Source organism: Mucilaginibacter sp. Mucisp86, from assembly GCF_047324315.1.
GTDB lineage: Bacteria > Bacteroidota > Bacteroidia > Sphingobacteriales > Sphingobacteriaceae > Mucilaginibacter.
Genome location: NZ_CP168503.1, coordinates 6,974,087 through 7,031,757 on the forward strand (window position 1 = coordinate 6,974,087; position 57,671 = coordinate 7,031,757).

Here is a 57,671-nt window from a genome sequence, read left to right on the forward strand (position 1 = left end):
CCATGAGAATATTTGAACTGTGTCTGAATATGCATTCGGTTAGTTTACAGCTAACCGATATAATCCCCTTCGTGTTAAAACAGGGAAGAGCTCCGCCGTATTTAAAATCAAAACTGATTGACCAAAAGAAGTAATTATTTAACACCTAATATAAACACATGAGAAAAAATTTAACTACCGGGGCACTGAGCTGCCTGTTAGCCCTGGCGATGGGCTGTTCTAAAAATTCTATTCAAAAAAGCGCCGACCTGTCGGGCCAAAAGTTTGGAAAACAATCATTTGCCCTTTCAACTACCAACACAAACGGTTTCAGGGGTATTAACTGGGCCGACCCCAATGGAAACGAGGGTGACGGAAGGGTTGTGCTGCCCAGCGGTATGACGACATCGCTTACTGCAACACAAGCCGCTACTTTGGCAACCAATATATCCAGTGCTGTTAAAACAAGTGGTGGTACCACTATCAGGATGCCAATAAACCCCTGGACCGCCTCAAACTCAACTTATTGGCCGGTTTACCAGGCTGCAATTAACGCAGTTGTGGCCAATGGCTGCAAAGTAATACTTTGTTACTGGCCGGTTGGTGTTCACCACGTGCCTGATACTGCACAATGGCATACCATGTGGACAACGGTAAACAATGTATATAAAAACAACACATCCGTGTTATATGAACCTATCAACGAGCCTGTTGATTATTCAAGTACCGATTTGAATAACCTATATGCAGGCTTTTTAACCACTTACAGCCCGGCCGATGGGAAATGTATTTTTGATGGTACCGGTTATGCCGCCGACGTAACTGCTGTTGGTGCCGATTCAAGGTTAGCCAACCAATATCTTGGTTTACACTGCTACTGGTGGTTCTGGGGTTCATACAACGTTTGGTCGAGCTATTACAATATCATGTCGGCCCGTACAGGCTCATACGCCTCACGTACCATAGTTACCGAGGTTGGTATCGAAACATTCAGGAACATGAGTTTCTGGTGGCAATGGGATACCGGTGTATATGTTGACCAGGCTTTCCTGACCGGATCACTGGCTTATGCCAAAGACAACTCGATGGGAACAATAGCCTGGTCGGGTGTTAATGATATTGATACCTATCGCTGGTATACAGCAAACAATAACCTTACCGAGGTTAGCCCTGGTACGGCAAATATGTTCAGGTGGTCATGGCAACTTTCTGCTTCGCCGGTTTGGATAGGCCCTATTGCCGACGGCCGGTATAAGCTTCAAAACCGCGCATCGGGCCTCATGCTTGACAACCTGGGTAGCACAACCGATGGCGCAGCTGTAGCTCAATGGGCATCAGGAACAAGCAACAACCAAAAATGGAATATAAGCTATACTGCCGGTTACTACACCTTAAGCTGCGTAACTGGTAAAGAATGTCTTGACGTGGGCACCAATACCACCGACGGATCAAATGTTTTGCAATATGTAGTAGGCACAAGTACAAACCAACGCTGGTCGCTCGTTTCAACCGGAGATGGTTATTACAGGGTAATTAACCTTACCACAGGTAAATGCCTTGATACCGGAGGTTTAACTGCCAATGGATCAGCTGTACAGCAATGGTACCAGGGTTCAAGTTACAATCAGCAATGGAAGCTTATTGCTCAATAAAAACACTACGTTAATTGCCGTAAATAAGCAGTTAACTTTAGTTTGCCCCTTAAAAACAACAAAAAATGCTGTCTCAAAATGACAGCATTTTTTGTTGTTTTATAACGTGTGGACATCTCTTTAATGATTTTATTATTAATAGCAATGCGACGTCATTTCGAACGAACCAGCCGAGGTTGCGTTGAGGGGTGAGGGGAAATCTTCTACGCCTTGTTATTAACCGCAATGATCTGCACACTGTATAAGATTTCACATCATTCCTTTCCATTCCCGCCCCTCAAAGGTTCGAAATGACATTTTCTTTTAGTTGAAAAAGGTTTGTAAACACGATAGCGGGGATACAATATCATCGGAGTACATATTTTATAGAAAAAACACATTCTCTAATATTTCGCGAATAGTAACGAGCCTCTCGATTGTAAACAAAAGAGATACAGAATTAAAACAAAGCCCCCGATAGACAAACGCTACCGAGGGCTTTATTGTTAAAACAAATAGGCAGTTACATCAATTAACTATGTAACGCCAGGCATCTTAATATCCAGGATTGTTAGGCAACAATTTATTATTAATATCGATATCAGCCTGAGGTACCGGCCATAACCATCCTTTACCTGCGTCGAATGTTCTGGTATCTAACTTAACCTGGCTAAATTTCCAGGTAGAAGAGCTTGCCGGGTTGCTCAACAATGATTTGTCGTAACCATATACGTCATGAACCAGCGACTGATCCTTCCAGCGTAACATATCGGCGTATCTGGTACCTTCCATAAAAAACTCCACCCTGCGCTCGTGGCGTAAAACGGCACGTAATTGCGTCTGGCTTAAGCCGGAACCTTCTACCGCTTCAACCGTTGGCATACCTACCCTCCCGCGTACCTGGTCAATAAGCGTATAGATCTCTGCCGCAGTGCTACCGGATTCAATTAATGCCTCGGCACGCATCAGCAATACATCGGCATAACGCATTAAAATGGTATTGAGCGAGCAATTATTAGGGTCGGCAATGCCAATTGCTGCATATTTGCGGGGCCGTGCGCCCGACGGCACCACATCATTAGCAGGGATATAAGTGGTTGAACCCCACTGAGAGCCCGGTAACACAACTGAAGCAGCCAACCTTGGATCGCGATTAACATAAGGGGTTTGCGCATTGTATCCTGAAGCCGAATTAGTGATCGGCAAGCCGTTGGTCATGTAGTATGAATTGATCAGATCGGCAGTAACATTTGGTGTTGGCCAAACGCTTAAAGATAGCGCAGATGACGGCCAGGGTTGCGGCTGCGTGGTTGGTATATATTGGATATCAAAAATCACCTCGCTATTGTCTTCATTCGCTTCGTCAAACAACAAACCATAATTAGAATATAAACTGTAAGCTTTAAGATTGATCACATCCTGCGCTGCCTGTGCCGCATCGGCCCACTTTTCATTATACAAAAGCACTTTTGCTTTATAGGCCAGGGCCGCCCCTTTGGTTGCACGGCCAACATCAGAACCAGAATAAGAAGTTGGCAGTGCAGCAGCAGCATCTGTTAGGTCAGTTACGATCTGCGTCAGCACGGTAGCTTTGGCCGTTCTGGAAACATAGGCTTCCGAAAGCGATTGAACTTTGGTAATTAAAGGCACATCTCCAAAATAGGAGATTAGATCGGCATAGGCATAACCACGTAAAAACTTCGCTTCTGCCGCCATCTGGCTTTTTACAGTAGCATCGATATCTGCTGCGGCAACATCCTGCAAAAACTCGTTGGCTCTTGAAATGATGGTATAATCCTGTGTCCATTTGGCATAAGGGGCCCAACTGTTGGTTGTTGTTTGCCAGGCTCCAACTTCTTTTGAGCCCTGCCATGCATCCTGGCAATAAGCATTGTCCGACTCAAATTCAAACTGAAAAAAATGAGCAGGTGTTGCATTGGGCTGTATCGCATTGTAAATGCCAACCAGTGCCATTTTTACCTGGGTTTCGTTTTGGTAGAACGTTGATGGAGACAGACGGTCTTTAGGCGTCTTGTCCAAAAGGTCTTTTTTGCAGCCTGCAAGATTAATAACAGCTAATACGATTAAGACTTTATATATAGTTTTCATGATTTTATCATTTAGAAATTAACATTTACGCCTGCGGTCATCACACGAACCTGCGGATATGCTTCGGCCCTTGTTTGATCTGTGGTTTGTTCCGGGTCGAATCCTTTGAATTTGGTAAACGTGAAAGCGTTTTGCACGTTCGCATAGATCCTGAGCGAGCTTAAGCCAATTTTCTTAATAGCAGCAGGGCTTAAAGTGTATCCCAGTTCAATATTTTTAATCCTCAGATAGGATGCATTTTCCACATAGAAGGAAGAGTGAATATTGTTTCTTACACCATCCAATGTAAGGCGCGGATAAGTATTAGATGGATTTTGCGGCGTCCACCTGTTTAACCACCATGTACCAAGGTTGGCAAAGCCGCTAAAAGGCGAAGCTATTTCATAATAGGTATAACCCTGCATGCCTTGTACGCCCTGCAAAAATGCGCCCAGGTCAAAACCTTTCCAGGCCACATTAAAGTTGAAAGCATAAGTCACGCTTGGAAACTGCTTTCCGATGATTTTGCGGTCATGAGTTTGGTCAACTATGCCATCGCCATTAAGGTCGGCATATTTGATATCTCCGGGTTGCGCGTTGTAATCGCTTACTTTAACTACACCAGGTTTAAGGGTATAAGTACGGTTGGCATAAGGGATGGATGCATCACTGTTGTTTTGCCATGTAAAATCAGAAATCTGATAAATACCTGTCATTTGATAACCGTAGAATGAATTTATAGCAGAACCAACAACAATAGCTTTTGGAGAAGTAAACTGCGGAGGCACATTCATAGCAAGGATCTTGTTGACAATGTGCGATACATTCAACGAAGTCCTTAGCTTAATACCATTATCAAACGCCTTTCTATACGAGATTCCGAGTTCAAAACCCTTGTTTTGCACCTCACCTGCATTTGCCGTTGGCGCCGATTGGGCTATTGTTAACGGAATCGGCTGCGTTAACAGCAGGTTCTTAGTCCTTTTATCAAAATAATCGGCAGTAATTTCAATGTTATTATGCAAAGAGATGTCGAGACCCAAATCAAGCTGTTGAGCTGTTTCCCATGTCAAATCTTTGTTAGTCATTGCTGTAATGGCAACACCAGAGTAAAGGGTTCCGCCGAACGAATAGTTCTGACCCGAGCTCAATATATCACTGCCATTATAGTAATTACTGATATTTTGATTACCCAAACGCCCCCATGAAGCACGAACCTTTGCAAAGTCAAGCCAAGTCAGGCCTTTCATGAAATTTTCCTTCGACAATACCCAGGCTGCTGAGAATGATGGAAATGTACCCCATTGCCTCCCTTGTGCAAACCTGGAAGAACCATCTCTCCTGATATTGGCCTCAAATAAATATTTATCGTCAAAAGCATAACTGAAACGACCAAAAAGCGAGCGGAGGCCAAGATCATAGCTACCTGCATTATTAGTTTGTGTAGCTGCGTCGCCAAGGTTCAATACGCGTTGTGAATTGTTTACAAAATTTGCACGATAGCCGCTTTGCCAGTCATAGGTAAACTCCTCTTCGCTATAACCACCTAATAAATTGAATGAATGATGATTGATCGTCTTATTGTATTTCAACAAACCGGTAAGCAAAGAGTGACCATCAATTTCGCTTGTGGTGGTTAAATTGGAAGCTAATTGCGTAGACGTTCCGTTTTGGTTTTGCAAAGTTACGTTAGCATGAAAAGCATTGCCATTGGTAGAGGTAACATTGTAACCGTAAGTAAGCTGCGCACTTAAGCCGGGTAAAATTTTATATTCCGCTTCGGCCTGGCCACTAAAATTATAGCGTTTTGTAAGGTTAGTGCTGCCTTCTTTAATTTCCCCGTAATAGTTGCGTTCGCCATTAACAGAAACCCAGTTACCGTTGGCATCTTTAAGTGGATGTATTGGTGCAAGTGTTGCGTACCATTCGGCATTCCAAAGATCGGTCGGTTCATTTTTTATCCCTACGTTGCCGGATATATTGCCGGAAACACGAAGTTTTTTATCTTTCAGGTGATAGCTGTCAAGATTAAGACGGAAGTCTGTTTTCTTATAGTTAGTCGCAACCAAAATACCGTCCTGGTCCAAATGGCCCAGCATAAAGGAATAGTTTACGTTGTCGCTTCCCCCGGTTGCGCTTACACGGTGATTTTGCATGTAAGCATTACCATAGTATACATCAAAATAATTGATATCCGGGTACATGGGGTTGTTGTGGGCAGCGTACTTTTGAATGGTTGAATCGGCATATAACGGAGCCGAACCTGTATTTACAGCCGCTTCATTGTAAAGCGTTGTATATTGAACAGAATTTAACACCTTGGGCAACCTTGTAGGGCTCTGGATACCAGCATATCCGCTATAGTTAACCTTAACTTTGCCTGCTGATCCACGTTTGGTGGTAATTAATATAACACCATTTGCAGCGCGGCTACCATAGATGGCAGATGATGCAGCATCCTTCAGTACTGAAATTGACTGAACATCATTGGGATTTACGTCTCCAATGGTTCCAGGAAAACCGTCAACCAAAACTAAAGGGGAATTATCTCCAAATGTTCCTACGCCGCGGATGTCTATTACAGTATTGTCATCTCCTGGCTTACCCGAGCTTTGCAGCGCAAACACGCCAGAAACAGTACCCTGTAATGCCTGACTGGTATTGGTTAAAGGCCTGCTTTCCAGGTCCTGCGTGTTTACGATACCTACAGATCCTGTCAGGTTTTCTTTCTTCTGCGTTCCGTAACCTACCACCACCACATCGTTCAGGGTTTTCATTGATGGTTTAAGTTTTATTGCAATATCAGTTTTCCCGTTAACTGCAATTTCAACTTTCTCATAGGAGATATAAGTTACAACGAGCACAGCATTTTCGGGCACATTGCTAAGTTGAAAGTTGCCTTTTACGTCGGTTAGGGCACCTTTATTGGTTCCCTTTACACTGATAGACACCCCTACCAGCGGCAGATCATTAGTGGCATCTACAACAGAACCTTTTACAGTAATTGCAGCCTTATCTGCAGCAGTATGAGCAATTATCGGCTTGTTGTGGTGAGTTACCAAATTCGGGGCTGATGCGTTAGCACCTATTGGCAGTATCAATAGTGCCAAAGCATTAAATGTGGTGCGGAAACCCCTGGAATACAAATAATTTGAAATAAGTAATTTTCGTTTCATAATTGGGTTATAAATAATTTAAATTGTTGGGTTGGATTGGCGGGGCAATAAGTATGTCAACGCAACCAGCAATAGGCCGCCAACAACCGAAAAGCATAACTTTCACAGTTGCCAAAATCAACCATAACATACAATTGCCCGGAGCCAGGCATATGACCTGGCATTTTGTGGAGTGTTTTTGATTAAGATGCCCGCGGTTTCCCTTTCTCTGGAGCATACGCTACTTTCAGAATTTGTCTCATGTTGGTTTTATTAAAAGAATAATTGGTTAACACGATGATCATTTCGACGCGACCAATCGTGAAGGCAAAGTCTTTTAAAAACACAGAAAACAAAAGGGGCTAAACAGCAAAAAAGGGGGGACAAAGAGGCAATATCAGGTCACGAAACCAATATCGATGATCTCTGATTAAAAGAACATGCAAAAAAGTAACGTATTTCTAAATCAAGGACGTGGTAATAGGCACAGTTGGCACCGTACCTCAGTGCAGGATTTCCAGATAATATAGGAAGATAAAACATTTTCAAGCCGATATCCTGCAGAGAAAAATCGGCCAAAGCTATTTACTGCTTAACCATTTTATAGTGTTTAATCCCGGCTTCTTCAAACTCAGGCCCGGATGCTTCAAAACCTAGTTTTGAATAAAACGGCACCGCGTGTGTTTGTGAGTTGAGATAAACGTAATTGGCGTCAGCGGGTAAATCGGCCAATACAGCTTTTACCAGTTCGGCTCCGATACCAAATCCCCTGAAAGCTTTTAACACGGCAAAACGCTCAAGTTTGTATCCGTTATCTGTTTTACGCCAGCGGCATGCACCGGCTGGTTCGCCATCAACAGTAGCCAAAAAATGATGAGATACATCTTCATGTTCATACTCCAGCTCTGGCGGGCAGTTTTGTTCAATAACAAATACTTCGTGCCTTATAGCGTGCACCTTATCAAGATCAGTTTGTTCCGTTGCTTTTTTTACTGTGATTTTTGCGGGCATTGATGTAATGCGGTTTTGTTTTGAAATTATTAAGCTTGGTAGTATGGTTTTCCCTTGCAGCATCTATGGAGTGCGTGCAAGTAATATCGTCTTCCTCTTCGGCAAGCCCGGCCAGTTCTACATAAAACTTATGCAGTTGATCGAGTTCCTTTTCAGTGATATCTTCAATATCAACCATGCGGTTACTTGCTCCCTGGTGTGATGCAAGGAGCTCGTTCAGTTTCAAATGTATCGCTTTTGAATCTTTGTTTTGCGATTTCTGGATCAAAAAAACCATCAGGAAGGTAACTACCGTAGTACCCGTATTGATAACCAGCTGCCAGGTATCCGAATAGTGAAACAAGGGCCCTGTTATCCCCCAAACAATGATAACGCCGAACGCCGTAATAAATGCGCCGGAACTTCCGGTAGCTATAGTTGCCCAATTGGCAAAACGTTCAAATAAATTCTTTTTCTTGTTATTAATTTTAACCATTTGCAGCAGATTTTATTTTTTTGATTGGGGACGCTTGCTGCCTGTAAACAACAAAGCGCCTGTACAACAAATGTACAGGCGCTTTTGTTAGTTTTTGATGAATATTATAATTTGCTGTATACGTCGATACAGTTAAGGTCTTCGAAAGCTACAGAAAGCCTTTTTACAAAGTTTTCTTCGCCTTTACGTAACCAAACGCGCGGATCGTAGTATTTTTTGTTTGGAGAATCCTCACCATCCGGGCTGCCGATCTGGCTTTGCAGGTATCCTTCTTTTGATTTGTAGTAATCTTTAATACCTTCCCAGTATGCCCATTGCATATCGGTATCAATATTCATTTTGATAGCACCGTATGAAATAGCCTCGCGGATTTCTTCCTGGCTTGAACCAGAACCACCGTGGAATACAAAGTTGATAGGTTTTTCGGCAGTTAAACCAAATTTTTGTTTAACATACTCTTGTGAGTTATGCAAAATAACCGGCTGTAACTTAACGTTACCTGGTTTGTAAACACCATGTACGTTACCAAAAGCAGCAGCTACGGTAAAACGAGGGCTTACTTTTGAAAGGTGCTCGTATGAGTAAGAAACCTCTTCTGGTTGAGTATACAAACGAGAGCTGTCAACGTCAGAGTTGTCAACACCATCTTCCTCGCCACCGGTAACACCTAATTCAATTTCAAGAGTCATACCCATTTTAGCCATACGCTCAAGGTATTTAGCCGAAATTTCGATATTCTCTTCAATAGGCTCTTCCGAAAGGTCAAGCATGTGTGATGAGAACAAAGGTTTGCCTGTTTCAGCAAAAAATTTCTCGCCATGATCTAACAAGCCATCAATCCAGGGTAATAATTTCTTAGCGGCATGGTCTGTATGCAAAATAACTGCTACGCCATAATGCTCTGCCAAAAGGTGAACGTGCTTTGCAGCAGATACACCACCTAAAATACAAGCCTGAAGTTTTGAATTATCCAATGATTTGCCGGCGTAAAACTGTGCACCGCCATTTGACAGCTGAATAATAACCGGAGAGTTAACAGCTTTAGCTGTTTCCATAACAGCATTGATAGTGTTAGTACCAATAACGTTTACTGCCGGTAAAGCAAACTGATGCTTTTTTGCTGCTTCAAATAGTTCCTGCACCTGATCGCCGTGCAGAACACCTCTATAATTTTTTAAATCCATTAGCGTTTATTTGGGGCTCGAAGTTATAAAATTTATTGAAATCGGTTAAGTAATCTTAAAAGTATATTAAAACGGTAGTAAAAATAGGCTTAATTTGAAAATATGATATAATTCATTAATAATCCAATCCTTTTATTACGAAAATAGCATTTAAAAAGTATTTTAAATTTCGGCAAACAATTTACCCTACCATAACTTTTTATATCCGGCACTACATGTTTAATATTTTTTGTTTCTTTGTACCCAATTGAAAGAGTTAGACACAGATATGGCATGGTTTAAACGAGAGTTGAAAGGGATAATTACGACTACTGAGGAAAAGAAGGAAGCCCCCGATGGCATCTGGAATAAATGCCCTAATTGTAAGAAACCTTTACACTATTCAGAACAGGTAGAAAATCAATATGTGTGCCATTACTGTGGCTTCCACCTGCGCATAGGTTCAAAAGAATATTTTTCGGTACTATTTGATAATAACGAGTTTACAGAACTTTTCCCGGAGCTTACTTCTGGCGATCCGCTACATTTTGAGGACACCAAAAAGTACACCGACAGGCTTAAAGAAACTCAAAAGAAAACTGGTTTAAATGATGCGATCAGAGCCGGCGTAGGTAAAATTGACGGTCAGGACCTGGTAATTGCCTGTATGGATTTTAACTTCATTGGCGGCTCAATGGGATCGGTTGTTGGTGAAAAGATAGCACGTTCTATTGATTACAGTATCGAGCATAAGGTTCCATTTCTGATGATCTCAAAATCGGGTGGTGCACGTATGATGGAAGCCGCGTTTTCATTAATGCAAATGGCTAAAACATCGGCTAAACTGGCTTTACTGGCCCAGGCAAAAGTTCCGTATATTTCTTTACTTACCGACCCAACTACAGGTGGCGTAACTGCGTCATATGCTATGTTAGGCGATATCAATATTGCCGAACCAGGTGCGCTGATAGGCTTTGCAGGCCCGAGGGTAATTAAAGAAACCATCAAAAAAGACCTCCCTAAAGGTTTCCAAACCGCCGAATTTGTGCAGGAACACGGTTTCCTTGACTTTATCGTTGACAGAAGAGAAATGAAAGAGAAATTAGCGTCATTTATTAAGATGATGGCTAATTAACGATATAATCAATCTTATATGGCAAGGGATAAACTTAAATGTTTATCCCTTATTTTTTGTATCAGTTTTTTTTAAAATTGATGTCATTTCGATTGAGCGTGGAATGGCCAGGGCGGGGTGCCAAAGAGAAATCTTATACGCTATGTAAATCCGCTTTGCATGGCGTAGAAGATTTCTCCTCACCCCGGCACACAATCCCTTGGCCGGTTCGTTGGGAATGACATTTTTCTTTGCTCGCAATAGATTAAATAAGCGCCTCTTTCAATCCTCCTGCCATTTTGACAATACATCAACAATTGGAACATACATTGATGATGCAATTCCGACAAACATTAAATCAATCCTATTAAAATATAGTTATGCAAGAAAAAGGCAGCATTTCGATCCACACCGAGAACATTTTCCCGATCATTAAGAAGTTCTTATACTCTGATAATGAGATATTTTTGCGCGAGCTGGTATCAAACGCGGTAGACGCTACCCAAAAAATCAAACGTTTGGCTTCATTAGGCCAATACACCGGCGAACTTGGCGACCTGCGCGTTGAGGTTGCTTTTGATGCCGACAAAAAGACAATCACCATTAGCGATAATGGTATCGGTATGACCGCCGAGGAGATCAAAAAATATATCAACCAGATTGCATTCTCAGGCGCTACCGAATTCATGGAGAAATTCAAGGAAGCCAAGGATGCCAACGAGATCATCGGTCGCTTTGGTTTAGGTTTTTATTCGGCTTTCATGGTAGCAGATAAGGTAGAGATCCAAACCCTGTCATACCAGGAAGGTGCAGAACCTGCGTTCTGGGTATGCGACGGCAGCACGGAATTTGAAATTGGCGACGGTATTTTAGAAGAACGCGGTACTGAGATCACCCTGTATATTAATGATGAATCGGCCGAGTTTTTAAGCCAGTACAAACTACAGGAGATCCTTGATAAATACTGTAAGTTTTTACCTGTGCCTATTAAATTCGGCACCAAAACCGAATCTGTTGAAGATGGTGTTGATGAGGAAGGCAAACCCAAATATACTTCAGTTGAGGTTGATAATATCATCAACACCACCAACCCTATCTGGACAAAAGCACCATCTGAATTAAAAGACGAGGATTATCTCGACTTTTACAAACAGCTTTATCCATTCAGCGAAGATCCATTATTCTGGATCCACCTTAATGTTGATTATCCTTTCAACCTTACCGGTGTGCTGTACTTCCCTAAGCTGAAGAATGATTTTGAATTCCAGAAAAACAAGATCAAATTATTCAGCCGCCAGGTATTTATTACCGATGAGGTAAAAGACATTGTTCCTGAATTTTTAATGCTGTTACATGGCGTTATCGATTCACCGGATATCCCGCTTAACGTATCACGCAGCTTTTTACAGGCTGATAGCAACGTTAAAAAGATCAACAGCTATATCACTAAAAAAGTAGCTGATAAATTGTCAGACCTCTTCAAAGCCGACCGTAAAGCATACGAAGAAAAATGGACAGACATTGGCCTGTTTGTTAAATACGGTATGGTGAGCGAAGACAAGTTTTATGACAAAGCCAAAGACTTTGTTTTGGTTAGCAATACCGAAAAACAAAACTTTACGCTTGCTGAATACAAAGACAAAGTTGAAGCCAATCAAACAGATAAGGACGGTCAGCTGGTTTATATCTATACTAATGATCCGGCAAAACAGGATTCGTTTATCCAGTCGGCAAATAAAAAAGGTTATGATGTATTGGTGATGAACTCTCCTATTGATAATCACTTCATCAGCCAGTTGGAGCAGAAATTAGAGAAAACATCCTTAAAACGCGTTGACGCTGATGTAGCCGATAAGCTGATCAAAAAAGACGACGCCCCTGAAACTGTATTGACCGAAGAACAAACAACCAAGGTAAAAGGCATTTTTGATAAAGCCATCAACAAACCCGCATACAGCGTTCAAATTGAAAGCCTAAACCCCGATGAGTTACCGGTTACCGTAACTATGGACGAGTTTATGCGCCGTATGAAAGATATGGCTGCTATGGGCGGTGGTATGAGTTTCTACGGCAACATGCCTGATAACTACAAAGTAATTGTGAATGGCAACCACAAACTGGTAAGCCGCATTTTACAGGAAGAAGATGAAAGTGTACAAGCCCAGCTTTCAAAGCAGGCTTTTGATCTGGCCCTGTTATCGCAAGGTTTATTGACTGGTGCTGATTTAACTGAATTTGTTAAACGCAGCGTGAGTTTGATATAATACTTTGTTTTATAAATAGCAATTCCATTATTGTTGAGGCCATCTGTTTTTCAGATGGCCTTTCTTTTATCTTGAAAGTATTTCCGCCAAACTTTCTTTGAGCGGAATAATTTCAAAAGGGTCATGTGTTATTTTACAGATCAGACCATTGCTTTCAATTCCGATAAAATCGCCATCTTCCAGGTCACGAACATGATAAAAAATCCTTTCCTTTAGATTAACCTCGTAAATATCATCCGGGTTTATTAGCTTAATTTCGTCCTCATCTAATATTTCCTTAAGATTTTGATAATCTCTTCGATAATCATCAGAATCATATCGCCTGACGTAAGAAGCTACATCGGCACTGGTTACATCAATCATATTGCCAGCCAATCCTTTTATACTATAACCTGTAATAACCTCTTCGCTAACAAATATGGTATAATCAAACCAGTTGTCCCCATTTATATCCTGTACCTTTATATTTGAAATTTCATAATCTCTTTCGCCCCTACGCCTAAATTCATTGCACTCATCTGAATAAGAGAACGAAACGAAATCAGGATAAGAATCGCTATAGCCAACAAGCGCTGACGTAAATAGATCTGCCTCTATCTGATCATTAAGTTGCTCGAAGTCTGCAGGTAGCTTTTCAATCGTTTTATAGATAAGCACCAATTCCCAATCCTGTACAGGGCGCTTTGATTTTTTCTGTTGAACAGCCGGAACATAATTTTTCCAATATCTTTTTAGTGCTTAAATCTACTGAATTACCGCTGGGCTTTTATTTAAAAGATTGCTTAAATTTGAATGTAATTAAACCTAAATAACCTACTATCGTCTAACCACTTAAACATTTATATCATGAAAATATTCAACAAAATAGCCCTTTTGGCTATATTCATATTTATTGGAACAAACGTAGCCAATGCTCAAGCCAAACAAACCAAAGCCGAAAAAAAGGCAGCTAAGCAGGCTGAAATAAAACAAATGGTAGAGGCTCAGAATTTTGTATTTAAAGCAAACTATGCTTTGCCGATGCGGGGTGGTACCAGGCCGCTTACCTCTGATTATGATATGACAATAAGTAAAGATACCATTGTATCATTTTTACCTTATTTTGGCCGGGCTTATGTAGCCCCGCCCCCAGGGACAACAGATGGCGGTATCAAAGTTAATACTACAAAGTTTACATACTCGTCGACCCCGAAAGGCAAGGGTTGGAATATCACTATTAAACCCAAGGAAAAAAACATAGCCGACTGGCGCGACGTACAAACATTTAACCTGAGTATTTCGCAGGATGGTTACGGCTCCCTGCAAGTGATCAGCAGCAACCGCGACCCAATATCATTTAACGGCTATATTGAAGCGAGGAGGAAATAAGTATTAAGTACGAAGTTTTAAGCATTAAGAAGTCGAAGCCCGGAAGTTGTTTAATGCAACTTTCGGGCTTTTATATGTACTTACCAACTTATAACTTGCAACTCCTAACTTAAGACTCAATCAATCCCGCATTATCCTTTAACTCCACTCCCGACAGTTTCCGTTTAAACGCTTCGTTAATTAAATAAAAAATCTTCTTTGCCGCCTTCTTATGGGTTAAACCTTTAGGGCGGATATTGGAAACGCAGTTTCGAGATTCGTCGGTTAAACCGGGCCTGGGATTGTAGGTAAGATATGCGCCGAGACTATCTGCCGAACTAAGTCCCGGACGCTCACCAATAAGGATGAGCGAAAGTTTAGCATTCAGGCCGTATCCAATATCATCGCCAATGGCCACCCTGCCCTGCTCAACCAGGCTTATCGGTGCAAGCTTTAAGCCATTGGCAATCAACTGGGGAACAAGCGCATCCAGCAATCCGACAGCATTTTCATTTACGGCTGTTGCCGAAAGTCCGTCAACTATCATGATAGCAACATCGCTTTCTGCGCTATAACCATTCAATTCGCTCAGCGAAGCTTCATTAAGCTTGCGCCCAAGGTCAGGTCTTTGCAAATATTGTCGCCGGTCGATTATCTTACTATGCAGGTGCAAAATGGGCAGCCCGAAATATTTGAACCGATCAGTTAGCTTGCCTAAATCCAATTCAGAATATACAGCATCCCTTGCGTGTGCATGTGCCAGTTTAAACTCCAGTGACTGCTTCAGCGGGATACTTGTCCCCACCCGGCCAATAGCTATCCGAGCAGAAGTAAACTCCTGCAATGCTTTCAACGGTTCAATTTCGTGTGGGATGTTTCGTTTCATTTTTTATATGGCCTTAGTCGCTCGGCTCCAGCCGAGTGACCACTATAAACAGGCCTCTGGCCTGCGTGTTATAAGATCTTACATCGGCCGGAGGCCGTGAGATAGCTGACACTCGGCTGGAGCCGAGCGACGGCATGTGGGGAACCTTTCACCTTTTGCCTTTATCCTTTTACCTCAATCACCTTCAATTAAAATCCTCCCAACAACCCGTGCTCGCTCACCGGCAGCATATTCCCCTTATCATCAATAATCCCCTGCTTTATTAACCATTGCCCAAACTCAGGCGCAGGCTTCAATCCCAGCACTTTACGCAGGTATAACGCATCATGAAATGAGGTTGATTGATAATTCAACATAATATCATCCGAACCGGGAATGCCCATCACAAAGTTGCAGCCGGCCACGCCAAGCAAGGTAAGCAGGTTATCCATATCGTCCTGATCGGCCTCGGCATGATTGGTGTAGCAAACGTCAACCCCCATTGGCAAGCCCAAAAGCTTACCGCAAAAATGATCTTCGAGCGCAGCACGAATAATCTGCTTGCCATCATATAAATACTCCGGACCGATAAAGCCAACAACCGTATTTACCAGTAACGGGTTAAACTTGCGCGCAACAGCATATGCCCTCACCTCGCAGGTTTGCTGGTCGACACCGAAATTGGCATTGGCAGACAAGGCACTACCCTGCCCGGTTTCAAAATACATTACGTTATTACCTATAGTTCCACGTTTTAGTGACAATGTAGCCTGATAGGCTTCCTCAATCAAACTTAAATTAACCCCAAAACTCGCATTAGCCTTTTCTGTGCCTGCTATGGATTGAAAACAAAGATCAACAGGCGCAGCTTCATTAACCAGTTGCAATGTGGTGGTGATATGACTGAGCACGCAGGTTTGCGTCGGGATATCAAACCTATGCCTTAACTCATCCATTAATGAAAGCAAACTACTTACTGCCGCCGGGCTATCCGTAGCCGGGTTAATGCCAATAACCGCATCACCGCTGCCAAATAACAAGCCATCAATAATACTGGCCGCCACTCCCCGCGGATCATCTGTTGGATGATTGGGCTGCAAACGGGTACTGAAATGCCCCTTCAAACCAATGGTATTACGAAAGCGAGTAATCACCTGGCATTTATTGGCCATGGCAATCAGGTCCTGGTTGCGCATCAGTTTGGATACTGCCGCTACCATTTCGGGTGTTAAGCCGGGGGCAATGGTTGTTAATGTAGCACAGTCTGTTTCGTCGCTTAACAGCCAGTCGCGAAGTTCACCAACGGTTAAGTGGCTGATATGGCTGAAAGCCACTTTATCATGATCATCGATAATAAGCCGGGTAATTTCATCGTCCTCATACGGGACCACCGCCTCATTCAAAAAGTTTTTGAGCGGCACATCTGCCAGCGTAATTTGCGCTGCCACACGTTCTTCATACCCACCGGCGCAAAGCCCTGTCAGTTCATCGCCCGAGCGATAAGGAGAAGCCTTTCCAAGCAATGTTTTCAGATCGGGAAACTTGTAAACCCGGTGATGTATGTTGTGGCGGTACATTCTTTTATATCATTATTTCATTGCGTCATTAGGTCATTATTGCATAGAGGTCAAACAAATGACCAAATGACCTAATGATTAATGACTTCTTCAACAGGGGCACTCATCATGTCTTCGGTTAACGCAACTTTATGTTTTCCCATCGCTATAAAAACCAGCAGCACTATGGCCAATCCTCCTGCAAAAATGAGGCTCATATCAGGGTTAAAATATATTGTTGCTATTAAACACACTACGCAAATTATTAAAGCTATCGCCGGGAAAACCGGGTATGCAGGGGCCAAAAACGGCCGACTTAAGCGGGGTTCCTTTTTGCGTAATATAAACAGGCTTACCATACTCATGATATACATTACCACAGCGCCAAGTACTGATAGCATAATGATCTGATCCGTTTTAAATTTATAAATGAAGATAGAGCTTACCACACCACTCACTATAAGCGCCCAGTGCGGCGTTTTAAATCTGTGGTTAATATCGGATAGCATTCGGGGTAAATACCCACTGCGCGCCATGGCAAACACCTGCCTTGATGAAGCAAGGATAATACCATGCAGCGATGCTATCAATCCAAACAAACCTATACTGGCAAATATTTTGGTTAAACCGTTGCCCTTGCCCAATACTATCCCAATAGCCTCTGGCAGTGGATAATCTAAATGACTTAGCTTGCGCCAGTCGGTAAGTCCGCCGGTTATAACCATTACGCCTAAAGCCAGCACTACTAATGTTATAATAGCCGAAATATAACCTCGGGGGATATTTCTTTTGGGGTTTTCCACTTCTTCGGCAACCATGGCCACGCCTTCGATGGCCAGGTAAAACCAAACCGCAAAAGGCAAAGCAGCAAAAACGCCAGCCCAGCCAAAAGGCATGGGATTGGTTAAATAATTATCCATTTTAAAATGAGGCGATACAATGCCGAGGTAAAGCATCAGTTCAACCACCGCGAGGACGGTGATGAATACCGAAAAAGTAGCTGACTCCTTTACCCCAAGCATATTTAAAAGGATAAAAAAGATATTAAACCCCATAGCTGCCCCAGTTATGGGGATAGCCGGGTATAAAAAATGAAGATAACTACCTAAAGAAACAGCAACCGCAGGGGTAGCCACCAGGAAATCAACAAGCGTAGCATAACCGGCAATTAAACCACCAAACGGCCCCATTGCCCGGTAAGCATAAGCAAAAGCGCCACCTGCATGAGGAATTGAGGCAGTAAGCTCGGTATAGCTAAAAATAAATGTGATGTACATTAATGTGATAACCAAAGTGGCTATCAACAAACCTATGGTACCTGATACGGCCCAACCTAAATTCCACCCGAAATATTCACCCGAAATAACAAGGCCTACAGCTATAGCCCATAAATGAATAGGTTTTAAAACGCGTTTTAAATGTTCTGTAGATGTTTCCGCCATACGTCGCCGTTATCAATAATATTTTATCGCCTTAAATTACTCAACCGGCAGGTTAAATCAAAATTACGGCGCATTATGGAATTGTTAACCCGCATTTTCTGAAAAAGCACAATAATTTACGTCGTCATTTCTCATAAAAAGCTTGCAAATAAAAATATAGGCGCCTAAAAACATCAATAGCAAACAAAACAGCCGATAAAATTTAATTTATCGGCTGTAATTCTATTAAAAAACAACTAATAGTTAACGATTCAGGTATCACGCTCCCGTTTTACACCATCAGCTTATCCTTCAAATACCCCATACTTGCCGTAATACTTGCGAAGGCATCTTTAGGCATATCATGCTCAACAAAAAAGTGCTGCATCCCGGCTGATTTTGCTGCCGCAAAAATCGGTTTAAAATCAATTGTGCCGCCGCCTACAGGTTGTATATTTTGTCTGCTGGCATCCAGGTCTTTCACGTGCCAAAGCGGGAAACGCCCCGGATGCTCCTTAAACATTTCCACCGGGTTTTTACCTGCCTTAACAGCCCAGGCCAAATCAAGCTCCATTTTTACATTGTTGGCGTCAGTTTCACTTAATAACAAGTCGTACGGCACCTTACCATCAACCGCATGAAACTCCATATCATGATTATGATAAGCAAACTGGATCCCTACTTTTTTAGCGGCCTCTCCAGTTTTGTTCAGCACCTCTATGGTCGATTTTATTTCCTCAAGCGTGGCTGTGGGCGAGTTAGCGCAAACCAGGTATTTAACGCCGCCCTCGGCAACCTCATCAATTACCTGCTGCATATTATCACGCAAATTAAGCACAGGAGGTAATACGATTGGTTTACCATCGGCACCCGCCGGCATTTTTGCTCCCGGAGGCAATTTAAACGGTGCGCCAAGAACATGATGTGAGGTCCAGCTCATACCCAGCTCGTTCACCATGGCCTTAAACTCTTTAGGCTTCATGCCATAATAGCCGCCTTTTTTACTAAAGGCCGATTCTAATTCCTTGTATCCTATAGCTGCAACTTTGCTAAGCGTGCCGTTTACATCTTCGTCAATAACACCGAAAAAGGTAAACAACTGCAGTCCAACAGGATGATGTTCCATATTACTCAAAAAGCTTGCGGCTTTACCTGATAGGGCCATGCCACCAAGCACCAATGCACCGGTGCCTTTAATAAAATTTCTTCTGCTGTAATTCATGCTTTGATAATGGTTAATAATTAACTGGTACAGTAAAGCTAATTAATTAATAATGAGCAAAGAAATTTATTGTGTCTTTTTTACACAATAGTTTTTTTTCAAGGCTGAAAGCATAATGCTAAAAGTTTAGGGCTGCATGTCAGGAATAGCGGTATTCGCTTGCGGGAGTCCGTAATAATTAGTTTACTGTACGAAAGTGTTAATCAAAACCCAACAGATTGTGTCAGAGGTGCAAAAGGTTTGTAGAAATAGAAATGAATTGGATTTTTAGTGTGCCAGAGGTACACAACTCCGATGTTCCGTACCTCTGGCACGGTTATTTTCGGTATATTATGTGCTACAAACCTGTGCCCCTCTGGGGGATTTTCTTAACTTAATGACATTGGCCGGTATCCGCTTCTATTCCTAACGCAAAACATGGATCAAAATAATAAACTATCTATTATAAAAACATTCATCAAACAATCTCGGGCAAACTGTTATGCACCATTGATGATACTATAAAAGCTATAATAGCAATAATCAACCCAAACATAAAAACATTGTAGGCGGCCCTGAGCAGACGGTATTTGCGGCCCAGCACCACGCCTTGCGTATGAATATCTTTGATCAGACTGTCGTATAGGTATTCCTTATCATGCAGTACATTCTTCATACCGGCTGCAAAGTCATCCAGTTTCATGCGGTAAAAATTACCAAAAAACAGCAGGTTAGCTTTTTTGTCGTCAAGGTCTTTCGTACTAAATTTTCCTCTCGGTATCGAAGGCCGGGTTGATAATATTGCCAGGATCATGGTAGCCAGGCTAACCGTAAGCAACAAATAAGATGGAAGCACTAAAAAAGAATTATCCTTCAGCTTCCGCAGCACCAAACTGATAATAGCCGAAATGATGATAGAATTAACCGTGATCAGGATCTGAGCCTTGTTGTCGGCCATGTCGCTCAGGCGTTGATCGGTACTGGCGGTAACCTTCAACAGGGTTTCGATACCTAAATCTATATCTGCTACTTCCGAAGCCTTTTGTGGTAGCGTTTCCTGGTTATTTACCATTGATTTCATTTTTACACCTATAAAATTAGGTTATTTTCAAGTTATTGTCTTCGATTATCAATACCAGGAACTCGTAAACACTACTCCATATACAAACAATTGGCTATCAAACCGGTCCAGCCGGTTTGGTGGGCAGCACCCAATCCTAAACCGGTATCCCCATCAAAAAATTCGTAAAACAGGATATGATCCTTAAAATGCGGATCGTTTTGAAGTTTTGGGTTTCTGCCGTAAACAGGTCGTTCGCCGTCTTCGTTTTTCATAAATAACTTCGAAACCCGTGCGTAAAGTTCATTGGCAACCTCCTTCAGGTTCATAAAATTCCCGGAGCCGGTTGGGCATTCTATCTTAAACTCATCGCCATAAAACATGTGGAACCGGTGCAAACTATCAATGATGAGATAGTTGATTGGCATCCAGATGGGGCCCCGCCAGTTGCTGTTGCCACCAAAAAGACCGCTGTCGCTTTCACCCGGCACATAGGTTATACCAAATTCCACCCCATTGACTGAAACGTGATAAGGATGCTTTAAATGATACTTTGAAAGTGACCGGATCCCGTAATCGCTCAAAAACTCGTTTTCATCCAACATGTATTTAAGCAATGATTTCATTCTGTAACCACGCAACAAGCTTATCAAATGTTTACCGTTATTCCCCTTCTCGTTCCAGCGGGAAACCAGTGATGCAAGATCGGGCCGGTTTTCGGCAAACCATTTCATACGGTCTTTAAACACAGGGCTTTCCATAATATCCTTTTCATCCAGCACTTCGGTGGCAAACAGGGGGATCAGCCCTACGATGCTCCTAACCCGCATTTTTATAGAACCGTCGTCCGGAAAACGGATCTGATCGTAAAAAAAACCATCTTCATCATCCCAAAGCCCTTCGTTATTCTCGCCCAGATTGGACATAGCGCCGACGATATAAATGAAATGCTCAAAAAATTTGGAAGCAATATCGGCATAGGCCTTATCGGTTTCGGTAAGTTCGGTGGCGATGCGCAGCAGGTTAAGCGAATACATGGCCATCCAACTGGTGCCATCAGCCTGCTCCAGGTGCTGCCCCGAAGGCAGGTGCATATTGCGGTCAAAAACACCAATGTTATCCATCCCCAGAAACCCGCCCTCAAAAATATTATTCCCCGATTGATCCTTGCGGTTAACCCACCAGGTAAAATTGAGCATCAGTTTATGAAAAACACGTTCCAGGAAATAGGTATCACCTTTGCCGTTGTTATTTTCTTTGTCGATTTTATAAACGTTCCATACGGCCATGGCATGTACCGGCGGGTTTACATCGCCAAAGTCCCATTCATAAGCCGGCAACTGCCCGTTCGGGTGCATATACCAATCGCGGGTAAGCAAAATCAGCTGATTTTTGGCAAAAGCCATGTCAACGGTTGCCAGCGGGAGGCAATGAAAAGCCAGGTCCCAGGCTGCGAACCAGGGATATTCCCATTTATCGGGCATTGAAATGATATCGCGGGTGTTGAGGTGCGTCCATTTGCTGTTGCGGGCCCTTTGCCTTTGTTCAGGCGGACGCGGCATCCCCTTATCACCGCTAAGCCAGTGGCGAACATCGGTATAAAAAAACTGCTTATTCCAGAGCATGCCCGCAAAAGCCTGCCGTTGAATAAGGCGGCGGTCGGGGTTCATAGTTGCCCCATGGATATCATTATAAAATTGATCGGCTTCTGTTTGGCGGACAGCAAAAACATCGTCAAAATCCTCAAAGCTATAATTGGCATCTTCCGAAAGGCGCAAACGCAGCGTTACGCACTTCCCTGCCGGGATATTTAAATCGTAGTTCACGGCCGCCTTTGTACCCATATTTTTAGGATTCACGGTGTCGGCACCATGTACAATATAATCGTTTATGCCATCTTTATAGTATTTGCGGCCATCATCGTAGTTGTATAATCTACGCGAGTTGGTTTCATTATCGCAAAACAGTAATTGGCCATCACCCTCGGTATGCAACCACATCTGCCCGAGATCTTTATGAAAAACACTGATCACTTTTTCTGCCGAACCGCAAAGGTCGGGCTTGCGCGAGTCATAACCCCAGCCCCAGGTGTTCCGGAACCATAAAGTGGGCATCACGTTAAGCGGCGCGTCTTTATCGCTCCTGTTATGGATAGTTATTTTGATGAGAATGTCCTCCTGCGCGCTTTTAACGTATTCGGTAAAAACGTCAAAATATTCGTTATGATCGAATATCCCGGTATCCATCAGCTCAAATTCCGGATCTTGTCGGCCTCGACGCTTGTTTTCGTTCACCAGCCAGCTGTATGGAAACTCATTTTGAGGATATTTATACAGCGTTTTCATGTACGAATGCGTAGGTGTGCTATCCAAATAGTAGTACAACTCTTTTACGTCCTCGCCGTGATTGCCCTCGGGATTACTCAAACCAAAGTAACGCTCTTTAATGATAGGATCTTTTTTATTCCATAATGCAATTGCAAAACAAAGGTATTGCTGCCTGTCGCAAATGCCGGCTATACCCTCCTCACCCCAGCGGTAAGCTTTGCTACGGGCCATATCATGGGTAATATAGTTCCAGGCATCACCATTTGCACTGTAATCTTCACGTACGGTACCCCACTGACGGTCGCTCACATAGGGTCCCCACTTTTTCCAGCCTGTATCTTTTAACCTTGATTGTTCTGCATTCATAGTATAGATGGCAATTTACACTATCCCTAATTTAGGTAAGCGTTTTGCAAAGTAGATTTAATTAGGTAAAAATACGTTAACACGTGGTTTGTTTTACCGTATTATGAAGAATAGACGGGAATTGAAGATTTTATTTATTGTTTAGTTAAACAAGGGGTACTGTTTTCTGGTCGAAGTTTAGCAATGGCATAACTTCAATCCTAAATTAAGTTAAGCTTTGAGCTTAATTGTAATGTCCAATGACAGTTTGCATCCATTAACTTGTAACCCGGATACGGAAGCAGGATGCTTCCACTGTTTTAGGTCGAAGTTACGCCATCGCTAAACTTCGACCAGCTCAAGGCATTTATCAATAGCATCCAGACTTACGAAGTTTTAAAAACTTCGTAAGTCTTCACTGTTTTATTATTCTCTACGGAAAGACTGCTGCCCACTGCAAACTAAAAACGGCCTACTGAACTTACGCCCAGGCTTTTCTTAAAAACCGCAGCCAGTTACCATGCATCATATTTTGGACATCCTCGTCGGTATAGCCTCGTTTTTTTAACAGGTCAGGAACCTTTTGCAAATCTGCAATAGTTTCCAGGTCGTAAGGACATTGCTCGCGTCCGAAGGCGCCATCCAGGTCAGTACCCATGCCTACATGAAGGGCATTGCCTGCTATCTGGCAAATATGATCTATATGGTCAACCATCACTTCCATATTACAGTTCATTCCCCTTGGTGTTGATACGCCCCTCACCCAGTTTGGCACCATCATCCAGGCATCAAGCGCTGCGCCAATAACCGCACCGCGCTCAATCAGCGCTTTAATCATTTCATCGCTGTACTGGCGGTTGTGGTTTACCAGCGCGCGGCAATTGTTATGACTGGCCCAAACATGACCGTTAAAATGATCAAGCGCCTCCCAAAAGCTATCATCGCATAAATGGGTTGCATCTAAAATGATATTCAGGCGCTCCATTTCTTTTAGTAACTCATGACCTTTTGGCCCCATATAACCGGTTGCATCCGTACCCTGGGCATATCTTCCCGGGCCATAATGCGCCGGACCTACAGCCCTGAGACCATAATTATATGCCCGTTCCAAATGCTTAACAGTCACAATCGAATCGGCACCTTCCAAACTCAAAATATAACCTATTGGCTTCTTTTCTGTTGATCCTCCATCATTCCAAAGCGCTAAATGTTTTTCAAGCGATGGCAAGTCATTTACCTGTACCATTTCGCCGGCATCTTCCATAGCTTTATACCAGGCTACCTGCCCCTGGGTTTGCGCCCAGGCCTGCTCTGGCGAATGCCAGCCCGGTAAAGGATTATCAGGCGCTACATAACGACCTATCTGTGTGGCTACTACAAGACCGATATTACCTTTCCGCAATTCGGGCAGCGTAACAACAGCTTTGGCGCGGTCGGGTTTATCGGTTAAACCCTCCTCGCGTTGATTTACCTCGGCAAGTGGGCGCGTAAGATCTCGGTTCCACTCAAGGGCGTTCATGCTTAAATCTAAATGGGCATCTACAACAAACATGGTATCAGGGGTATTTTTAAATGGTAATTTTACGGTCGCGGGCCTGGTTGAGCCACTCACCGCTTATATTTTCGTTCTCAATAGTATAAACGCGCTCATATAGCGCAACAGTAGGGCAAATATGGTGCGGAATGCCATAAAACACATCGCCAACATTATATTGGTGATTAGCACCTGCCTCAACTACCAAATGTTCTTCACTTTGGCTTACAGGATAAAGCTCGGGTGCATTCAGAAAGTAAATACGTTTACTTAGCTCATTTTCCGCTGATATCGACTTGTGCCCCACATCCAAACAAAGTTTTGTTGGGCCGGGCAGTGAAATTACCCGTGTAACAACCAGTGCAGATGGTAAAAAATCCTGCTCCGGCATCTCCACCTGGTATCCTTTGTCCCAATAAACAAACGTACCAGGACTACATTCTACATATTTACGCTTAGCGTGGATAGGGAAAGTTGGCGAGCCACCTGCTACAATTACAGGTTCGGGGTAGCCCTTACTTTTTATAGTTTGCTGCAACTTAAGTACCGGATCAAATCCAAAGTTGCACCTATCCGCACGTTTTTGAAGATCAATATCATGGATATGGCCATCATAAGCATGCAGGCCAACGGGGCTAATGCCTGGCAAAACACCGCAGTCCATATAAAGCTGCAAAGCTTCAAAACCCGGCGCTATACCTGTGCGGTTCATGCCCACGTTCAGGTCCAGGTATACATCAATATTGGTCTTAAACCTTACAGCGGCATCGGAAATCTCTTTTGCTGATGCGGCGTTATCAACAAGGCACGAAAAATGCGTTTGCGGATAAGCATGGATCAACCTGATGAAGCGGTGGAGTTTGGGCCCTTCGGGCTGATAAGCCAGCAAAACATCAGGTGCTTTACTCATAGCCAATAGCTCTGCTTCGGCAATGGTAGCGCATTTGAACTTGCGGACACCTGCATCCAGCAGCAAACCTGTTACTTCGGCATTTTTATAGGTTTTAACATGCGGGCGCAAACGGGCAGCATCATCAATCATGCCGGTAAGCGTGGTAATGTTTGTTTTTACCCTATCGGGATAAACAACCAGCGCCGGCGTATCCAGCTTATCAATATCCTGTATATTATACCAGTTAGCGGTCATGGTTTAAGTCGGAAGTCTTAAGTTCTAAGTCGTAAGTCAGGCAAAGTTTGTAGAGACGCATGTGATGCGTCTCTACATTAATAATTTATATAAAAGCCTATTCCAATTCAAACAGCGCTTCAATCTCAACCGGGATATTATCTGGTAATGATCCCATGCCTACCGCGCTGCGTACACCTATACCGTTCTCTTCGCCCCAGATTTTCGTAAACAGTTCGCTGGCGCCGTTAATGATAAAAGGGTGTTTCTCAAATTCGGGTGTACAGTTAACCATACCCAACACTTTGATAACACGCTTTATTTTATTAAAACTGCCAATGTTGGCTTTAATAGTAGCCAGCATGGTTAGGCCAACCTGTTGTGCAGCAAGCTTACCATCTTCCTGGCTCACAGTATCACCAATGCGACCGATGATAAGTGATGCATCGTCCTGAACGGGGCCGTGGCCCGACAGATAAAGGTATTTGCCATCAACTAAACATGGTTTATAAACGCCAAGTGGCTTTGGTGCGGGCGGCAGGTTTAAACCCAGCGCTGCAAAGTTTTCTTCGGGAGTGTTCATGGGTATAAAACTATCGTTTTTTATAAAAAAAGTATTACAAAAAATTATTTTACCCGAATAATGACCAATATAGTATCCTTAACTTCCGTGAATTAAATAACAATAACCCAGCCCACGCACTTTCAAAAAAGGGAGCAAAATCCCCCTTACCGGATTTCTCCAGTTATACATAAAATTAATGGCTCAGCATTTTCCTACTGTTCATTAATAGTTAATACGGATATACCAGGGTTTTTGGTAATAGTTGTTTTATTTTGATAAGATCTTCAGGGGGATAATTATTTGCCCACAGGTAAAGTGTTGAAAGGGTATTTTTTAGCTTTTGAAAATCAGAAGACAGGGATGAAAGCTGATTATTTCCCAAATCGATCGTTTTAATATTTTGCAGGTTATAGAAATTTGCAGGAAGGGTGCTTATTCTGCATTGCCCAAGTTTTAAATCAGTAAGCGCTGATAAATCACCAATACCGGGTGGCAAAACAGTTAGTTTTGTAAATGAACAATCAAGGTATTGCAGTTTTTTTAAATTCCCAATATCCGCAGGTAAGCTGGTTAAACCGGTTGAACTAAGTATACAATATTTAAGTTTGCTTAGCCTCGTAAAAGAAGCAGGCAAGACAGTAAGAGATCCCGCAAGCGTAAAATCCTCAAGATTGGCCAAATCGCCAAAGTTATCTGATAAAGCTGGCAAGCCCGAACCTGTAATGCGCAACGAACGTATAGGTAACTTTGCAAAAGACGCCGGCAAATCAGGGATATTAGCCTCTAAATCAAGCGTATCAAGTGAAGCCATATTACCAATATCAGCCGGTAACGAAGATGAACTTGCGGTAGAAATCCACCTCAAAAACCTTAGTTTGCTTAGCTTACTTATCGAACCTGAAATGCTGCTTTGTGTTACGATATCAATAAATTGAAGGTTGCTGCAGTTGCCAAGGCTTTCGGGCACATATTTAACATTATTGGCTCCAATATCAAGGCGACGCAACTTCTTAAGCTGCCCAAAGCTATCAGGAAGCCGCTGTATTCCTGAAGCAGCAAGGTTTAAAATCTCCAGGTTTTCGAGTTGGCCAAAGGTCTCCGGAAGATTGCCGATGTAACCGCCATCGTTAAGAAACTCTATATTAAGTTGTTTCAATTTCTTCAGCTGTCCGATATTTTCAGGCACACCATGCAAAATGGTATAATTAAGATCAAGGTATTCTAAATTTTTAAACCGGTCGCCAATGATTTTGGGAAACTCAAATGTAGCAGAACCGGAAAGATCGAGCTTTTTCAGGTAGGTTAATGCCTGTAGAGCAGGGTTTGCTACGGTATCTGCGAAAAGCCATGTGGTACCCTCACTTGACAGGTCCAAACTGGTAATATGCCCACTTTCATAGGTCACCCGGTTAGAGCCCTCATCAATTTGCAAATCGTGCAAAGCTTCACTTTCCAAATAATCACCAGCATTAAGCGTTATGGATGCGGAAACACTTTTGCTTCCATATTTAGTTGTCCAGGTAAGCTTATAATTTTTATGCGCATAAGCTTGAAATTTTATATTGGGAGCATTAATATCAGGTATAACCGTTCCGCCAAAACTTTGATTTTGAAGAGAAGCATAGTTATCACCTTCTATGGTCCACTGTCCGCTGTCATAACTTGTTGCTGTTAAATAAAACTGTGTTTGATTGTTAGGAGCTGCATTAATTATAGTGGCAGTTAACGGCTTGAAAGATATCTTAACGGTAGATTCAGAATTATTGCCGACTTTCCATTTTAGCACATAGTTTTCCCCGGGCATACCATGAAAACGTGTATCCGGCCTGGTGTCATCATCAAAATACACCTTATACTGTTCCTGAAGGCCGCTTACAATTGTCCACTTACCGCCCTGTCCTGTTTGCAGGCTATCGGCATTCAGCTTAACTGAAAACTCCGACACATCGCTTTGATTTGTACCTGCCGTAGAAAATGGATCTGAAGGTTGAACTCGGGTAATAGTTTCCTTTTTACAAGAACTAAAAAATGCCAATAACAACGTTATAGCAAACAGGTGAGTAAGGTTAGATTTTGACATGGATTATTCGTTGTAAATGTAAAAATATTTACCTTTACAACAAAAAATCTAAACCATTCATGCGCCAGCTTTGGTTCTTACTAATCGCCCTTTTTATCCTGTCTTGTACTAAGAAAGAAATTAAAGATATCCAGGCAGATTCTTTCAGGATATCCATTCTTCCGGTCGTTAATCCTGCATTTAACCAGTATAAACTAACAGGCACATTAGATGTACATCAGACTGCAGGCAATATCGAATACGGCCTTGTAGTGGGCAAAACCTTAAACCCTGTAGTAGAACATGAGCAGGTTTTTAAAGTGGGTTCCTCTTCCTCCTCGATAGATTTTACTAAGGTAATAGCCAACCTGGATACTGGTTTCACGTATTATGTGCGTGCTTATGGCAAAAGTAGTACATCAACAGAGTATTCGGCAAATCAAGCTATCGGCAAATTGGCCCCAAAACTATCGTTAAATACCACATCGCTCCAGTATGGTCAGCTTTTTAGTGTATTTACTAATTTCTATATCTCTGATACTGAAAATTTACCTGAAGTACAATTAAATAACACTCCTGTAAAATTGATTGGTGGCGTTGGCTCCGGCGTTAATTCGGCTTCACTCACTTTCATTCCGCCACCAACCCTCTCTCCGGGAACGTACACACTCTCTGTTAAAGTAGGGAATATCAGCATCTCATACCCCACTCAGCTTACTTTACTGGAAGGTACCTGGAGCCAGCTTGAATACCTTTTACCACGAGATTATTCTGGTGTTGCCTCTATACCAGACAGATACGTGATCAACAATTGGATATATACCAATCAATTTGGCAACCCTGTTTCGCCATCATCTTTTAGCAGGTACAATTATAAAACCGGTGAAACTCAAACGCTAAAAGCTTTGCCAGCAGAACTGCTTCCCAGGGGTGCCGCTATTGTTCAGATCGGGAATGACCTGCATTTTATGGGTGGTGAACTGATTGCCACAGGAGCTGCCAACAGGCCTGTAACAAAATCATACCAGGTATATCATATAACCAATGACACCTGGACACAGGAGCCTGACATTCCGGCGGCCCCACGTAGCAATGCTGCAGTTATGCAGGTAGGAAACCGTCTTTACTATGGCTTGGGTACAGATCCGTCCATTACGTCTGGCGGAGGATATTATACAGGCCTTAATGATATCTGGGTATGTGACCTTAATACCAAAAAATGGACTCAATTGCAGGATTTTCCAGGCAAAGGCGGATTTTCACGTGCTTATTTCATCGTAAACGCTAAACTTTATGTAACAGGTGGCAATGGTGATAATGGCACACAGGTTAAAGAAACTTGGTGCTATGATCCGGGAACCAACCAATGGAGCCGTAAAGCCGATTATCCGGGGCAGGGCTGGATAAATCTGTCAACATTCAGCATAGGAGGCTACGGTTATGTTGGCCTGGGGGAAACTGCCTCTTACAACTCTTATTTCGGACGCAATTTATATCCCAATTTTTATAAATACAATGCAACAACTGATAAGTGGACGGAAGTAAGCAACTTTGGTGGTAACTTGGTACAACCGTTTGTAGGTAACGATGGTTCAAACATCCTTATTGGTGCAGGTATGGATGCCTCTTCAGTCCCATCACGTGCACTGTTGGTATTTAAACCATAAAAACTTTGTAGGGTAAAATAAAAAACAAAAAAGCCGGGGATCTCACTCCCGGCTTTATCCAAAATCAACTAATTAGAATATATAATCTCAAAATTTAAACGACACTCCAAAATTGATAGCATAATCGGCAAATGCGGCATCGCCAATAACATAGGTACCGGTGGCTATCGAGTTTTCTTTATCAGTAACACTTTGCGTACGGTCGCGCCTTAGAGCGATTGGTACGCTGGCAAAAATGCTCACCTTTTTAAATGCATAGCTCAGGGAAGGCTCTGCCGAAATGATATAGCCCGGGCGACGGAAGCCGTTGCTTTTGCCAATCAGGTCATGAACAGGGATTCCTTCAATACGGGCACCTGCAGATATGGTAAAAACATACGCAATAGTATAGTTAACACCCACGCGGGCAAGGTACTGATCAGGTACGCTTGAAATGGCTTCGTTGGCCAGTGTAGCGCTCAAGGTTTCGCGGTAAGTGCGTGTACCGTTGGTATTACGCGGGTTGCTCATGTAGTACAAATTGCTGTAACCGCTAAATCCGCTGCCAAAACCTAAATAGCCGTTTGCCTCCGCAATGATACCCAGACCACCGTCACCTAACTGGATTGACTGGTCAACAGGGCGCTCAGACGGAATAACATTGTAGAAATGTGATTTGTAGTTAAAATCGCCGGTAGGCAGTTTAATACCTAAACCAACCTGGATATTACCGCGGCTTTTACGGCTATCAAACAACCACCTGTTAACTATAATACGCGAATCGCCTATACCTTGCGAATACGAGTTGTGACGTTCTTTACCACCATGCTCATATAATGATGAACGGGTATTAACAAGATAAGGCACACCAACAGATACCGACCAATACTGATTAAAATTACGGGTAAGGTTTATATCGAAGGTATGCTGATGATTGATCACCTCGTTGCCTATTACCTGACGTTGCTTTTGCTCGTCGCTGCCTTTAAAGTGGCGGAACGATTTAAAATAGCGCCAGGAAGCTGTTAGTTCCCAGCCTTTATATGAAGTATCCTGCGTGGTATGCTCCATATTAGTGAAAGGCCCATCTCCTTTTATGGCAACACAACCCTGGGCATGCACGCCGGTATAAGTTAACAGCAGGTATATCGCTGTACAAAAAAGAGATTGTAAAATATGTTTCATAATACGTTATTTAAGTTTAAGTGCATTTTTTAAGATGATCTGTTAAATAAAGCCGGGGATCTCACTCCCGGCTTTTAATCACAACAAACCAATTCTCTATTTAATTCTAAAAGTTACTCCTACGTTAATGGCATAATCCGCAAACGCAGCGTCGCCCTGGGTATAAACGCCGGTTAAATTGGTGGTAATTTTATCCGGTACACTTTGCGTACGGTCACGCTTTAAGGCTACAGGTACAAAGGCGTAAATTGAAAATGATTTAACACGATAGGTAACGCCGGGCTCGGCAGAGATGATATATCCTGGCCTGCGGAAGCCGTTGCTGCCACCTACAAGGTCATGAACCGGCAAACATTCGTAACGTACTCCTGCCGAAAAATCGAACTTACTGATACCATAGCTTGCACCACCACGGATCATTACCTGGTCCGGCACACTCATTACATCACTGCCATTTGCAACTGCTTTGGTACTTGGTACACTACCACGGGCTGATGATACGCCATTTTGTTCCCTGGGGTTGATGAGGTAGTAAAAGCCTCCATATACGCCAAAGCGATGCGTAAAATTGTAATAAGTATTAATCTCAGTGGTGATGCCTGTACCGCCATCACCCAACTGAATAGATTGATCAACAGGCCCGAGCGTTCTGGCATCGTTGGCGGCTGTATGATAAAAATAATCCTGGTAATTGTAGTTGCCGGTTGCCAGCTTGATGCCCAAACCAACCTGGATATTTCCGCGGCGGGCTTTTGCGGGGTTTAACAACCAGGCATAAGCGGTTAAACGCACGTCACCCAAACCAAATGAATGTGTTTGCAGGCGCTCCTTACCGCCATGCTCATATAATGATGAACGGCTGTTATCAACTATCGGCAAATCCACAGCAAACGACCAGCGGTTATTAAATATGCGGGTTAAAGTAAGGTCCTGCGTATAAGAATGGTTAATAACGTTGGTTCCCTGCTCAATACGTTGTTTTTGCTCCTTGGTACCAACAAAGTGTTTATACGAGCGAAAATAACGGTTGTTACTATTTAACAACCAGCTACCGCTGCTGGTAATGCTATCCGGATGCTCGTCCATAGTACACAGGCCGCCTGTACTCCTGATAGCGACACAACCCTGTGCATTTGCTTTGGCAAAGGTTGCAAACATGAAGATTGTGGTAATGTAAGTAAGTTTTAGTAAAAGGTTTTTCATAGAGTTAGCAATAATAGTGGGATGCATTTGCAATTGTTTAGATAATAGATTTATAAGACAGGGTGATTTTTTGCCCTGCACAATAAGATTTTTATATGTTTTGATGATTTAACTTGCTCTTAAATGCGCTGTTTTTTTAAAAAGCCCAAGTATTGATCCAGCCGGTGCTTTTTTAACTGCAAACCATAAGGCCAGCAGTACACCATAGCTCCCGCCACGTTCTATCCACTCAAACATCTCATATTTTGGATAAAAGAGTTCGCTGGATATTTTCCATATGATAAATACAAGCAGGATATTTTTAAAAGGACGAATAAGCACCATTAATGCAGCCAACACCTCAAACAGGCCAACAATCTGTGCCGTTTTGGCTGGGTCGGCAAAACCCAGCGTATGATATTGGTTCAACAAACCCTGTTTCTGAATGAGGTTAAGCCAGCCATGCCCCATCAGCAGCATAAATGCAAATACCCTTAAAAAACTGATAACTTTAGCCAAAGTATCAGCATTGATACTCACGTGATCATCCATACGGGCCAGCCATTGCTTTCTCCCGATTTTGAAACCACCTTGCATCAACAGCAATACAAATGGTGCTCCATAATTGCCGGCCCGTTCAATGAACTCGGCAAAAGGCTCGCCGGATAATGGTCGCATGGATGCTGTAGCCAATCCCCAAACCACCAGCCATGCAGTTATAGCCCGGGTTGGATAAACCAGCATAGAAATCCCCATTAGCAGATCAACGGTACCTACATATGGCATCAGGGTATAGGCCATATCTTTGCCTATGCCAAAAACGCCAAAATAGTTACACCAGATCTGTTTAGTGATAATTCCAAAAGCACCATGCCCTATGAAACACATAGCTACCGCAAGGCGAAGTGTGAAATATATCTTTTGATCGTTTGTTAAGCTGCGCATTGTTTATTCGTCCTCCATTCAACATCCTTTTATTTTGCGTCGGCACCATCAGCTTTGCCCCTGTTAACTGCATACTGGCCAACTTTATTCCCGGTAGTTAAGCCAACTTCGCAATCGCTGCGATAGTGAATAGCTCCGTATAACCTTGACATAGCTGCAGCGTGCGCCATATCGGTAAACTTACTTCCCCTATCCGGCAATAAATAGGTTAACACTGTAGATGCTGCACCGCTAAAGTTAGAGTGGCCCGATGTATATGCAGGGAAGTTTGGCACCCCGGTTAAGGTTTTAATATCCGGATTGGCCTGCGACGGACGTTGGTTAAAGTAAAAATATTTAGTATCCCAGCATACAATAGCAGCATCCATTTCGGCCATGTTCAACAAGGCAAAGTTACGCGCCCAGCGTACCTCGCTGTAGTTTTGTTTTACAAATTCATCGGCAGCAATGGCGTTCCAATGGCCGGCAGGTGTATAAGTACCAACACCATCAGCCCAAAAAGCTACCAGTTCTTCGTGATCACGTGTGCGGTTTTTGCTAAATGAAAGCACCTCCTCTGTTTCCTTTTTAAATTCTGCTGAATTAGTTGCATATGGAGCCGGAGGCCGGATGGAAACTACAGTAGCCGAATCAAACAGGAAAGGTGTAACCTTTGAAAACAATGGTAGCATTGGCGGCCTTTTGGGGGTTTCCAGGCTCACCCAAAATTGTTCGCCTTTGGCTGCTGTAACGGTTTCAAAGTTTTTCCAGATATCCGGTGTTCCGATAGCCTTGCCTGCACGGTCGCCACGGGCTCGGGTTGCAAATAATGCAGCAACCTGCCGGCCTAACGATTCGCCGGCTGTAAACTCGCCACGGGTATTAGCACCTGATGCAATCCTGTATAACCGTTCTTCGTCAACCTTGCTTTGTATGTAAGCTATCTCAGTTGGGAATAACAGCTTCATGATCTCGGATGTAGCACCGGATACTACGGCGTCTTCACTTGGATATGACGGCAGATCCGATGCCGGGATCAGCGCTTTTATACCAGAATCATTTTTATATGGTGCTGTGCGTTTGTAGGTATTTTTAAAATGCCATGCAGCTACTAACGCATCGTATTGTGCAGCACTCACGTAAGCGTAAGCGCGCGCGGCATAAGGCGGGTTGGAGAATGGAAATTCCGGATAATTAAACGGATTGGCAGAGTTTGGCGCCGGGTAAGTACCATCAGGGTTTTGATATGGCGGCACGTTATGTTTGGCTACCAGCTCGCGCAAAATCTCGTTCCATCTTAATACAGAGCCTGCACTCCAGTATTGAATTTTTGCCTGCTGATCACTGCTCAGGTTTTTCTGCAACGCTTTGATCTCATTCAAATCGGCTACATAAGCAGGAGATGTTAGTGCATCCGGCGTAGCTACGTTCAACACGCTGAAATCTTTAACCAGTACCGGATTCCAGGTATCGGCAGTAAGGTCAAGATTTGAGGGTTTAAGTGCGGGATACAGTGAAGTACGGTCTAAAATATCCTTTCGGCAAGAGCTAAAGGTTACTGCCGCCAAAGCTGTGATTGTAAATATATTAAGTATAGTTTTTTTCATTTCATTGATCATTGATTGTCCAACCTCTTATTACTTCTCCTTTTTGGTACTAAATACATAGTACACACCTGCGTATCCCGACCGTGTTTGGCCAACATTACGTCCATCCAAAACATAGTTACCTCCGGCAGTAAACTCAAGCCCGCTTACTGATTGGAGACTGTATTTCAAAATCAATCCAACGGCAGTAGTATTCATACGGTTACTTGGAAACGGCATATCGTTTTTACGGATATCAAAGCCGCTTGTGCTTGTAATTTTCGTAAACGTAGCTTCGGCATTAAATTTAAGGCTGCGGTACCCGCTGCTAAACATAAAATTAGTGGCATTTGGTAATTGCACCTCGTTGGTATAATGCATTTCGGTAGTGTAATACGAATTTCTGTCGATAGTAATATTGTCCTTTCGGATGTACTGGCCAGAGCCAGCTACGAAGAACCTGCCTGTTTGATAATTAAGCAAAGCACGTAAGGCTACGTTTTTGCTGTGCAAACCTACAGACAGTGGCAGATAATCGGCCTCATAATTGGCTAAAGGCAAAGTACCAGAAGCAATAGCATGAACGCTGAATAAGCCGCGGCCTATCTCCTCTTTCACAGCCATCCATTTAACGGAAACAGTAAGGTCCTGAAATGACTTTTCACCGCGTAAGGTGCCGGCAGATGCGTTGGTAGTTACATAAGGAACCATAAACAGCAGGTTGATCCGGTTTGAAAGACCATAATTACCACCCAGGCTGTAAACATTTGTACTCACAGTGCCCAAATTTGGATTATCCCGTTTAAAAGTACCTTCCCAGTAGTGGTCCCAACTCCCATGGGTGTATACTGCGGCAGCACAAAAATAATTTTTAGGGATCATCAATGCATCGGCATCGGTTTGGGCTTTAGCACATTGCGTAACAGCCAACAAAAAAGAAACTACAATACAACATCTGTAAAAATACAGCGACATAAATTTCATTACGTTTAAATAAAGGGTAATAACTAATAATAAAAATGGTAAAACAAAAGCCGGATCAACATTATCAACTAAAATCGCTTAACCATCGATTGTTGATAATATCTCAGCATTAAGGAGCATGATCAAAGCCGTAAAACGAAGCTATTGGCCCTAAATAGGGCGCACAGACGATGTGCAGGTTCAAAAAGCCAAATGATAAAAACGGTTTGTATCCTTAAATTACAGGCACACAAATCAATTTAACTCATAATTTACAGGCAATAATCAGCAGGCAGAGTTTGGCGGTTTGCCGGGTGACTCGATGAAGGGTGAATTTACATGGTAGGCTATAGGGTTCGGTTTTACCTTTAACATCCTTCCATAAGATAAGAATTGGTAATGCATAACCTGGAAGCTGTATTCCCCACCAGCGTTTATTTTCTTTTGCGATGAATCGTGTGCCCCTTTTTTGCTGAGTGGCACATCACTTATTTCTTTGGCAATAATAAGATTGGCGTTAACCAACCGTGTTTTGACACTATTGGCTATACAAATAAATGACATGGTGTCCTGAGTAACCTTGTAACGCAGGTAATTGTAGTAAACACCTTTTAACTGCAGTTGCCCCTGATCACGCACGTAACCGTTCCAACTATGAATTTTGGGAAGATGTACAGGGATCTTGATCTCAACAAGCTTGGTAGCATCAACCTTGTTTTCATAAATTTCTTTTACAATCTGCACTTCCGACCGGTGAATAAAATACTGAAATACCAAATTGTACCCGCCCAAATTGAACAGATGTACATTTAATAATAGTATCGCTATAAGCCTTTTCACCAAAAGAAATTACTGTTAGGGTATAATTGACAGTAAATATATGTAACAATATTGTTAAAACAAATAAAAAGTAAAATTGTACAGATCACAATTAAGCAGCGGTATCATTAAGATTTTGCCAAATTACATTCGGTATATTTGCGGGATAATCAACCCGTAAACTATGGATCTGATAACCCAACCCTGGCCCTGGTATGTAGCAGGCCCGCTGATTGGCCTTGTTGTACCAGCCCTGCTCATCATCGGCAATAAAACTTTCGGCATCTCATCATCATTAAGGCATATCTGTGCAGCATGTATCCCAGCCAATATCTCCTTTTTTAAATACGACTGGAAAAAGGAAAGCTGGAACCTGTTTTTTGTTGCCGGCATTGTTTTGGGCGGATTCATAGCTACTCAGTTTCTTTCGGCTAATCACCCGGTAAATATTAATCCGCAAACTCACGCTGTGTTGCAGCAACAGGGCATTAAGGATTTTAATGGTTTATTACCAAAGGATGTTTTCAGCTTTGATCAGCTCCTTACCTTAAGAGGTTTTATTTTTATGGTGATTGGTGGTTTTTTGGTAGGTTTTGGCACCAGGTATGCAGGCGGCTGCACATCAGGCCATGCTATTATGGGCATCTCCAACCTGCAGTGGCCATCCCTTGTGGCTACGTGCTGTTTTATGGCCGGCGGTTTGATCATGACCTGGTTTATTTTACCCTACCTATTACATTTATAATATGCGCAACATCAAATACTTGTTTACAGGTCTGCTTTTTGGCATAGTACTGGTAAAATCGGAAGTTATCTCCTGGTTCAGGATCCAGGAAATGTTCAGGCTGCAATCGTTTCATATGTACGGTATCATTGGTAGTGCAATTGTTGTAGGGATTATCTCCGTTTTGATCATCAAGCGTTTTAATGTAAAAACAATTCATGGCGAAGCCATCGTCATCCCCAACAAAAAATTTAACTGGGGCAATGTATACGGCGGGCTGATATTTGGCTTAGGATGGGCGATTACGGGTGCATGTCCTGGTCCGCTGTTTGCGCAGATTGGGAGTGGCTTTTTGGTTACTTCGATTACGCTTTTGAGTGCCATTTTAGGCACCTGGGTTTATGGAGCGGTAAGGGATAAGTTGCCTCAATAAACTACAGTTTCACGCAAAAGCGCCGGTAAGCCTGGTACAAATAAATGCTTTTAAATATTATATCATGATCCAATGGAAAAAGATATCGTTATCAAACATAATCAGCATCCTGATTATGGCTTTTTTGCTGGTAATTATCTTTAATCCCAATGCAAAAAGCTATGTAATCAAAGGATTAATGTCGATTGGCCTCTTCCAACCTGACCCGGTTGGGTATACCAGGCATCACGAAGAACTTAGTAATATACCCGATATACATTTCAAAGATACTGCCGGCAATATAACCTCATTAAGCGCCTTAAAACCTAAAGTAGTATTCATAAACTACTGGGCAACCTGGTGCCCGCCCTGCATTGCCGAAATGCCCAGGGTAAACGAGCTTTACAAAAAATTCAGGAACGATGACAAAATAGCTTTCCTTTTGGTTGATGTAGATAACGATTTGCCTAAAGCCAAAGCGTTTATGCTTAAGAATGGCTATGACCTTCCTTTATACACACAAATAAGCAACGTACCCGATAGCTTGCTTGATGGCACCATTCCCACTACCCTTGTGTTTAATAAAGATGGTAAGCTCATTTACAAACACTCAGGAGCGGCCGATTACAGCAGTAAGGAGTTTGAAGAGTTTATTAAGAAGAACCGTTGATTTATTTGATTACGTTGATTGCGCTGATGTTTTGAGGATTTTAAAGATTGATTGCGATTAGGCAGTCATTTGAACTCATTAAAAAATCTTTAGCCGACAGGCAGGCATCAGCGAAATCAACGTAATCATCCCTTCAAAATCAGTGGTTATTTTTTATTGTTATTTTAACACTTATTAACAAATTTTTCTTTTCTTTACTGCACAATCAGTTAAATCCTAAGTTTCAATGAAAAAGAACCCGTTTTTACACCTCGGCGTTATCGCTTTGTCTTTATTGAGTTCGGCATCCTTCGGGCAAACCGGTACACTTAACATCAGTACCGACTCAAAAACAACTATCAGCAAGCACATTTACGGTCAATTTGCCGAGCACCTCGGTCACGGCATTTACGGCGGTTTCTGGGTTGATAAAACCCTGCCTGTAAAAAAGCAGGACCGTATCAGGCTCGATATTGTTGATGCGCTCAAAAAAATAAAGATCCCTAACCTGCGCTGGCCCGGCGGTTGCTTTGCCGATGAGTATCACTGGCGCGACGGCATTGGTCCAGCTGCAGAACGCCCACGCATGGTAAATACCAACTGGGGCGGTATTACCGAAGATAACAGTTTTGGCACACACGAGTTTCTTGAACTTTGCGATTTACTGGGCTGCGAGCCTTACATTGCAGGCAACGTTGGCAGCGGTACAGTTGATGAAATGTCGAAATGGATTGAGTACTTAAACTCAAACAGCACCAGCACCGTAGTACAACAGCGTAAAAAAAATGGTCACCCTGCTCCTTATAAGGTAACCTTTTGGGGTGTGGGTAACGAAAGCTGGGGCTGCGGCGGTAACATGACTCCGGAGTATTACACTGATTTGTTTAAACGCTATGCCTCATTTGCCAAGGATTACCCTGGCGCTAAACTTAATAAGATTGCCAGCGGGCCAAATGCCGATGATTACCGCTGGACAGAAGTTTGTATGAAAAATATCTCAAGCGGTATGATGTCGGGCCTATCGTTACATTATTATACTATACCAACCGGTAACTGGGGCAAAAAAGGCTCGGCAACTGATTTTAGCGAGAAAGAATATTTTGGCACTATGGTTAACTGCCTTAAAATGGAAGAGCTGGTTACCAAACACTCGGCCATTATGGATAAATATGATCCGGAGAAAAAAGTGGCCCTTGTTGTTGATGAATGGGGTGTTTGGACCGATGCTGAACCAGGTACTAACCCAGGCTTCCTTTATCAGCAAAACAGCCTACGCGATGCTTTGATAGCTGGCACAACGCTTAACATTTTCAACAACCATAGCGACCGTGTTAAAATGGCTGCCCTTGCCCAAACCATTAACGTTTTGCAGGCGCTTATTTTAACTGATAAGGAAAAAATGGTGCTTACCCCTACTTACCACATATTTGATATGTATAAAGTTCATCAGGACGCCAAATACCTGCCTATTAAATTAAGCGTACCTGATTATGAGGTTGACGGTAAAAAGATCGAAGCGGTAAATGCATCTGCTTCGCAAGACGCATCGGGCAAGGTACACATCTCCCTGGTAAACCTTGACCCTCATAATACCATTACCATTACAACCGGCCTCAGCGATATTAAATGGCAAACCGTTAGCGGCCAGGTACTAACCTCTGCTAATTTAACTGATGTTAACACATTTAAGGATGCCAATAAAATCCACCTGAATGCATTTAACGGCGCTAAGAAAGACGGCGACAAACTGGTTGTAAGTCTGCCTGCAAAATCTGTAGTAACACTTGAATTAAAATAAAATCCTTTCCCCTAAGAAAGTAAAACGGCCGGGCAAATTGCCTGGCCGTTTTTTGTATGATGTTAGCCTGTTCGGAGGTCTTCAATTTGTTAATTGAGATGTAGAGACACATCACATGCTTCTCACGCTTGCAATTTCCGACGGGATTATAAGCCTTTTAAATCGGCTTGTCCGCTGGAAGACGCATGTGATGCGTCTCTACAAAAAAAGCTTTATTTTTTTCAACCTCGTATGTTTCTACTCGATCCTTTGCCGCCTGGATAACTACTCCTTCGGCAATCCATCCTCAAATCCACTATCACCGTTGCTCCCGGCTGTATCCAAATTCCAGGCCGAGGTTAGGAAATATGGAGTAGCACCATCTGCATTTTTGTTATTGTAGGTACACTTAATTACCCTGCTTTCGCCCGGAGCTAATGAAATATAATTATCGCTGAAGATCACCGGTAAAATATCATCACCGCCCTGCCCTTTCAAAGCACGCAAGTGTACAAAGAAGGCAACTGCGCTGCCGGTGTTTTTGATAGTTACCCTGTATGAAGTACTATCATCTTCAGTTTTGCTGACCTGGCTGACGGTCAATTTGGTTTTAGGGAGCGATTGCAAAGCCGAATAATCAGCATAAGCTGATTGTGGTGTAGTAAACCAGTTTGATTTTTTCCAATTCAATTCGTCGCCTTTTTTGGAGAGCCAATACCAGTTGATGCTTTTAGTTTCACCGGCTTTATCGCTCAGTTCAAGGCGCAACAGGTAAGTATCAGATAAGCCGGTAATGGGAGGAAGGGCGAAGAGCCTTTTAGAAGCATCCGCACCAATATCTGCAGCTACCGTTTTACTGAACTTGCTGCTTCCATCCAAATTATAAACATCAGCCTTGACTTTTAAACCTGTAAAGGTTTTCAGATATGAGTTAATTACAGCAACCTCATTGGTTTTGTATGAATACAGCACGTGCAGCGGCTCCATAGCTTTTTTCATGCCGAAATAAGTACCCGCCGGATACAGGTAATAATCATAAGTATGCCAGATGAGCCCCGGCCATGGGTTACTTAACATCCATTGTACTACGCCTGTGGCGGTTTGATACTTGTTTAATCCGTATGCTTCCATCATAGCGCGGTGTGCTTCGTAGTTTTGGGCTTGCGCCTTGGCTGCGTAGTTTTTGATTGAGGAGGTTTCGCCGTAGCGACCATAAAGTGCTTTGGTAAATACTTTAGTTGTGCCGAATGAACCTGTACCACAATGGTAGTTCCAATCAGCCGAAGTAACATTCAGCGAATCTTTTGGAATAAATTTCACCAGGCTTTCATATGGCGGAATTGACGGCCCGGGCGAAATCTCCGTAGCAAAGCTGTAAGTACCGCCAAACTTTTTGGTGGCATCAGTTTCCCAGTAAATGGGTGGCACCCACTCATACGGACCGGCCATTTTAACACCGCTATAGCCTGATACTTTTGATTTACTTTCGTTAGCGGTTGCCAGCAGCGGGTTGGGCCATTTCAGCTGTTTTTCAATTTTCAGGTAATCGCGCTCAACCGAGGTATCGGTAGGTGGCATATCGCTGCCGTTGAGCCAAACAAACAGACTTGCTTTGTTGCGCAACCAGTACATTACGCTACTGTCTGACGCCATGGCAACTTTACGCTCGGCGACGTCCCATTTTTCGGGGTGTTGCCAGGTGCCGCAGCACATCCAGCCATTCATCACCATCAGGCCGTATTTATCGCACAAGTCATAAAAATTATCATCTTCCATTTTACCTTCAGAACGCACGATATTCATATTCATATCGCGCACCAAACGGATCTCCTGCTCCTGCCTTTCGGCCGAGCGGCGCTGAAAAATATCAGGTGACCAGGCCGCGCCTCTCAGCATAATAGGCTTGCCATTAATAATAAATTCGCGCGACTGATTATCGTCAATTATTTTTGATGTAAACTCCCTGATGCCAAAGTTTTCGGCTACTGAATTACTCAGCTTTTTATCAACCACGGCCGATATCTCAATGCGGTTCAGGTTAGGTTTGCCATACTGCCACGGCCACCAGATAGACGGATCTTTAACGTTAAGCTGCTTAAACTCAGCGGGCGAGAAATTCACATTCTTTGATTCGTTAGCCAGCAGGTGCACTTTTTTCTCGAAGGAAATATTTTCGTTGATCTTTCCTTTTATTACTGCATCCTGTGGTTTATTGGTATAGTTGGTTACCTGTGCATCTACAGTTAGATGTGCGATAGCCAATGATGGCAGATCAAAATCGGTTGTAACCAACGGAAATTTCACACCTACCTTGTTATAAGTTTTCACCTCAACGTTATTGATGATGCCACCGTTATAATCCTGCGGGTACGGGATCCAGTCGGCGTAATCAATGGCAAGGTCGCCGTCACGTTTGTTAGGAGTGAATGGACGCAGTACTTCAATAGCCAGTGTATTGGTACCTCTATAGTTGATGTTTTGGGTAACATCGAGATCAATGATGCGGTACGGGCCCTTTACCTGGGTTGAATCTGCTATTTTAACACCGTTTAACCAAACATTAGCCTTATAATTGATGCCATGCAGGCGAAGGATCACATTCTTTCCGTTTTCGGTAGCGGGCAAAGTGAATTCTTTTCTGAACCACCAGGGCTTATCCAGTTTGGGGTCAGCCAGCTTTTCGAGGTTCTTACCCATAAACGGGTCGAAATCATATACATGGTTGGCAAGCAAACCCGCAAGGATGGTTGAAGGCACACTTACCCAATACCACCCCTGTGTATCAAATTGCTCTTTAGAGATCTCGGTAGCAGCCGCAGGTGCCGTAACTGTCGATTGCATTTGCCAGTCATCTTTCAATAACAGGTTAAAATTTTCCTGTCGCCCCTGGGCAAAAGTCCCTGCGCTAAATAAGGCCATTGCCAATATCAATAATAGCTTTTTCATGATAGATGAGGTTTACTTTTGGTTATCATAATACAACGCAGCAGCACCGATAATGCCGCTGTTTTGCAGTTCCGAGATCTCGATTTTTATGCGTTCAAGTGTTTTTGAATAGGCGAACGTTTTCACCTGCTGCCACATGGTATCTTTAAAATATTTAAACGCATTGCTTACAGATCCGCCTAAAATGATCAGTTCAGGATCGAAGGCATACATGACCATTTTTATGGCATTGCCTACATGTGTACCTAATTCAGCATACAAACGCAAAGCCTGTTCGCTGCCTGCCTGCGCATCCTTAAATACCTGTACGCCATCCAGTCCATAAACATTATTAAAAAACGAACCGCTGCAATAGAATTCTAAAATATGATCGATATAAGGGAACAAACCAATCTCGCCGGCACCGCAATTATACCCTGCATATAGCTTGCCGTTGGTAATAATGCCGGTACCAAGCCCTGTGCCGAGGGTTACCCCTACCATACTATCGGCACCTGCACCTTTGCCAAAATGCAACTCGCCCACGGCAAAACAGTTAGCATCGTTATTTACATAAACCGGGATATGATAACGCTCCTGCATTAGTTTTTTCAGGTGTACTTCTTTCCAGGAGGGAATGTATTGCACATCATAAACAATACCTTCAGCTACATCAACCACACTTGGCACACCTATTCCAATAGCGCTGGCAGTGTCATTCTTTAAAAGGGCCTCAACAATGGCATAAATATCGTTTAGTACGTCTTCAACACTGCCATCACTCTTAATTCGCTGTGATACGATATTACCGATAGTGTTATTATCAACCACGGCACCGCGAATATTAGTTGCGCCCAGATCAATGCCTATAACTTTTATATTGCTCATGTATGTGTTTATGCTTTGTTATCAAAAAAGGTTTTGTTAGTAACCAGGGGCTTAGCCCAAAAGCCAATACTGAGCATGTAGCCGAATGTGATGTACAGGAAACACATCCCTTGCCGTAAACCCAACCAGCTTCCAAGTCCGCCTATCAGCAATTGAACAACTGCCCCGCCAATGATGCCGGTAACCAGGATCCCCGCAAATGAGCCATGATCTTCAGATACCGAGCTCAATGCAAGCGAAAATATGATCGGGTACATCACCGACATGAAGAACCCTACTATTGAAAATGAATACAACGATGTTTGCGGGTTGCCAAACAGTGCAAGCGTCAGAAATATGAGCGCCAGTATTGTAAAAACCACCAGTAGTTTTCGGCTGTCGATTAATTTAAGCAGAAACAAACCTAAAATGCCACCGGCTGTCATTAATCCCCAGAAATAAGCAACCGCACTGGCGCCTGTAGTTTGCGAATCAAATTTGTGATACCGCAATAAAAACTCCGACATCCACCAACTTACCCCTTGTTCGCTTCCCACATAACAAAATAATGCTATGAAGTAGGCTATCACTACAGGCTTTTTAAAAAGAGCGATATGGGTTTTCCATGGCCCGGCTTTTTCGTCGTTAGCAAGTTCAACCTTCGGAAATTTAGATACCAGCATGATCACAAACATGACCAGGCAGATCACTGCAAAAAACCAGTACAACGAGATCCAGGGCATAGATACGGGTACATGTGCCTCAAGCAATGGAAAAATACCACCTTTATTACTTCCCATATTTTTAACCATATAGGAGTAAACCAGCGGACTAACAAATGATGCCCCGCCAAATATCAATTGCGCTAATACTGATGTAAAAGCATAATTCTCTTCCCCGCCAGATGTGCGGAGCAACGGATTAATCACTACCTGTAACATCGCCATGCCGCAGCCAATTAAAAACAGGGACAATATGGCTGTGAGATAGTTAGGGTAAACGGCAAGTAATAACGAGCCCACAAACGCCACTACAAATGCAGCAACCATGATGGCTTTCTGGTTATACTGTTGAACCAGCATACTCGACGGAATTGACATTACCCCGTAGGCAATAAAAAACGCGAAGGGTAATAAACCTGCCATTGCATCGCTCAGTTTAAAATCCTTAATAAACTCAGGCGATAGCGGTCCTATGATGTTAGTTAAAAACGAAATAACAAAAAACGTAAGCATGATCAGCGTTACGATATAGTAGTTTTTCTTCATCAATTGAGGGTTATGGTTTTTGGGATTCTGTGTTAACTAATATCGTTAAAAATCCGTTGGCGGAATAATTTTACAAAAACTTATTTAAATTGTTACACATTCTTTTTAAAATATTTAAAAAAGTAAAAAACAATCGATATCGATATACACTTAACATCTTCTTAATCTTAAATCACAGTTAATCAAAACATTTAGGGTACAATAACGTGTTAATGGAACAAATACCTGCTTTATGACCCCTAAAAAAGAAAAAGAGCTCACCTATATTGAAAAAGTATGGCATACCGTGGCCATTGTAGCTTTGTTAGTTGTAGTAATACTTGTGGCCCGCGTTGCTTTCAATGTGCTACTGATGGTATTATCCGGCGCATTGATAGCTACTTATTTTCATGGCCTGGGCGACATCATTGAGCGTAACACCAAAATGCGCAGAAGATATGCCATGATCATATCCGTAGTTGGTTCATTTCTGATCGTGATTGGATTATTTTATTTGATGGGTACAACCATACAACATCAAATTGCCTTGCTTAAGGATACGCTCCCGCATACGGTTAACAATTTTAAGGCTAAGCTGGCTTCAAATCCAACAGGCCAGCAAATACTTGATTATTTTTCGGGCGACAATGACCCTGATAAAGTTGTGGTTACGGTTCAGCACTTTTTCAGTACGGGCTTTGGCGTGCTCGGCGATATTTATATCATCCTGTTCCTGAGCATATTTTTTACTACCAATCCGGATGTTTACAAGAATGGTATCCTCATGCTCCTATCTGATCAGAAAAAACCTTTAGGACAGGATATTATGGACAGGATCAGTCTTTCATTGAAAGGCTGGCTCAAGGGGATGTTGTTATCAATGGTATTACTGGGCGTACTGCTTACAACGGGCTTGAGTATCATGGGTATTCCGGCAGCATTGATATTAGCCTTATTTGCAGGCATGTTAAAGATCATCCCCAACCTGGGTTCGGTTATAGCTATGATACCAGGGGTGCTACTTGCACTTACCGTGGGCACTAACACGGCCATTATAGTGGCACTGATATACGTTGTATCACAAACTATTGTGAGCAATATTGTGGTGCCAATAGTACAAAACCGTATGATTAACCTGCCGCCAGCCCTCACTATCATCAGCCAGGTAGTAATGGGGACACTTTCGGGTGTGCTGGGTATCATATTAGCTGTACCTATTGTGGCTATTATTGTGATTTTGGTTGATGAACTGTATGTCAAAAAACTTGGCGATGCTGAGGTAATAGCACATTAACCAACATGGCGTCGTCACAAAAATCGATATATAGCGCATTGATTGCCAACCTGCTGATAGCAATAACAAAGTTTATTGCTGGTATTGTTGGTCGCAGCGGATCGATGATCTCCGAGGGGATCCACTCGCTGGTTGATACTGCTAATGAATTCTAGTACGCTTTTTTTGGTGCAGCCCGAAACATTTTCGGCAGAAATTACTGAAACAGGCGGCCTACTTTAATTGTATATTAGCAATAACGTTATAAACATCCTATCATGCAAGAACAAAAATTTCATTACGCAACGGTAACCGAAGCTATAACCAAGTTAAAAGAACAGGGTTACACCCATGAATTCAGTCTTGAGGGCGATCATCTTAAAGCAGGTGCAGAAACTTTCCCGGTAAACGAATTTGAGATCGTAGACCTGTACCGCTACGAAGGTCCCTCTGATCCCGCCGATGAAGCCATAGTTTATGCCCTTGCATCTACTGATGGGATCAAAGGCACACTGGTAACGGGCTACGGCATTTCTACCGATGAAGCCACTATCGAAACACTTAAGAATTTACATTATAAGTACCAACAAGGCCAGCAGTAATCTGGCCTTTAAGGCTCAGCTTATTCTTCAGTTTCAGGTATTACTGCTGATACTTTTACAGCATTTTATACCGATAAATTTCATGTATTTGGTTTGCAGGCCCTATATTGGTAATCTTGTGACATAATGAAAAACAGGATATTCTTTACCTTTGTCTTACCTATTTTCTGCGTGTTGCAAAGCAATGCAAAACCCAAAGTTGATACCATTTTTGCCGCCAGTTTGCAACCAATTGGGCGTACACTAATTAACAGCCAGCATAACCTTGCCCTCATTACTTCAGGCGCTCATTTTGGTTTTAGTTTTAAGGGAAATGAATGTGCCGTATATGTAAGCATTGCAGATGCCGGAAGCCATAATTACCTGCAGTACGAACTTGACGGCATTTATCAAAAACGGATCAGGATAGACGGAAATTTAAAGGAGCCTATTGTTATTAAAGCCAATAATGCAGGCACCCACCGTATCTGGATCTATAAAGCAACAGAAGCCACCACGGGTGCTTTGATTTTTTCAAAGATTGCTGCCAAAGGCATTAAAAACCTGGCTATTCCCAAACTGCCGCTGATCGAATTTATCGGAAATAGTATTACCTGCGGCGCGGCGGCAGATGATTCAGAAATCCCCTGCGGAACCGGCGATTACCAGGACCATCACAATGCCTACATGGCTTACGGACCAGGTGTTGCAAGGGCCCTAAATGCCAATTTTATTTTATCCAGTGTTAGCGGCATAGGCGTTTACCGTACCTGGAATAAGGATTCTCCGTCAATGCCGCTGGTATATGAAAACACCAACTTCCAGGAAAAAGATTCGCTGAAATGGAATTTTAAAACTTATCAACCTAAAATTGTAAGCATTGCCTTAGGCACCAATGATATGAGCAATGGAGATGGCACAGCAAGGGCTCCGTTTGATACCGTTCGTTTCGTTAATGATTACGTAAAATTTGTCCAACTGATTAAATCAAAATATCCTAAAGCTCAAATAGCCCTGCTTTCCAGCCCAATGATAAAAGGAAATTCGAGGGAGATCTTGCAAAGGTGTCTGAGCCGGGTAAAAACAGCTGTGGATGCAAGTTATCCCGCAGATAAACCTGTTGCTACTTTCTTTTTTGAGCCGATGGAACCTCACGGTTGTACGGGACATCCCAACGTGGCCGATCATCAGATCTTAGCAAATGAACTTAAACCTTTTTTTGAAGGTTTACTGAAACAACAATTGTTTGGAAAGTGATTGCCATTGGCACAAAAAAAGCCGCTTTCTTTCGAAAACAGCTTGATTCATTATTAAAAAGGGGCTTATGCGCTATAATACTTAATGTATCGAAAACAGGTTCAATACAGGTCTTAGCTATACATATTCAACACCAAATCTGCTCTTTACATCGGCAACAATTTGTTTTACACTTTGCTCCTGATCGCGTGGACAAATAAGCAGCGTATTGTTAGCTTCAACCACGATGTAATTGTTTAAACCCTGTAATATTACCAGCTTATTGCCCGGCATGTTTACCACACAATTTGATGAATTTTGCATGATCACTTTTTCATTTGAGCTTACTGCGTTACCTGCTCTATCTTTTTCAGACAGTTCATATATAGAGGCCCAGGTACCCAGGTCGCTCCAGCCAAAATCAGACGGCAATACATAAACATTGCCTGCTTTTTCCATCACACCATAATCAATAGATGTATTGATACAATGCCGATACACCTGGTTGATATGAGCAACCTCGTGTTCTGTATTATACACCAACCGGGCATCGTCAAAAATGTTATGCAAGTCAGGCATATAAGTTTCAAATGCTTTTACTATCGCTTTGGCCGACCAAACAAAAATGCCCGCGTTCCATAAAAAATCGCCGCTCTGAATAAAGCCTTTGGCAATATCCAGTGTTGGTTTTTCTGTAAAGGTTTTTACTTTATGAAAATCATCATTAATAACAATGTCACTATACTGAATGTAGCCATAGCCGGTATCCGGTCTGGATGGTTTAATCCCCAATGTTACCAGGCAATGATGTTCGGCTGCTGTTTTTAATGATTTTTCCAGAGCGCTTATAAACGCATCTTCATCAAGGATTTGCTGATCAGACGGCGCTACAACAATTACCGCATCGGGGTTCAGGCTTTCTATTTTAAAACATCCATAAGCTATACAAGGAGCGGTGTTGCGCATTACCGGTTCAGTCACGATTTGCTGATCTGTTACATCCGGTAATTGATCCTTTACCAATTGGGTGTAGCTTTCGTTGGTTAATATGAAGATATTTTCTTTTGGACATATTTTAGAAAGACGCTGATAAGTTTCCTGGATCAGTGTTTTACCGTTTCCAATGATATCGATAAATTGCTTGGGGTGCACCGTGCGACTTATCGGCCAAAAACGGCTTCCTACGCCCCCTGCTAAAATTATTGCGTAATGGTTCTTGTTCATCTGCTGCTTTTAATGGTAATAAACACGATCAAATTTTACTTGATTGACATTGATCTTATTTGAAAAATCGACATAGCCACTTCTCGTATGTCTTATTCAAACTGATTTTTGATGGCATAACCGGAATCTTTTAACAACTTCTCTCTTTTAAACAGTTCTATGTCTGCTGCAACCATTTCGCTTACCAGGCCTTTCAGGTCATATTTAGGCTCCCAGCCCAACAGTGTTTTTGATTTGGCAGGGTCGCCAATCAACAAATCGACCTCGGTAGGGCGAAAATATTTTTCATCAACAGCAACCACTTCCTTACCTGTTTCAGGCTGATATTCCGGATCACTGCAACTTATTACATAACCTTTTTCCTTTAACCCGCTTCCGATAAATTCAATCTCAATACCAAGCTCGGCAAAAGCCATTCTTACAAATTCACGTACCGGGGTTGTAATACCTGTGGCTATTACATAATCTGTCGGGGTATCCTGCTGCAATATCAGGTACATGGCCTCAACATAATCTTTGGCGTGGCCCCAATCACGTTGAGCGTCGAGATTGCCCAGGTATAATTTATCCTGCAGCCCCATAGCTATTTTCGCGGTTGCGCGGGTAATTTTACGCGTTACAAACGTTTCACCACGTAACGGGCTTTCATGATTAAACAGAATGCCATTACAGGCATAAATGCCATAGGCTTCGCGATAGTTTACTGTTATCCAGTATGCATACATTTTTGCCACAGCATATGGTGAGCGGGGATAAAATGGCGTGGTTTCAGATTGAGGTACCGCCTGTACCAAACCATAAAGCTCGGAAGTTGAGGCCTGATATATTTTGGTTTTTTTCTCAAGCCCAAGAATCCTGATAGCTTCCAGCAATCGTAAAGTTCCGATGCCGTCGGCATTTGCGGTATATTCAGGAGTTTCAAAGCTTACCTTAACGTGCGACATTGCACCCAGATTATAGATCTCGTCCGGCTGTACCTGTTGTATAATCCTGATTAAATTGGTCGAATCGCTTAAATCGCCGTAATGTAAAACCAGGTTGATATTCTTTTCGTGCGGATCCTGGTATAAATGGTCAATTCTATCGGTGTTAAACAGCGAGCTTCTTCTTTTTATACCATGAACCTCATACCCTTTTGATAATAAAAGTTCGGTAAGGTAGGCGCCGTCCTGACCGGTTATTCCGGTTATTAATGCTATTTTTTTCATTTGCAAGGTTAAGTTTAAGGTGCAACAATATTTCAATATAGGGTTAATGCCATACCTGTAGCATAAAGCATACCCTTAAAATTTCGGCTTTCAAAAGCCGTATCAGATACAGGATTTTGTTATCGGCCAGATGGGGCCGTTTCATGAAGAGGCAAAAAGATGGCACAGAGCATCTTAGCAACACACAGGCGGTTAATTATCTCCGCGAAGTATTTTTATAATTTCTTTAAGGTACAGCGATATTAGGATGAACGGGGCATCGCTGTACCTTTATAATTTAAAAATCCTATTTATTGTAATAAGTAAAGTCTTTGTGGTTTATTTTCTGCTCGGGTAATGATTTGAAGTATTCATAAGTGATCTTCAAACCTTCGCTCCTTGATACCTTTGGCTCCCAGCCCAGTATAGCTTTGGCCTTGGTAATATCCGGACGGCGTTGTTTAGGATCATCTGTAGGTAAGGGCAGGCTGATCAGCTTTTGATTCGTACCTGTTAATTTAATGATCTCCTCGCCAAATTGTTTGATCGTGATCTCATCGGGGTTACCGATGTTTACCGGCTGTGCATAATCGCTCAGCAGTAAACGATAAATGCCTTCTATCAAATCATCTACATAACAAAACGAGCGGGTTTGTGAGCCATCGCCAAACATCGTTAACGGTTCGCCACGCAATGCCTGCCCGATAAATGCCGGTAATACCCTGCCATCATTCAATCGCATCCTTGGTCCGTAGGTGTTAAAAATCCTTACAATCCTGGTTTCAACACCATGGAAAGTATGGTAGGCCATCGTAATAGCTTCCTGGAACCTTTTGGCTTCATCATATACCCCTCTCGGACCTACAGGGTTCACATTACCCCAGTACTCCTCCGGCTGAGGGCTGATGTTCGGGTCGCCGTACACTTCTGATGTCGAAGCGATCAGCATCCGGGCCTTCTTGTTCCGCGCCAACCCCAGCAGGTTATGCGTACCCAGTGAGCCTACTTTTAATGTCTGGATCGGGATTTTCAAATAATCAATCGGGCTGGCCGGCGAGGCAAAGTGCAAAATATAATGCAAATCCCCGGGCACATACACAAACGTGGATACGTCATGGTTATAAAACTCAAAGTTTTCCAGTTTGAACAAATGCTCGATATTCCTCAAATCGCCTGTAATCAGGTTGTCCATCCCAATTACGTGGTAATCTTCTTTAATAAACCTGTCGCAAAGGTGCGAACCTAAAAAGCCGGCTGCTCCTGTGATCAGGATCCTTTTTCTTTCTGTCATATTATTAATTGTTTTACGGCTATATTTTATGATTGTTTAGCTGACGTAAGAGCATACGACCACCAATATCGGGGCATGGTTATAATTACCTGGAACGGTAAATTAATTAAAAGAGAAGATGGACTATTTTAAATATTCTTCGTAATATTTTGTAATGAGTACCTGCTCGTGAAATGTTGCTTTGATAATTTCACGGCCATGTTTGCGAATGTGATCTAACTTTTGCTTGCCGAGATAAGCCTCGTTTAATTTTTCAATGATACTGTCAGTATCCAATGTACAGATCCAGCCAAGGTTATTTTCACTGACGAAATCAGAAAGCCCCACATTTTCGGAAATCAAAACTGCCGTACCCATATGCAAGGACTCAATTACGACGTTCGCGAAGTTTTCATTTAATGATGTAAGGATAAACAGATCGGCCTGGTTGAGCTTTTCAAATTTCTCCTGTCGGTTTACCCAACCCATCCATTCAACTTTTGAAGCTATTTTCAACTCATCTGCAAGTTGTTTCAATTGCTGTACGTACACTTCGTCACCATCGCCGGCAATAACCAATTTAAGGTTAAAAGAAAGCTGGCTGATGGCAGCAAACAGTTTTTCAAGCCCCTTTTTGTGGTGAATACGCGACATAAAAACAACAGTGAAACAATCATTATTAATTTCCTTTATTTCAATATCGGGCAACGATAAAATATTAGGCAAAACAAAACCCTCCCAGCCCGGAATCAACTTGCGGCATTCAATATATTCAGATTGGGCGGTAGCATGCAGCACGCATTTCTTTAAAATTCTACGACCTCCAAACTTGTGAATTAGTTTTTTATAACTGCTGTTCCCCGTTTCAAAAACATATTCGCTTAACATACCCCGGGGCGCCAATATTACCTTAGTATTACTAAATAAAGCAATTCGTGCGGCCACTACGCTTAAGATACTCCACCAGGAATGAATGTGGATCACATCGTAATCATTGGCAGTTTTGGCAAGCCTGCGCCATAATGCGGGGCTAACATGGGTATGATCGCCGGTTATGCGTTTAAAATACGTTACATTAACCCCCTCTATATCCATCGCAGCACCAGGAGTTACATCCAGCTCATTTTTCCCGTTAGCTGTAGTGGTGTACACATCAACATCATGCCCGTTAGCTGCCAATCCCTCACACAACCGTGATACAGACTCGGTTGGTCCTCCGTATCCGTAAGCTGGTTTATAAGCAGGTATAATGTGTAAAATTTTCATATGGTAGTGACAGATATAAGGAGATGCAAATATGCAACGATTGAAAGATTATTTAGCCAGATTAGACTTTAAATCATTTTGAACGACAGTTAAAGCGGGTGTTGGCTCCGGCTTTTCGGCAAGTTTCTCATCTTCAACAAGTCTTATCGCTAACAACATTTCAACCATTGTACGTTGTAGCGTATAATGCCAGCCCACCCATCCGTTAAAAATAAGTCCTTTAACAAAAAGGCAGTAAAAAAATACTGCAAAAGGCGCCAATATCTTTGTTTTTCGAATCCTCCCGCTCAACGGCAACTCCGAATACGGTTCACTAACCAGTTTTTCACTTTCATGAATAGCATAGCCATCCTGGTTGCCTAACCATCTTGACAGGGGTTTCCTGTCGTCATGTAGTATGTACGCTTTGTATTTGCCGGTTGTTCCATTAACTTTCAAGCGTTGCGTGTGCCCATCCGTATAATAAATACATTTATCTATATCAAATAACACAGGACGAGGTGTGGTATTATCACCCAAAAGCCGTTTTCCGAAAACTAAAAATTTAAAGGTGGTTTCGTACGCAGCATTTTGCGGATTGGCAATGATATTTTTGGTTTCCTGTATAAACTCAGGTGTAAGTACATAATCGGCATCAAGTGTCAGCACCCATTTACTTTTGAGCAACGTAAGTCCGTAATTCCACTGATCTCTGTGACAATCAAATTTGCGTTCAAAAATCTCAACATTGGGATAAGAGTTAGCAATATCCAGCGTTGCATCGGTACTATAACTATCCAGAATAACCACCCGCTCGAGCCAGGTTAAACGGTCAAGAACGCGTTTAAGATTCGGCTCCTCGTTTTTGGTTAAAATTAACGCCGTGATTAAAGTTGATGAGGTCAATTCCATCTTACTGTTTTATATGTTTTAATAAGGTAAATACGATTATTAGCTTAAGGTTTTAAAACTGCATCCTTTATTTATAACCCGCTGCCTGCAATTCAAACAGCTCGGCATAGCGGTCGCCTCTTTGTAAAAGTTCCTCATGGCTTCCTATTTCCAAAATCTCACCTTTATCTAATACAATGATCCTATCGGCCATACGTACAGTTGAAAAACGATGAGAAATAAGCACAGCGGTCTTTTTGTCGGTGATATCCGAAAACCGCTTAAAAACTTCGTATTCAGAACGTGCATCTAAAGCGGCAGTAGGTTCATCGAGGATCACAATCTGCGAATCACGCATATAAGCCCTGGCCAGTGCCACCTTTTGCCATTCACCACCCGATAGTTCAACGCCTGTATCAAAATGGGAGCCCAACATCTGCTGATATTTACCAGGCATTCTGTCAATTATCGGGTGTGCAAGACTTTGCTTTGCCGCGCTAATTATTAGTTTTTCTTCATCAACCTCAGCAATGTCACCAATAGCTATATTTATAGATGCAGGCATCTGGTATTTAATAAAATCCTGGAAGATGATACCCATTTGCTTCCTGATATCCTCAATGTTATATTCCTTCAAATCATAACCGTCAAGCGTTATGCGGCCTTCAGTTGGATCATATAACCTTACCAGTAACTTTACCAGCGTAGTTTTGCCGGCTCCGTTTTCGCCAACCAAAGCAAGTTTTTCGCCGGGGCGAAGGGTGAAGTTTAGATGCCTGTTTGCCCATTTATCTGAATTACTGTATTTAAACCCAACATCCTCAAAAGTAAAACCCGAAACTATCGGATCAGGAAATGGTCGCGGATTATTGGGGATTGTAATAGAGGGCATGATCTTGAAGAAATCAAAAAAATCTGTGAGGTAAATGGCACCCTGAGCTACAGCATTAAAGCGCCTCGCGCTGTTTTGCATTAAACCGCCTAACTGCCTTATTGTTCCCAACAATAGTGTTAATCCACCAATTGTTAACGAACCCTGCAACACCCGTTGTACAATAAAAAAGAATACGATATAAAATCCAACCACACCCGGAATGCTTATAAGCGAACTAACGACCAACCGTTTAACACCGAACTTGCGCTTGGCATCATAAAGATTGTGGGAGATATGTTTGAACTTATTTATAAAAAAGCCCGACAGATCAAACAATCTCACTTCTTTAGCTGCTACATCGCTGCTTGCCACCAGGCTTAAATAATCAAGCTCGCGCCGGGCCTGGGTTTGACTGCGCAGCAAAGCGTAATTTTTGTTGTTATAATAAAACTCGCCCAGTAATGAAGGCAGCGCAACCGATAAAAGGATTATGATAACCCATGGATTAAAGGCCACCAACACAACTACGTACGATGTGATGGTAATTAAATCCTGAACCTGGCTAAATACATGCGTTAGTAAAATAGCCCGCCCTGTAGTTTGCTGCCTCGCCCTTTCCAACTTATCATAAAACTGCGAGTTCTCAAACTGTACCAGGTCAAGCATGGCAGCATGTTGCATGATCATGTTTGTGGTATCGTTTGTAAGCCGCTCGCCTAAAAGCTCATCAATAAGCGAAGTAACTTTTCCCAGTATTATCAATAGCAGGATCAGGATAAACTCGATGGCAACTAATTTCCAGAGATAGTTATATGGTAATGCCCTGTTGTGAGTTATAGCGATAGCCTCATCAATGATATATTTACCGACGCTCAATAAACCAAGCGGAATAATTGCCTGCAGAATTCTTATCAGGATATTAACTAAAGTTAATCCAGGGCTAACTTTCCAAACCAGGCTAAAAAACTTTGGAAGATTACGGTATGCAACCAATCTGTCCCGAACTGTTAATCCCATGTTTTTTATTATATCTGTTAACCTAAATAATGTTGTAATATGTCTGAGAACTCCTTTGCATTTAACTCATCAAAAATTGTTGAGTGTTCACCCTTTACCTCATGAATTTTAATTGATTGAGCATAATTTTTCCAGGCGTGTTTGTTTTCGAAATTAACTTCCAGCTCTTTATAAATGATCTTGTTTACCCTGTCAATAAAATAGTATTGTTGCGTGGCATTAAACAAAACTATTTCGCCATTGTAAGGCTTTATCTGATAATTGTCGGCCGCTGTTTTTATTTGCAGGGTAATCCGGTCAAAAATATCCTGATCAATATTTGCCAGCTTTGATTCTGTATTGCTAAACAAAGGCCCTATTTTCCGCACCTTATACATTAAGGCTTGCTTAGGATGCTTCATCAGCAAGAAGAGCTCGAATTTCAATTTTGTAGATATCACCGAAACAGATCTTTTAATTAAAGATGGCAGGTGACCGTTATGCTGTGCCTCATCGGCAACAGCATCAATCAAAGGCTTAGCATCAGCATCAAACATTGCAAGCATTGAAATTTTTTTGCCCATAGCCTGAAGCTGGCTGGCCATTTCAACGGCTATCATACCGCCAAGACAGTGACCGGCTAAAGCATATGGCCCATAAGGATTATCTAACAATATTTCCGTTATGTATCTCTCGGCAATACCCTCAACAGTGTCCGGAAAATCTGTCGGATTGCTGATGTGCAGGGGTTGCTGCAATCCATAAACGGGCTGCTCAGGATCAAGTAGTTTTACAAACTCCTTAAATTTAAATGCAGTACCTCCGGCCCCGCAAACAATATAGAGCGGTGTTTTATTGCCGGAGGTTTTTATGGGAATAAGCGATTGTGTAAGATCGATATTTTGATTTTGCGACCTTCTGTAAAGTTTGGCGATTGTTGGGTGGATAAACAGATCCCTGATAGTAATATTGATTGCCATCTCCTTTTTAACTGCCGCTATCAGCCGCATGGCTAATATCGAATGCCCCCCCAACTCAAAAAAGTTATCGTAGATGCTAACCTTATCAATCCCTAAAAGCCGTTGCCATATCGCAGCAAGCCCCTCTTCTGTTTTATTACGCGGCCCCACATAATTATAAGTTAGCTGTTCTGCGGTATCAGCATCAGGCAGGGCACGCTTGTCTATTTTACCATGAGTAGTTACCGGAAACTTATCCAGCAGTACCCATAATTTGGGCACCATGTATTCGGGCAAATGAGCAGATAGATATGATACCAGTGCTTGCTTATCATAAACCTCTTCGGTTGTTACATAGGCAATTAATCCGTTTACGCCATTAACATCGGGCTTAGCCAATACAATTACCTGTGATACCAGCCCGCTTTGCAGCAAAACATTTTCGATCTCCCCTAATTCGATACGATAGCCCCGGATCTTCACCTGGTCGTCCATGCGGCCAAGATATTCGATATCGCCGTCGGGCAACCAGCGTCCTAAGTCACCTGTACGATATAGCCTCGCGCCATCGACGTCAGAAAACGGATCTTTTATAAACTTCTCATTTGTTAAACCTGGCTGATTCAAATATCCCCGTGCAACCTGGATACCGCCAATACAAATTTCTCCCGTTATTCCTACCGGCCCCATCTGCTTTTCTTTATTCAGGATATAGATTTTCACATTGTCCATAGGTTTACCTA

At 42.6% G+C, this 57,671-nt stretch carries 45 protein-coding genes (1 of these 45 cut by a window edge); 13 read left to right on the forward strand and 32 right to left on the reverse strand.

Annotated features, from left to right (window positions below; translation table 11 throughout):
- Positions 1 to 158: 158 nt before the first annotated feature.
- Complete coding sequence (locus ACEN9X_RS28695) at positions 159 to 1,631, forward strand: RICIN domain-containing protein (RefSeq protein ID WP_413668404.1); 1,473 nt, start codon at positions 159 to 161, stop codon at positions 1,629 to 1,631.
- 534 nt (positions 1,632 to 2,165) lie between these two features.
- On the opposite strand, the gene ACEN9X_RS28700 is transcribed toward ACEN9X_RS28695, so the two are convergent.
- The 5 genes from ACEN9X_RS28700 to fbaA form a co-directional block, all read right to left on the reverse strand.
- Entirely contained in the window at positions 2,166 to 3,719 is a 1,554-nt protein-coding gene (locus tag ACEN9X_RS28700) for a RagB/SusD family nutrient uptake outer membrane protein (RefSeq protein ID WP_413668405.1), read from the reverse strand.
- Between the two features lie 11 nt (positions 3,720 to 3,730).
- On the reverse strand, positions 3,731 to 6,874 hold the full coding sequence (locus tag ACEN9X_RS28705) for a SusC/RagA family TonB-linked outer membrane protein (RefSeq protein WP_413668406.1): 3,144 nt from the start codon (positions 6,872 to 6,874) through the stop codon (positions 3,731 to 3,733).
- Between the two features lie 564 nt (positions 6,875 to 7,438).
- Complete coding sequence (locus tag ACEN9X_RS28710; RefSeq protein WP_413668407.1) at positions 7,439 to 7,864, reverse strand: GNAT family N-acetyltransferase; 426 nt, start codon at positions 7,862 to 7,864, stop codon at positions 7,439 to 7,441.
- Positions 7,821 to 8,339 carry a low affinity iron permease family protein gene (locus tag ACEN9X_RS28715; protein ID WP_413668408.1) on the reverse strand — a complete coding sequence of 173 codons (519 nt, stop codon included), beginning with the start codon at positions 8,337 to 8,339 and terminating at the stop codon, positions 7,821 to 7,823. Before ACEN9X_RS28715 ends, ACEN9X_RS28710 begins: the two co-directional genes overlap by 44 nt.
- A 104-nt stretch (positions 8,340 to 8,443) precedes the next feature.
- On the reverse strand, positions 8,444 to 9,523 hold the full coding sequence (gene fbaA, locus ACEN9X_RS28720; RefSeq protein WP_112571736.1) for a class II fructose-bisphosphate aldolase: 1,080 nt from the start codon (positions 9,521 to 9,523) through the stop codon (positions 8,444 to 8,446).
- A gap of 268 nt (positions 9,524 to 9,791) precedes the next feature.
- Between fbaA and accD the strand changes: the two genes are divergently transcribed.
- The gene (accD, locus tag ACEN9X_RS28725; protein ID WP_413671167.1) at positions 9,792 to 10,637 is read left to right on the forward strand and encodes an acetyl-CoA carboxylase, carboxyltransferase subunit beta; all 846 of its coding nucleotides are present in this window, start codon (positions 9,792 to 9,794) and stop codon (positions 10,635 to 10,637) included.
- Between the two features lie 359 nt (positions 10,638 to 10,996).
- Complete coding sequence (gene htpG / locus ACEN9X_RS28730; RefSeq protein WP_413668409.1) at positions 10,997 to 12,880, forward strand: molecular chaperone HtpG; 1,884 nt, start codon at positions 10,997 to 10,999, stop codon at positions 12,878 to 12,880.
- A gap of 66 nt (positions 12,881 to 12,946) precedes the next feature.
- On the opposite strand, the gene ACEN9X_RS28735 is transcribed toward htpG, so the two are convergent.
- Entirely contained in the window at positions 12,947 to 13,540 is a 594-nt protein-coding gene (locus ACEN9X_RS28735) for a hypothetical protein (RefSeq protein ID WP_413668410.1), read from the reverse strand.
- A 186-nt stretch (positions 13,541 to 13,726) separates the two neighbouring features.
- Here ACEN9X_RS28735 and ACEN9X_RS28740 point away from each other — a divergent pair, with 186 nt between their 5' ends.
- On the forward strand, positions 13,727 to 14,248 hold the full coding sequence (locus ACEN9X_RS28740; RefSeq protein ID WP_413668411.1) for a DUF4251 domain-containing protein: 522 nt from the start codon (positions 13,727 to 13,729) through the stop codon (positions 14,246 to 14,248).
- Positions 14,249 to 14,357: 109 nt separating this feature from the next.
- Here ACEN9X_RS28740 and eutC read toward each other — a convergent pair whose 3' ends face one another.
- The 10 genes from eutC to ACEN9X_RS28790 form a co-directional block, all read right to left on the reverse strand.
- On the reverse strand, positions 14,358 to 15,113 hold the full coding sequence (eutC, locus tag ACEN9X_RS28745; RefSeq protein WP_413668412.1) for an ethanolamine ammonia-lyase subunit EutC: 756 nt from the start codon (positions 15,111 to 15,113) through the stop codon (positions 14,358 to 14,360).
- A gap of 188 nt (positions 15,114 to 15,301) precedes the next feature.
- Complete coding sequence (locus ACEN9X_RS28750) at positions 15,302 to 16,669, reverse strand: ethanolamine ammonia-lyase subunit EutB (RefSeq protein ID WP_413668413.1); 1,368 nt, start codon at positions 16,667 to 16,669, stop codon at positions 15,302 to 15,304.
- 71 nt (positions 16,670 to 16,740) lie between these two features.
- A complete protein-coding gene (eat, locus tag ACEN9X_RS28755; RefSeq protein WP_413668414.1) occupies positions 16,741 to 18,090 on the reverse strand; it encodes an ethanolamine permease in 1,350 nt (449 codons plus the stop codon).
- A gap of 271 nt (positions 18,091 to 18,361) precedes the next feature.
- Positions 18,362 to 19,291, reverse strand: coding sequence for a sugar phosphate isomerase/epimerase family protein (locus tag ACEN9X_RS28760; RefSeq protein WP_413668415.1), 930 nt, complete (start codon positions 19,289 to 19,291; stop codon positions 18,362 to 18,364).
- A 457-nt stretch (positions 19,292 to 19,748) separates the two neighbouring features.
- Positions 19,749 to 20,351 (reverse strand): Pycsar system effector family protein, encoded by a 603-nt coding sequence (locus tag ACEN9X_RS28765; RefSeq protein WP_413668416.1) that lies wholly within the window; start codon positions 20,349 to 20,351, stop codon positions 19,749 to 19,751.
- 71 nt (positions 20,352 to 20,422) lie between these two features.
- The gene (locus ACEN9X_RS28770; RefSeq protein ID WP_413668417.1) at positions 20,423 to 23,023 is read right to left on the reverse strand and encodes an MGH1-like glycoside hydrolase domain-containing protein; all 2,601 of its coding nucleotides are present in this window, start codon (positions 23,021 to 23,023) and stop codon (positions 20,423 to 20,425) included.
- A gap of 460 nt (positions 23,024 to 23,483) precedes the next feature.
- Complete coding sequence (locus ACEN9X_RS28775) at positions 23,484 to 24,554, reverse strand: dipeptidase (RefSeq protein ID WP_413668418.1); 1,071 nt, start codon at positions 24,552 to 24,554, stop codon at positions 23,484 to 23,486.
- Positions 24,555 to 24,570: 16 nt separating this feature from the next.
- A complete protein-coding gene (locus tag ACEN9X_RS28780) occupies positions 24,571 to 25,683 on the reverse strand; it encodes a D-TA family PLP-dependent enzyme (RefSeq protein WP_413668419.1) in 1,113 nt (370 codons plus the stop codon).
- A gap of 97 nt (positions 25,684 to 25,780) precedes the next feature.
- A complete protein-coding gene (locus ACEN9X_RS28785; RefSeq protein WP_413668420.1) occupies positions 25,781 to 26,245 on the reverse strand; it encodes a RidA family protein in 465 nt (154 codons plus the stop codon).
- Between the two features lie 211 nt (positions 26,246 to 26,456).
- Positions 26,457 to 28,307: a leucine-rich repeat domain-containing protein gene (locus ACEN9X_RS28790; RefSeq protein ID WP_413668421.1), complete on the reverse strand. Its 1,851-nt coding sequence runs from the start codon at positions 28,305 to 28,307 to the stop codon at positions 26,457 to 26,459.
- Positions 28,308 to 28,366: 59 nt separating this feature from the next.
- On the opposite strand from ACEN9X_RS28790, the gene ACEN9X_RS28795 reads away from it, so the two are divergent.
- A complete protein-coding gene (locus ACEN9X_RS28795; protein ID WP_413668422.1) occupies positions 28,367 to 29,953 on the forward strand; it encodes a Kelch repeat-containing protein in 1,587 nt (528 codons plus the stop codon).
- A gap of 87 nt (positions 29,954 to 30,040) precedes the next feature.
- Here the strand turns inward: ACEN9X_RS28795 and ACEN9X_RS28800 are convergent, their stop codons facing one another.
- From ACEN9X_RS28800 to ACEN9X_RS28825, 6 genes are all read right to left on the reverse strand, one after another.
- A complete protein-coding gene (locus ACEN9X_RS28800; protein ID WP_413668423.1) occupies positions 30,041 to 31,117 on the reverse strand; it encodes a hypothetical protein in 1,077 nt (358 codons plus the stop codon).
- Between the two features lie 96 nt (positions 31,118 to 31,213).
- On the reverse strand, positions 31,214 to 32,320 hold the full coding sequence (locus ACEN9X_RS28805) for a hypothetical protein (protein WP_413668424.1): 1,107 nt from the start codon (positions 32,318 to 32,320) through the stop codon (positions 31,214 to 31,216).
- 108 nt (positions 32,321 to 32,428) lie between these two features.
- Positions 32,429 to 33,244, reverse strand: a complete 816-nt coding sequence (locus ACEN9X_RS28810; RefSeq protein ID WP_413668425.1) for a hypothetical protein — start codon at positions 33,242 to 33,244, stop codon at positions 32,429 to 32,431.
- 29 nt (positions 33,245 to 33,273) lie between these two features.
- A complete protein-coding gene (locus ACEN9X_RS28815; RefSeq protein ID WP_413668426.1) occupies positions 33,274 to 34,830 on the reverse strand; it encodes a phosphatase PAP2 family protein in 1,557 nt (518 codons plus the stop codon).
- Positions 34,831 to 34,860: 30 nt separating this feature from the next.
- Positions 34,861 to 35,793 carry a hypothetical protein gene (locus ACEN9X_RS28820; RefSeq protein WP_413668427.1) on the reverse strand — a complete coding sequence of 311 codons (933 nt, stop codon included), beginning with the start codon at positions 35,791 to 35,793 and terminating at the stop codon, positions 34,861 to 34,863.
- Positions 35,794 to 36,057: 264 nt separating this feature from the next.
- Positions 36,058 to 36,612, reverse strand: a complete 555-nt coding sequence (locus ACEN9X_RS28825) for a hypothetical protein (RefSeq protein ID WP_413668428.1) — start codon at positions 36,610 to 36,612, stop codon at positions 36,058 to 36,060.
- A 163-nt stretch (positions 36,613 to 36,775) separates the two neighbouring features.
- On the opposite strand from ACEN9X_RS28825, the gene ACEN9X_RS28830 reads away from it, so the two are divergent.
- The 4 genes from ACEN9X_RS28830 (at position 36,776) to ACEN9X_RS28845 (ending at position 40,174) form a co-directional block, all read left to right on the forward strand.
- Positions 36,776 to 37,336 carry a YeeE/YedE family protein gene (locus ACEN9X_RS28830; protein ID WP_413668429.1) on the forward strand — a complete coding sequence of 187 codons (561 nt, stop codon included), beginning with the start codon at positions 36,776 to 36,778 and terminating at the stop codon, positions 37,334 to 37,336.
- A 1-nt stretch (position 37,337) separates the two neighbouring features.
- Positions 37,338 to 37,748, forward strand: coding sequence for a DUF6691 family protein (locus tag ACEN9X_RS28835; RefSeq protein ID WP_413668430.1), 411 nt, complete (start codon positions 37,338 to 37,340; stop codon positions 37,746 to 37,748).
- A gap of 64 nt (positions 37,749 to 37,812) precedes the next feature.
- Positions 37,813 to 38,397 carry a TlpA family protein disulfide reductase gene (locus ACEN9X_RS28840; RefSeq protein ID WP_413668431.1) on the forward strand — a complete coding sequence of 195 codons (585 nt, stop codon included), beginning with the start codon at positions 37,813 to 37,815 and terminating at the stop codon, positions 38,395 to 38,397.
- Between the two features lie 226 nt (positions 38,398 to 38,623).
- Positions 38,624 to 40,174 (forward strand): alpha-N-arabinofuranosidase, encoded by a 1,551-nt coding sequence (locus tag ACEN9X_RS28845; RefSeq protein ID WP_413668432.1) that lies wholly within the window; start codon positions 38,624 to 38,626, stop codon positions 40,172 to 40,174.
- A gap of 264 nt (positions 40,175 to 40,438) precedes the next feature.
- Here ACEN9X_RS28845 and ACEN9X_RS28850 read toward each other — a convergent pair whose 3' ends face one another.
- The 3 genes from ACEN9X_RS28850 to ACEN9X_RS28860 are packed head-to-tail and all read right to left on the reverse strand — an operon-like array spanning position 40,439 to position 45,213.
- A complete protein-coding gene (locus ACEN9X_RS28850) occupies positions 40,439 to 43,099 on the reverse strand; it encodes a glycoside hydrolase family 2 protein (RefSeq protein ID WP_413668433.1) in 2,661 nt (886 codons plus the stop codon).
- Between the two features lie 12 nt (positions 43,100 to 43,111).
- On the reverse strand, positions 43,112 to 43,966 hold the full coding sequence (locus ACEN9X_RS28855; protein WP_413668434.1) for an ROK family protein: 855 nt from the start codon (positions 43,964 to 43,966) through the stop codon (positions 43,112 to 43,114).
- A gap of 8 nt (positions 43,967 to 43,974) precedes the next feature.
- Positions 43,975 to 45,213, reverse strand: a complete 1,239-nt coding sequence (locus ACEN9X_RS28860; protein ID WP_413668435.1) for an MFS transporter — start codon at positions 45,211 to 45,213, stop codon at positions 43,975 to 43,977.
- A gap of 232 nt (positions 45,214 to 45,445) precedes the next feature.
- On the opposite strand from ACEN9X_RS28860, the gene ACEN9X_RS28865 reads away from it, so the two are divergent.
- The 4 genes from ACEN9X_RS28865 to ACEN9X_RS28880 all read left to right on the forward strand — a co-directional run bounded on the left by ACEN9X_RS28865 (position 45,446) and on the right by ACEN9X_RS28880 (position 48,303).
- Positions 45,446 to 46,486 carry an AI-2E family transporter gene (locus ACEN9X_RS28865; protein ID WP_413668436.1) on the forward strand — a complete coding sequence of 347 codons (1,041 nt, stop codon included), beginning with the start codon at positions 45,446 to 45,448 and terminating at the stop codon, positions 46,484 to 46,486.
- Positions 46,487 to 46,491: 5 nt separating this feature from the next.
- Entirely contained in the window at positions 46,492 to 46,641 is a 150-nt protein-coding gene (locus tag ACEN9X_RS28870) for a cation transporter (RefSeq protein WP_413668437.1), read from the forward strand.
- Positions 46,642 to 46,743: 102 nt separating this feature from the next.
- Positions 46,744 to 47,067 carry a phosphoribosylpyrophosphate synthetase gene (locus ACEN9X_RS28875; RefSeq protein WP_413668438.1) on the forward strand — a complete coding sequence of 108 codons (324 nt, stop codon included), beginning with the start codon at positions 46,744 to 46,746 and terminating at the stop codon, positions 47,065 to 47,067.
- 126 nt (positions 47,068 to 47,193) lie between these two features.
- Complete coding sequence (locus tag ACEN9X_RS28880) at positions 47,194 to 48,303, forward strand: GDSL-type esterase/lipase family protein (RefSeq protein WP_413668439.1); 1,110 nt, start codon at positions 47,194 to 47,196, stop codon at positions 48,301 to 48,303.
- Between the two features lie 117 nt (positions 48,304 to 48,420).
- On the opposite strand, the gene ACEN9X_RS28885 is transcribed toward ACEN9X_RS28880, so the two are convergent.
- The 7 genes from ACEN9X_RS28885 to ACEN9X_RS28915 form a co-directional block, all read right to left on the reverse strand.
- Complete coding sequence (locus ACEN9X_RS28885; RefSeq protein ID WP_413668440.1) at positions 48,421 to 49,506, reverse strand: mannose-1-phosphate guanylyltransferase; 1,086 nt, start codon at positions 49,504 to 49,506, stop codon at positions 48,421 to 48,423.
- A gap of 92 nt (positions 49,507 to 49,598) precedes the next feature.
- Positions 49,599 to 50,714 carry a GDP-mannose 4,6-dehydratase gene (gene gmd / locus ACEN9X_RS28890; RefSeq protein ID WP_413668441.1) on the reverse strand — a complete coding sequence of 372 codons (1,116 nt, stop codon included), beginning with the start codon at positions 50,712 to 50,714 and terminating at the stop codon, positions 49,599 to 49,601.
- 286 nt (positions 50,715 to 51,000) lie between these two features.
- Positions 51,001 to 51,984, reverse strand: coding sequence for a UDP-glucuronic acid decarboxylase family protein (locus ACEN9X_RS28895; RefSeq protein ID WP_413668442.1), 984 nt, complete (start codon positions 51,982 to 51,984; stop codon positions 51,001 to 51,003).
- A gap of 123 nt (positions 51,985 to 52,107) precedes the next feature.
- Positions 52,108 to 53,229, reverse strand: a complete 1,122-nt coding sequence (locus tag ACEN9X_RS28900; RefSeq protein ID WP_413668443.1) for an XrtY-associated glycosyltransferase XYAG1 — start codon at positions 53,227 to 53,229, stop codon at positions 52,108 to 52,110.
- A gap of 48 nt (positions 53,230 to 53,277) precedes the next feature.
- On the reverse strand, positions 53,278 to 54,120 hold the full coding sequence (locus ACEN9X_RS28905) for a glycosyltransferase family 2 protein (protein ID WP_413668444.1): 843 nt from the start codon (positions 54,118 to 54,120) through the stop codon (positions 53,278 to 53,280).
- Between the two features lie 67 nt (positions 54,121 to 54,187).
- Entirely contained in the window at positions 54,188 to 55,990 is a 1,803-nt protein-coding gene (locus ACEN9X_RS28910) for an ABC transporter ATP-binding protein (RefSeq protein WP_413668445.1), read from the reverse strand.
- Positions 55,991 to 56,007: 17 nt separating this feature from the next.
- Positions 56,008 to 57,671: the 3' end of an amino acid adenylation domain-containing protein gene (locus ACEN9X_RS28915; protein WP_413668446.1), read on the reverse strand. 11,917 nt of this gene lie beyond the right edge of the window; 1,664 of the gene's 13,581 nt are visible here — the last part of the coding sequence; its start codon lies beyond the right edge, outside the window; it ends in the stop codon at positions 56,008 to 56,010.

What these genes read in the sequence shown, in the direction of transcription:
- eat (WP_413668414.1), bottom strand. Translation starts at nt 18,090, where the DNA reads ATGGCGGAAACATCTACAGAACATTTAAAACGCGTTTTAAAACCTATT.
- ACEN9X_RS28750 (WP_413668413.1), bottom strand. Translation starts at nt 16,669, where the DNA reads ATGTACCGCCACAACATACATCACCGGGTTTACAAGTTTCCCGATCTG.
- htpG (WP_413668409.1), top strand. Translation starts at nt 10,997, where the DNA reads ATGCAAGAAAAAGGCAGCATTTCGATCCACACCGAGAACATTTTCCCG.
- ACEN9X_RS28840 (WP_413668431.1), top strand. Translation starts at nt 37,813, where the DNA reads ATGATCCAATGGAAAAAGATATCGTTATCAAACATAATCAGCATCCTG.
- fbaA (WP_112571736.1), bottom strand. Translation starts at nt 9,523, where the DNA reads ATGGATTTAAAAAATTATAGAGGTGTTCTGCACGGCGATCAGGTGCAG.
- ACEN9X_RS28805 (WP_413668424.1), bottom strand. Translation starts at nt 32,320, where the DNA reads ATGAAAAACCTTTTACTAAAACTTACTTACATTACCACAATCTTCATG.
- ACEN9X_RS28800 (WP_413668423.1), bottom strand. Translation starts at nt 31,117, where the DNA reads ATGAAACATATTTTACAATCTCTTTTTTGTACAGCGATATACCTGCTG.
- ACEN9X_RS28740 (WP_413668411.1), top strand. Translation starts at nt 13,727, where the DNA reads ATGAAAATATTCAACAAAATAGCCCTTTTGGCTATATTCATATTTATT.
- ACEN9X_RS28895 (WP_413668442.1), bottom strand. Translation starts at nt 51,984, where the DNA reads ATGACAGAAAGAAAAAGGATCCTGATCACAGGAGCAGCCGGCTTTTTA.
- ACEN9X_RS28875 (WP_413668438.1), top strand. Translation starts at nt 46,744, where the DNA reads ATGCAAGAACAAAAATTTCATTACGCAACGGTAACCGAAGCTATAACC.
- ACEN9X_RS28760 (WP_413668415.1), bottom strand. Translation starts at nt 19,291, where the DNA reads ATGAATTACAGCAGAAGAAATTTTATTAAAGGCACCGGTGCATTGGTG.
- accD (WP_413671167.1), top strand. Translation starts at nt 9,792, where the DNA reads ATGGCATGGTTTAAACGAGAGTTGAAAGGGATAATTACGACTACTGAG.
- ACEN9X_RS28905 (WP_413668444.1), bottom strand. Translation starts at nt 54,120, where the DNA reads ATGGAATTGACCTCATCAACTTTAATCACGGCGTTAATTTTAACCAAA.
- ACEN9X_RS28775 (WP_413668418.1), bottom strand. Translation starts at nt 24,554, where the DNA reads ATGTTTGTTGTAGATGCCCATTTAGATTTAAGCATGAACGCCCTTGAG.
- ACEN9X_RS28910 (WP_413668445.1), bottom strand. Translation starts at nt 55,990, where the DNA reads ATGGGATTAACAGTTCGGGACAGATTGGTTGCATACCGTAATCTTCCA.
- ACEN9X_RS28845 (WP_413668432.1), top strand. Translation starts at nt 38,624, where the DNA reads ATGAAAAAGAACCCGTTTTTACACCTCGGCGTTATCGCTTTGTCTTTA.
- ACEN9X_RS28835 (WP_413668430.1), top strand. Translation starts at nt 37,338, where the DNA reads ATGCGCAACATCAAATACTTGTTTACAGGTCTGCTTTTTGGCATAGTA.
- ACEN9X_RS28770 (WP_413668417.1), bottom strand. Translation starts at nt 23,023, where the DNA reads ATGAATGCAGAACAATCAAGGTTAAAAGATACAGGCTGGAAAAAGTGG.
- ACEN9X_RS28810 (WP_413668425.1), bottom strand. Translation starts at nt 33,244, where the DNA reads ATGCGCAGCTTAACAAACGATCAAAAGATATATTTCACACTTCGCCTT.
- ACEN9X_RS28885 (WP_413668440.1), bottom strand. Translation starts at nt 49,506, where the DNA reads ATGAACAAGAACCATTACGCAATAATTTTAGCAGGGGGCGTAGGAAGC.
- ACEN9X_RS28815 (WP_413668426.1), bottom strand. Translation starts at nt 34,830, where the DNA reads ATGAAAAAAACTATACTTAATATATTTACAATCACAGCTTTGGCGGCA.
- ACEN9X_RS28860 (WP_413668435.1), bottom strand. Translation starts at nt 45,213, where the DNA reads ATGAAGAAAAACTACTATATCGTAACGCTGATCATGCTTACGTTTTTT.
- gmd (WP_413668441.1), bottom strand. Translation starts at nt 50,714, where the DNA reads ATGAAAAAAATAGCATTAATAACCGGAATAACCGGTCAGGACGGCGCC.
- ACEN9X_RS28695 (WP_413668404.1), top strand. Translation starts at nt 159, where the DNA reads ATGAGAAAAAATTTAACTACCGGGGCACTGAGCTGCCTGTTAGCCCTG.
- ACEN9X_RS28865 (WP_413668436.1), top strand. Translation starts at nt 45,446, where the DNA reads ATGACCCCTAAAAAAGAAAAAGAGCTCACCTATATTGAAAAAGTATGG.
- ACEN9X_RS28820 (WP_413668427.1), bottom strand. Translation starts at nt 35,793, where the DNA reads ATGAAATTTATGTCGCTGTATTTTTACAGATGTTGTATTGTAGTTTCT.
- ACEN9X_RS28880 (WP_413668439.1), top strand. Translation starts at nt 47,194, where the DNA reads ATGAAAAACAGGATATTCTTTACCTTTGTCTTACCTATTTTCTGCGTG.
- ACEN9X_RS28700 (WP_413668405.1), bottom strand. Translation starts at nt 3,719, where the DNA reads ATGAAAACTATATATAAAGTCTTAATCGTATTAGCTGTTATTAATCTT.
- ACEN9X_RS28780 (WP_413668419.1), bottom strand. Translation starts at nt 25,683, where the DNA reads ATGACCGCTAACTGGTATAATATACAGGATATTGATAAGCTGGATACG.
- ACEN9X_RS28715 (WP_413668408.1), bottom strand. Translation starts at nt 8,339, where the DNA reads ATGGTTAAAATTAATAACAAGAAAAAGAATTTATTTGAACGTTTTGCC.
- ACEN9X_RS28830 (WP_413668429.1), top strand. Translation starts at nt 36,776, where the DNA reads ATGGATCTGATAACCCAACCCTGGCCCTGGTATGTAGCAGGCCCGCTG.
- ACEN9X_RS28710 (WP_413668407.1), bottom strand. Translation starts at nt 7,864, where the DNA reads ATGCCCGCAAAAATCACAGTAAAAAAAGCAACGGAACAAACTGATCTT.
- ACEN9X_RS28790 (WP_413668421.1), bottom strand. Translation starts at nt 28,307, where the DNA reads ATGTCAAAATCTAACCTTACTCACCTGTTTGCTATAACGTTGTTATTG.
- ACEN9X_RS28785 (WP_413668420.1), bottom strand. Translation starts at nt 26,245, where the DNA reads ATGAACACTCCCGAAGAAAACTTTGCAGCGCTGGGTTTAAACCTGCCG.
- ACEN9X_RS28795 (WP_413668422.1), top strand. Translation starts at nt 28,367, where the DNA reads ATGCGCCAGCTTTGGTTCTTACTAATCGCCCTTTTTATCCTGTCTTGT.
- ACEN9X_RS28850 (WP_413668433.1), bottom strand. Translation starts at nt 43,099, where the DNA reads ATGAAAAAGCTATTATTGATATTGGCAATGGCCTTATTTAGCGCAGGG.
- ACEN9X_RS28900 (WP_413668443.1), bottom strand. Translation starts at nt 53,229, where the DNA reads ATGAAAATTTTACACATTATACCTGCTTATAAACCAGCTTACGGATAC.
- ACEN9X_RS28870 (WP_413668437.1), top strand. Translation starts at nt 46,492, where the DNA reads ATGGCGTCGTCACAAAAATCGATATATAGCGCATTGATTGCCAACCTG.
- ACEN9X_RS28765 (WP_413668416.1), bottom strand. Translation starts at nt 20,351, where the DNA reads ATGAAATCAATGGTAAATAACCAGGAAACGCTACCACAAAAGGCTTCG.
- ACEN9X_RS28705 (WP_413668406.1), bottom strand. Translation starts at nt 6,874, where the DNA reads ATGAAACGAAAATTACTTATTTCAAATTATTTGTATTCCAGGGGTTTC.
- eutC (WP_413668412.1), bottom strand. Translation starts at nt 15,113, where the DNA reads ATGAAACGAAACATCCCACACGAAATTGAACCGTTGAAAGCATTGCAG.
- ACEN9X_RS28855 (WP_413668434.1), bottom strand. Translation starts at nt 43,966, where the DNA reads ATGAGCAATATAAAAGTTATAGGCATTGATCTGGGCGCAACTAATATT.